Source organism: Peribacillus frigoritolerans, assembly GCF_030676415.1.
GTDB lineage: Bacteria > Bacillota > Bacilli > Bacillales > DSM-1321 > Peribacillus > Peribacillus frigoritolerans_A.
In genome coordinates this window covers 1-57,671 of sequence record NZ_JAUUTW010000010.1, presented here as the reverse complement: position 1 = coordinate 57,671, position 57,671 = coordinate 1, and the positions used below count along the sequence as shown (strand labels likewise).

The following is a 57,671-nucleotide window of genomic DNA, read 5'->3' as shown; positions in this document are numbered from 1 at the left end:
ACATCCTGTAACTAAAACGTTTCGATCCTTCCAAAATGGATTCATACTATTCATTCACATTCTTTGCCTTCCATCTTAATTCGTTACTTCGCCCAAAAATTCATACCTTGCTTCCACATTTCATTTAGTTCTAACACGTTTTTATAGGTATCCGCTCCCATCCAGAATCCTTCATGAAGATACACTGCCAATTGACGATCTAGTGTCAGATTTTTCAAAGGTTCTTCTTCAAAAATGCAATTGGGATGATCGGTTAAGTATTCGAATACTTTAGGTTCTAATACAAAAAAACCTCCGTTAATAATCCCTTCGCTCCGTGATTTCTCAGCAAATGATTCTGCTATTCCTTTATTAACAGTTAAAATACCATATTGACTAATTTTATTTACTCCTGTTACGGTCGCAATTGCCCCATTGCCTTTATGGAATTTCAATAATTCCAATAAATTTATATTGGCCAATCCATCAGCATAGGTAAGCATAAAGGTATCGTTTCCTATATATTCTTCTGCTCTTTTTATTCTGCCTCCCGTCATGGTCTCTAAGCCGGTATCAAGAAAGGTGATTTTCCATTTTTCTGGATGTTGTAGCAATTGAATGTTTCCGGTAGACGTATCTAATGTAAAATTATGATTTTTCCAATCATAATTCATAAAGTACTCCTTTATCTGATCTCCTTTATATCCAAGCAATAAAATAAAATCATCAAAACCATAATGTTTATATAGTTTCATGATATGCCACAGCAAAGGCTTGCCTCCTACTTGGGCTAATGGTTTGGGTACATCATTTGTCAACTCACTCATCCTTGTACCCTTTCCTCCACATAGGATTACTACTTTCATGTATTTCCCCCCCGTTGTCATTACATTTTCCTTCATCTTATTCGGTCATGTAATCCTTGTTAACGGCTTATCCCTATTTATAGCAATAATATATTAATTTGGGTCGGTAGACGCAAACTATTACTGACACAGACTTGAAAGGCCCGTTCGAAGAATTATACGATGCTTTTGCGATTAGTCCTGGCGGTATTACGGAAACGATTCTGTTTGCTTTAAATCAAACTGAAGATGTTACCGTTAATGAGTTTATTGTAAGACCATCTCGACAACAGCCGTAATCTGTAAGAGTTACTAGAGGTAGAAAAGCATTTCTGAAAATCCATGTCTTAGAAGGAATGACACTTCCAAGCCCTCCCTATTAAAATAAGCCCTATTTATGGCAGCAACTTTATTTCCAAAGTTGTTGCTGTTTTTTTAGGGGTCTCAAGAGAGGTTAATTCAATGCTTGCTAAAAGAGATACATTACGATTCCATTGCCGTTTTTGCCCATGTCGAGAGCAAGCTTTTTATGTATTTGGAAAAGGGAAAAAGAACGGTTGCTACTCTATTTCCATTTCCCCTCTCCTCTCTTTATATGATCAACAAGTGATTCGTTATATCCGTTTATTGTTGAACAGTCTAAATAACGACTTTTGAATAGCTAAATGTATCGTTATACTCGTAAAATACAAAAAAAGCAATTCACATGTAGTGTAATTGCTTTTTTAAAATTAAGCATTTCATTAATGCTCGAGCTTTATCCACTTACCGTTAGATTAATAGTTTTATCGCCTGGTATTAAATAACTTCATCAGAGATTCCATTATTTTGCCCGGTTTTCAACTTTGATAGTACTTGTTTTTTACGATCGATAAAATCGTAATGGTGCTTATAATGCAAAGTGTACCGAGCCACTCGGCAAAACCAAAGGTTACATTCAGCCAGAAAACGGATATTAAGGTTGCGGATAACGGCTCAACCGAAGCAAATAAACTTACCTCTGAAGCAGAGATGAATTTTGTACTTTCCAAATAAAAATAAAAAGCCATGATCGTACCGAAAATGATGATGAATAAAACCGCTGAAAATGAAGGTAACGTCCAATTGCCTTCAAATGCCCATGGAGGATGGATCATGCTAAAGCATATGCCTCCAATCAACATGCCCCATCCCACAACAATCATCGCTCCCCATCTTGAAAGGAGTTTGTAAGGCTGCAATGTATAGAAAGCCAATGCAAAGGCTGATGTTACACCCCAAAATACTGCCCACCCTGAAATGGAAAGTGTACGTATGCTTCCTCCCGTCACGAGCAAAAAAGTGCCTAAAATCGCTATGATCACAGCTACACTCACAGTAATGCTTGGAAAACGTTTGGAACGAATGGCTAAATAACAAGTGATCAGGGCAGGTGCCAAGTATTGAAGGACAGTGGCAGTGGCTGCGTTGCCATGTTCAATTGCTGCAAAATAGGTGTATTGAACCGCGAGCATTCCCAGAATTGCAAAAAGGATAATTTGAAGCGCATCATTTTTAGTTTTCCAAATCTCAAAAACTTTCAGTCCTTCATTCTTATAAGCGACCCCCAATAAGATGATTCCAGAAAGCAACAAGCGTACAACAGTGAGCCACTCAGGACTGAAACCTTGCTGCTGAAATAGATATTGAGCTGCCGTTCCTGATACTCCCCATAACGCAGCGCCAGTCAGTACTAGTGCAATCCCTTTATTTCTTGAAGGTGATATAGCAACTAAAGTATCATTACTCATTTTTTTCTTCCCCACTTTTTACACGTTCCGTATGGGCTTGAATTCTAAAGTAACTTTCTTTCCAATTCTTTTCTATCACCTTAAGCACCATAGTGAGATTTCCATTCCTTAATGCCTGTATGATCTGATCATGCTCATCAACGGAAAGATGAACATCTCTTACCTGATTGAAATAAAACAGTTCTATTCGTATAAGTTTTTGTTTGAGTCCCGATAGAATCCGCTTCAATTCATCATTTGTAGAAAGGTTGATGTAAATGGAATGAAAATCATTATCTTTCTGGACGGCCATTATTTGATTTCCCTCGTCGATTGCTTTTTTCACTTTATGATTAATGGCTTGCATCTCAATTAAGTGTTTTTCTTCAATGAAATCAAAAGCCTGTTCCATAGCCAACTTTTCCAGTGTCCAAACAATGGAATATATGTTTAAAAGCCCTTCGAATCGAATAGGGGAAACAATAGTTGAACGGCTCGGCCTGGTCTCTACAAATCCCTCATCCTCAAGCCTTAAAAGCGCTTCTCTAATGGGGGTTCTGCTTACTCCCAATTGTTCGGCTAATTCTTTGTCGCGTAATTGTTGGCCTGGCGTTAGTATTCCCTGTACAATCCAATCCCGCAAAATCATGTATGCTTCTTCACGTACAGAAGTACGTTTAATTTTTTGTGATGAATTTGAATGCACCAACGGCTATACCTCCTTAAAACACCAATATATAATATGCAATATATCACATATTGCATGCCGTTGAAAGAGAGATTAGAAAATTTCACAGCTGTATATTTTCAAATGATTTCATAATTGCTCCACCACATTAAGACTTAGTCTAGAGGGTCTCGTCAACGGGGAAAGTAAAAGCCAAGAATAATGGAATTCAAACTTTTATATAGAAACAATGATTTCTAACGAAAGAAGATAATTTCTAATCAAACCAAAAAGACACACTCCCAACCAGAGTGCTGTCAATTTATTTGGATTATCCCATCATTAATAAGTAATTGGCGGTCATGATATATTCTTTTGCCCTTGGAAAGCGGAAAACAACTTCAAATCTTTAGTTATTTTCTAAAGGTTGATTAACTACTGTGTGGGTGGAATTATGTAGTCTTAGTTATATGTTGACTATCGATTTTATGGAGAAACAAGGCGAATGTCGGTGAAGGGGTTTTTAAAACGTAGATCATTTAAAACCACGTTACAAATTCAATAGACCTGTTCAGGAAAACCATATTGGCTGTTGCTAGGTATTTCATGATGGCGGCAAACGGGAATGACCCTATTGCCCTAGATGGAGGTCCACTTGTTTTGGCAGGTGTCTTAACTATTCAGTTGGATTTTCGTTCCGCTCTAAGTAAGGGAAAAGCAAAAAAATATCGAAGAATTCGAGGGGATTATTGGGTAGGTCAAGTCCAAATACCAAAGAAGACTACTTTAGTTCTTCTGATTGCAATTCCATACAAACTGGTTTGAATATTCTCTAAAAAAATGTCTTGAAAATGTCTTGGTGCTGACCGCACTCATTACAGGAATATTCTATTTCCAATGCATCTTCAGTTACTGTATGAACTGTCTCTTTTTTACAAGTTTCACAAAATCTCTTTTCTGATATTTCTTTCATTTATCATTCACACTCCGTTTTCCATCATTGTTTTGTAGCCTTGTTAATATTATTTTGCGAATAACCAACAGAAAAAATACCTTTTTCCTGAAGAACCTCAAAAAGAAGCTAAAGAATTCAGAGAAAAAGGTACTGAAATAGTTAATATCACCTTGGATTCCAATACATCAAAGCTGCATGAAACGGATATTCGTATTCGAAAACTCCTTCTTTTTCCACCACATATTTATTAAGGATCGTTTTTACTTCATCATAGGAAAAATGTTCATCGAGAATTTTTGTTGTATTATCTCGGATCATTTCTTCATAGGTGGAATAAATTTTTGTACTTTTCAATTTAACGATCTTACAGTCCGCCAGTATTCCAAGTTGATACAAAACATTCAAGATATGCATGTAATCCCGCTTTCTTAAATTAATTGTATATCCTCGTTGCTTCAATTCCATATAATGAGGTTTTTCTGGTCCGGTTGTCATACCTACAATCACTAAACGGGCTGCAGACTCATTCATTTTTAATAAGGTTTGACCGATTTCTGTCATACGGTAATAACAATTAAAACCAAATACTACATCATATTTGTCTCTTTTGCTCTCACTTTCCCACTTATCATGAATCAACTCCATGTTTTCGAAACCTTTTTCGTTCGCCTGGGATTCCAAAAAACTGATAATGCTTTTGGAGCTATCTATACAAGTTAACTTCCTGACTTCTTTTGCCATAGCAAATGTATAATTGCCCCATCCAGGGCCGATTTCCAATACATGATCATCGTGTTTTAATAATGCCAGTAACTCTTGCTGCACAAGTTTTGCATATGGGTCCGCTTTATGTTGTTGTTTCCCTGCAACCTTGGAAGACCAAAATGCTTCTTCTGCTGCATCATCTTTTAGCCTGTTTGGTATCTCCCCTGTATGATCTGCCATTGCCTGTTTCCAAAGTTCAATATAATCAGTCATCTTTTCTCCCCTGAAATTCGTATGTATTTATCGGTTTTCACCGTGGTTTGGAGTTGCGCATTATCGTTTGATTCAAATTGAAGCAAACAGCCAAAAACTTCCTCTTTTAAACATTTTAGCATACCACGCTAAAACTTTTGTTTTACACAAAAGAAAAAGGAGCAAAAACTTTGCTCCTTTTTCTTTTTAATGGATGACCTTTTATCTTTTCGATAAAGTTGACCACGTATTTTCAAGCCATTTATCAAAGTCTGCTCCTTTTTCACCCTCATAGGTATCATATATATCCATTCTCATCTTCTGGAGTTTCTCTTTAAATTCAGTATATGTGTGATTTTCTGGTAAACTCTTCTTGATCCTGAGTAAGATTTTGGTCAATCCTTTAACCGACTCGCCCTTTTTCCTTGCTGGCAATTGAACATCTTCGCCTAAACTTTTCAATTGACGGTAGGCGGCCTCTTGAACTTTATATACAGAATCATTATTCAGGATATGTGTGAGAATGTCGATTACTTGTTTATTTTTTGACTGACCTAATTCTTCGATCGCATCTAAACGGTCTCTCCAACTAGATTTACGATTGGCAGATTTTTTTAATTCCTCATAGTTGGCAGGTAACTCGATACCTATTGTTTCTTTGTTATTCAAATGAATCATTTCTCCTTCTGTCTTAGTAATCCGGATATCAAAATGTTAATCCGATATTACAATAATCCCATTACCAAGAATGGCTTATTCCATTCTTTATTATACCCTTTTCCATATTTTAATATAGTAAAATTTCTTAATCATCTGCTGTATCTTCTATCAGTCGGGTGCGGGGTGCCCGATGCTTTGGTTCTACAAACTTACCTGCACCTATAGCTCAATAAGTAACTTTAACATTAAAAGGCATAAAACCTGCGTGGATTCATGCCCCTTTAGTTGACTATAAAGTATGCTTTTCTTATTATGTTGTAAAAAACAGACAATAATAGCACAAATCTAGTCCAAGTAATGTTTTTTATAATCTGGATGGATAGAGAATTTTTTACGTAAATTGGCGAGGTTTACACCAAAACTTTCTTCTAAAAGTTCTCTATGTTTATCCATGATTTCCATGAGATACAAATCATGAATCATGACTTCTGTAATGGGCATAACTAAACCTACATGCATGGTCCATGCTGCACGGCTATCTTTACCAAGCGAGACAATACCTGCTACTACTTCTGAATCATCTCCACTAATGACAAGCCAACGTCCACCATACTCTTCTGTAATTTCATGACCCATATAATGAAGGTAAACATTAGCAAAATCACAGACGATTTCCCCATAGGCAATAATTGTTACATTGACCCCTCTATATGCTGCCTGTCTAAGTTCAGACTCTAATTCTTCGAATTCGTCTTCCCAAATCTCTAAGAGTATTCTTTTTTTAGCAGATAATATACAAGCTTTTACCTTATCGAGTATTTCATTGCGTCCCATGATATTCCAGATATTTTCACGATCATTTGCAGAACGTTCAAACTCCGCTAATGATTTTTCTGCCAGTTCAAAATTCTCTTCTGCTTTCATCCGACGGTTTTTTATTAGCTCCCCTGCAGGAACAGGAGTATACTGTGGTGTGTTTCCAGGACTAACCAGAATATCTCCTCTCATTGCGAGACTGTCCAGAATTTCATATATTCTTGAACGTGGTACACCGGAGTTTTTTGCTACTGCATAGCCTGTTAATGGCGATTCTTCCAATAAGGCAAGATATGCTTTCGCTTCATATTCGGTAAAATTTAGATTTTTTAATGTTTCTAAAATGTTTTCTTTCATAAACCCTCCAACACAACCGTAGTTGCTACCTTTGTAACTAATATTTTAACAAAATCTGTTGACGTTTTCCATTTTCATCTAATATACTTACATAAGTAGTTACTTAAGTAGCCACTATACATGTGGAAGGGGGAAATAGTATGGATAGCTTACTTACATACATATCAATCGTTGCAATGATGGTTATTATACCAGGAGCAGATACTATGCTCTTAGTGAAAAACACGCTTAGCTATGGTCCGAAAGCGGGACGTTATACCGTTCTCGGAATGGCAACGGGACTTTCTTTTTGGACGCTTATTGCTATTCTTGGACTATCTGTTGTCATTGCAAAGTCTGTGATTCTTTTCAGTACAATCAAATATTTGGGAGCCGCCTACTTAATTTATTTAGGGATAAAAAGTTTTTTTGCTAAAAGCGTTTTTTCCTTAAAAGAAATTCAAGCACAAGCAAATACACCTACGAAGTATACAAACCGGCATAATAAAGATTCCTTTATGCAAGCATTACTTAATAACATTCTTAATCCAAAGACCGTTTTAGTTTATATAACAATCATGCCGCAATTTATCAATTTGAACGAAAATGTAAACCAGCAATTGATTATATTAGCCTTCATCTTAACCTTACTCGCTGTTTTGTGGTTTCTATTTCTTGTTTATCTAATTGATTACGCAAAAAAATGGATGAACAACTCCAAATTCCAGAAAGCATTCCAAAAATCAACTGGCTTAATATTAATAGGTTTTGGCATAAAAACAGGAATTTAAGTTCATTTACTAACACATCTAATTTGATTCTACCCGTTCAGAAAATTGAACGGTTTTTTTCATATATATCTAACGTGCAACTAACATCTGTTTACTAACCTGCACTGATTGTTGCATAAAGAAAAAGCTGCCTTAATCATTTTAGTCAATAATGTTAATCAATCTTTCATCCATACATATGGCACTGCATTATTGATCTATAAAGACTTTTTCCACCTACATTATTAATGAATGGTGTAGTTCCCTTACATGGTCATTAATTAAATGAAAAATAAAAACGTCAGCATTTTCCCATAAGAGCAGAAAATACTGACGAGTAATGTTTATGAAGTTTGGAGTATCCTTATTTGTCAATCCAGGCCGCAAGCCTTGGCAAGTATTTCAACAAGGTGCATACTTTTCATTTGGTTTGCCACTCCCTCCCTTTGGATACCAATGCTCATTTGCATTTGGCAGCCAGGGTTAACCGTAACTATGGTTGTTGCTTTCGTTTCTTTTAGATTCTTCATTTTCTCATCAAGAATTTTCATGGATTCATCAAAGTGGAGAAGATTGTAAATGCCTCCAGATGCACAGCAACGGTCAAACCCTTCCATTTCCACATAGGAAACTCCTGGTATGGATTGCAATAATAAACGAGGTTCCTTTTGGACCTTTTGAACATTGCGTAAATGACATGAATCTTGATAAGAAACGATGCCTTGCCATTCTTCAGTAAAGGGAAGCGGTCCCAATTGATGAAGAATTTGACTGATATCTTTTGATTTTTCCGAGAAATCTCTGGCCGCCCCAGCCCATTCGTGATCATCTGCCAATAGATGTCCATATTCAATAAGGGAAGCGCCACAGCCTCCTGCGTTATTTACAATTACATCAGCATCCGCTTGCATGAAGGCTTGGATATTCCTCTTTGCCAGTGCTTTCGCTTGCTTTGTTTCGCCTTGATGGGAATGCAGTGCACCGCAGCAATTCTGATTTTCAGGGAGAATGACCTCACATCCCGCTATGGTGAGCAGCTCAATGGAAAGACGGTTTATTCGTGACATCATGGAATCCATGATACACCCAGTAAAAAATGCCACTTTTAATTTCGTTTCCCCTTTTGACGGCATTAGCGTACCTGTCCGGATTCGTTTGGAGGACGACTCGATGGCTGGAAGTGCTTGTTCTAAATGTGCAAGGGCGGGGGAAACCTTTTGCAGTACATTCGATGTCCGGATAAGCTTGGATAATCCTGTTTTTTGATAGAGATGTACGGCATTTCCAATCCTGTTCATTCGTTTTGGATATGGAAACAGATGAACCAATGCCAGTTTTTTGATCTTGGTTATTTTTTTATTTTTTGAGTATGCTGACGGGGAGTTTTCAACGGCTTCCTTTGCCGCTTCCAGTATATGTCCGTATGGCACACCAACAGGACATGCGGTTTCACAAGCACGGCAGCCTAAGCATAGGTCGATCGGTTCAGCTAAATCTTTTTGGAAATCTATTTTCCCTTCGGCTGCCATTTTCACTAGATTGATGCGACCGCGTGGTGAGGCGGATTCTACACCCATTGATTCATATGTAGGACATGCTGGTAAACAGTAACCGCATTTTACGCATTGGTTTGTCCAATCATAGGCATCTGAATATAAATTTTGAACCGCTGAATTTGTCTCGTTAAGTTTGACGGGTAGATTCATGTAACCAACACAACCCTTGTCTGCCCCTTATCAGGAAAAATCTTTCCTGGATTCAGGATATTATTGGGATCCCATGCTTCTTTAATTTTTTTCATCATATTCACCCCGGTTATTCCTAATTCCATTTCCATATATGGTGACTTTAAAGTACCGATTCCATGTTCACCGGAAAGTGTTCCGCCGAGTTCGATTGCGGCTTCAAAAATTTCACTGACTGCAAGCTCGACTTTTTTCATTTCTGTAATATTTCGTTTATCGGTAATGATGTTCGGGTGTAAATTCCCATCCCCGGCATGGCCGAATACAACCAAGTTCAACCCGTATTTCTCCCGGATTTTGTTTAATCTCTCCATCATCGCCGGTATTTGACTGCGTGGAACGGTCGCGTCTTCAGAAATTTTTGTAGGACCCATTTGTGTAATGGCCGGGGAAACCAATTTACGCGCACTCCAAATAGTTTGGCGTTCTTCCTCTGTCTCCGCTATCTTGACGTAGGAAGCACCCTCCGCCCTGCATATATCAGCGCATTTATTGATTTCTTCCTCAATCGCCAATGGGTGACCATCTATTTCTATGATCAGAATGGCTTCTGCCTGAAGAGGCAACCCTGAAGGCCGATAACTTTCAACAGCACGGATGCACGCATTATCCATCAATTCCAGGGCAGATGGTAAAATTCCTGATGATAAAATGCTGGTAATGGCATGGCCAGAGTCTATCAAATGATTGAAGTGGGCAACAAATGTTTGTTTAGATAGAGGTTTTGGTATCAAGCGGATGATTGCTTCTGTAACGATGCCCAAGGTACCTTCCGATCCTACGATCAATCGGGTCAAATCATACCCTGTTACATTTTTTACGGTCTTTCCGCCAGTACGAATGATTTCTCCCGTCGGGGTGACCACCTCCAGGCCTATCACATATTCTTTTGTCGTTCCGTATTTCAATCCCTTTGGCCCGCTGGAGTTTTCTAATAGATTCCCGCCTATAGTGGCAACATTGGAACTGCTTGGATCCGGCGGATAGAACAAGCCGGCTTCTTCAGCCCTTTTATGAATATTAGCCGTAATCACACCTGGAGAGACAATGGCAAGCATATTTTCCCGATCAATGATCAATTTATCCCGTAAAAGGGTCATATCAAGAACCATCCCCCCTTGAACAGGTAAAGGGCCGCCACTTAGCGAAGTTCCAGATCCTCTGGGGTAAACAGGTATTTTGTGAGTATTAGCCAATTTAACCACTTCACTGATTTCCTCCGCGTTTTTTGGCTGTATAACGATTTCAGGTAAATATTCCCCAAAAGAAGCGTCATAGCTATAACAATATCTTTCTGCCAAATCAAGGAATATTCTGTCACTTGGAATTACCTGACTAAGAGCGTCCAGGGGTTCTTTCTCCATGCTTGTCACTTCCTTTCTAAATAGTGAATTGGAAAATGAATATCTTCATGTATAATAATGGTATTTTATGATTCTGCTAGATATAATGATGAAAGAAAAAGGAGGTTTTTACTTGAAAATCGCACTGGTTCACGCAACCACAACTGCACTAAAACCAATTGAAATGGCCTTTCAGACTGTTGCTCCGAACATTGAACTCCTTCATTTCATGGACACGGGTCTTCTCGCCTTGATGGAAAAGAGCGGCAAGTTAACTCCGGAAATCATCCGCCGCTTTTCTGCATTAGTGAATATAGCCTATGATTCTGACGTTTCATGCATCCAACTTACTTGCTCTGCTTTTAATGACATCATTTCAATTTTACAACCACTATACCCTGTAAAGTTATTTCGTTCAGATGAGGCCATGCTTGATGAAGCACTTCGCTATACTAGCATCGGCCTGGTTTCAACCGTAAAAGAAACGCCGATCGCCCTTCAAAATTACTTATTGAATAAGAATCCGGACTGTATGATCGAGTCATTGGTGGATCCCGGGATCATCCATTTATTATCACAGGGAAAAAGAACGGAACATGACGATCGGGTTAAAAAGATGGTGGAACAATTGGATGGAAAGACAGAAGTGATTTTGCTTTCACAATATAGTATGGAACATATCGCAAAGCAGGTTAATCCTTCTGTCCCTGTTCTAACGGCACCACTATTGGCTGCTAAAAGGTGTTTGGATCATTTGAATGGAACGTTTATATGAGTTTTATTCGTAAAAAAATCTGAACTTCGCAGCATGATCGTTTGTCACATCATTTATATCGTTTTTAACCGTTTGTATGATGGGAACCACCAAAAACTTTCCCGACACCTTGAATCTTTTCAAGTATGACGATTAGAAGGACTGATATGAAAATAACCACGCTTGACACGGATGCAACGATTGGATTGTAGGCATCCTGCATTTGCGAGAAAATCTCGATCGGCAGCGTTCTCATTTCAGGCGATACCATAAAGAGAGATACCGTTACATTATCAAATGATGTCAAAAATGCGAATAATCCCCCCGAGATGGCCGCGGATCCAATTAGCGGCAGTGTCACTTTCATGAATACTGTTAGTGGATTCGCTCCAAGTATGGCCGCGGCCCGTTCGAGATTATAATCAAATCCACTTAAACCGGTTAATACGAGCCGCATAACATATGGTATGCAAATCACGATATGGGCAATTAAAAATCCTGTAGACGTACCGGCAAGCATCATTGGAGTAAAGTACATCAAAAGTGCAATTCCTAAGACTAATTGCGGCACACTTAATGGAGAAGTTAAAAGGGCTGTAATATACGATTTTCCCGGAATATCATACTTTGCGATGCCAAGGGCACCCAAAGTTCCGAAAATGACGGAGAAAAGGGCAGCTAATGCTGCGAACTTCGCACTGTTCAAAAATGCCTCCAAAAATTCAGGACGCTCCAAGATCTTGGCATACCATTGCAGTGAGAAACCTTCAGCCGGAAAACTTGGATAATTGGCACTTGTAAAAGATGCGGGAATAACGACAATGAGCGGTATCAAGATATAGATAATGGCCAACACGGCAACGGCAATCCGAAGGCCGCCAAACGTTTTCATCATCGGAATACCTCCTTGAATTTCCCTTTTTCAAACACTCTGGTAAAGACGGCTACTGATAGGACAGTGGTTGCTAATAGAATATAAGAAAGAGCAGATCCAAAAGTCCAGTGCAGCAGGTTATTTATTTGATCATAGATGACAACAGGCATCACGGGCACATTGGCTCCCCCCATTAGTGCAGGCGTAACATAAGCACTCATTGACAAACTGAATACGAGAATGCAACCAGATACGATACCAGGGATACTTAGCGGCAAGGTAATGGAAAAGAACCTTCTGAATGGGCTTGCCCCAAGTATCGCTCCTGCCTTATCCAGAGAGGGATCAATATTATAAAGACTGGCAACGATGGATAAGATCATGAAAGGAAGATATGCATTGGATAGCCCAATCACAACTCCGATTTCCGAAAACAATAGTTTCAATGGTGCATCTATTATGCCAAGGGCCATCAAGGTTTGATTAATTGTTCCGTTTGGCAATAGCAAGAGGTACCAGCCAAAATTACGGACAACTATACTAACCAAGAGCGGTGACACGATCAAAAGAGTGATATACCCTCTGATCCGCGCTGAACTTTTGGCCATCGTCAAAGCTACCGGGTATCCAAGAAATAAAGCAACCAAGACCGAATATAAACTGATTTTCACTGTCAGCCATAAAGAAGATAAGTAATAGCTATCGGAAAATAATTGTGTATAGTTTTTTAGGCTATAAACTGCATCGGCTCCTCCAAGATTATCTGTTGATATGAAGCTTAAATATAAAATGTATAACATCGGTATGACAAAGAAACCAAATATGAAAAGTAAAATCGGCGTTAAAAGGAGTAATCCCGGCACCCAGACTTTCCTTTTCTTGATTTTAGGTTCCTTTTGCGGCTCTATAGGATTCGTTTCCTGTTCTATTTCTTGACTAGCATAACTTCTGATTGGCTCCATCCAATTAACACCTCACTTCCATTTTGCCATGATGAATCGAAAGCGGATGTCAATACTTGAATACTTTTCCCCTGTAATAGAACATTGATTTCCCATGCGGTACCAAGATAATTAATTTGGCTAATCTTAGCACGATGGAAATCCAATGGAGATGAAGATTTTTCATCAGCAGAGACAATTTGCAGTTTTTCTGGTCTAATATAAAGCTTCACCTCATCACCGATTTTCAAATCACTATCATTTCCCATGATGTTGTTTGCATCGACATGAGTAATATCCGGCCCAATCTTGACTGAAACTTTCCGCTTATCCGCAGCAAACACATTCCCTTCAAAACAATTCGATTTCCCGATGAATTGAAAGACGAATTCAGTCTTGGGATGATTGTAAATCTCAGTCGGTGTACTTATTTGTTCAATTTTCCCTGCATTCATGACAACGACTCGATCAGACATGGAAAGAGCTTCTTCTTGATCATGGGTCACAAAAATGGTCGTTACGCCAATTTCCTTTTGTAAACGCTTTATCTCGGCCCTGAGTTCATGGCGCAACTTTGCATCAAGGTTTGAAAGCGGTTCATCAAGCAAAAGGAGCTCCGGTTCAACTACAAGTGCCCTGGAAATCGCAACACGCTGACGCTGACCTCCTGATAATTCCCTTGGATAACGATTCTCCAATCCTGACATTTTCACTAATTCAAGCGCTTTACTTATCTTCTTTTTTTGCTCAGCTTTATCAACCTTGCGCAGTTTCAGGCCAAAACTGAGATTTTCATAGACTGTCATATGAGGAAAAAGCGAATAAGTTTGAAAAACCATTCCTAAATCTCGCTTATAAGGCGGAACCTTCGTAACATTATTACCTTTAATATGGACCTCGCCCCGATCTGCATCGAGGAACCCTGCAATTAGGTTCAAGGTTGTGGACTTTCCGCACCCGGAAGGCCCAAGAAGAGTGAGTAACTCTCCTTGTTTCACCTCCAGATCAATGCCATTCAGGACAACATTCGCTCCAAATTGTTTAAACGCGCCTTTTATCTCTACATCATTTTTATTTGACCCAACCCCCTGAACTGCCTCCAGGTGTTGCCTATTAATTTCCACATCTTTTTTTAATACTTCCATGTGATCGACACGCCCCTTTTTATTTGAGTTTTTTCCCTAATTCAGGAGTAACCTCTTTCGCCCATCTGTCTGAGACCTCGGCACGGATTTCAGCAAACTTGGCGAAATCAGGTTTGAATGTTTTATCACTTGCTTTAAGTCCGATTGACTCTTCATATTTCTCTGGGATTTTCATGCCTTCTACTGTCGGATAAAATCCTTTTTCGGAAATTAATGCTTGCGCTTCTTCACTGACTACATAGTTGATGAATTCAAGGGCTTCTTTGCTATTAGGCGTATTTTTTACTAGACCAGCGCTGAAAGCTTGAAGAGGCACGCCTTCTTTAGGTACAGACATCTTAATGGGAATACCTGAAACGGCTAGTTCACCTATGGAATAACTTCCCATGACCGTTACATCAGCAGCTCCTTGTTGGATCGCTGGCATCATTTGCGTTGAGTTTTTATAAAATGTATTGGAATACGCTGCAAGATCTTTTGCCTTTTCAAGACCTGCTTCCATGTCTTCCGTACTGCCGCCGTTTGAAATCGCCAGACCATTAAGGGTATTGAAACCCCAGTCATTCGTAATATCTGAAAATGCCGTTTTACCCTCGTAATCAGGTGAGACAAGATCATTCCATGATTCAATTGATTTTAACCCTTTCTTTTTAAAGGTTTCCGTATTATACGCTGGTGCAATGACTAAACCGAATGCTGGCGCGGCAGCATTTTCTACCGGAATGAAACGTGGATCCACCGATTTCATATTGGGAACATTGGACTCATCAATTGGTACGATCAGTTCCTTCTCCTTAGCGCGAATTACATCAACCGGTACAAAAAGGGCAACATCTATTTGCGGAGCGTTCTTCTGTAATTCCACTTTGGATAGGATTTCACCTGATAAACCGGAAATATAATTAACGGTGATTCCCGTTTCTTCTTTGAACTTTGGTGCGATCACATCTCGGATGGCACTTTCAATGACACCGCCATTACCGGCTATCGTTATTTTTTTCTCTCCTTTTTCACCTGTACTCGTTTGTACGGATTCCCCCGGTTTTTGCGGAGTAGGATTACCACATCCCGTAAGAGCGATCAATACTATTATTGATAAAAGACTCATCAGTTTTTTCATAGTCATTTCCTCCCGTTTTTCATTGATTTCCAATAATTCCTTGTTCGGTAAAATAATTCATGGCCCCTGGATGAAAATCAAGTGGAACTTGTTTAGTTCCTTCATTTATTGAAATTTCAGATGCAGCTGGATGTGTATGCTGCAGTTCAGGCAGATGTTCATATAATGTTTTCACAAGATTGTAAGCATGAGGGTCAGACATTTCCTTGTAGGTTACCAGGACATTTTTAATTGAAATCGTTTGGACATTTTTTTTCATTCCCCTGTATGTACCTTTGGGAATTTCATTATGAGTATAAACTCCATATTGTTTTTGAAGGCGCTCAATGATGTCCCCCGGTATTGGAATGAAAGTCAGTTCCGTCTGCTTGGATATGAAAGCGATTTCATTATTCGGAATTCCCGAAGAAAAGAAAGCTGCATCAATGGTGCCACTTCGTAATGCTTCTGCAGATTGAGAAAAAGAAAGATAGGATAAATTCAATTGATCAGTCGGTAAATCAGATTCTAACAGTATCCGCTCTGCAATAAGCCTTGTACCGCTTCCTGCCGTTCCCACACTAATTCGTTTACCAACTAAATCTTCTAAGGAATCAATATCATTTTGTTTAGAAGTAACAATTTGAACATAATTGGAATATAGGGCCGTTAAAGCTCTTAATTTGGATTTATCCGTTTCAGGCAAATCAAGTACATCCACTGTGGTAAAACCAATTTCTGCCCGATGACGGCTAACCAATTCAGTATTTTCGATTGAAGCATGGGTTACCTGGGTTCCTGACACAGCTCCGTTATATTTTTCATACATGTTTGATAATCTTTGTCCTAATGAAAAATAAACACCTGTCATATCTCCGGTTCCAATGATTAGCATCCTATTATTTAAATCCTGCCCTTCAGAAGTTAGTTGCCTCTGAATCAGGGTAGTAGCAGGTTTAGATATTTCCTGCTGCTCATTCATAAAAGAACATCCTGTCATAATACAAAATAACAAAGCGACTTTTATAAAGAGTGCTCCATTCTTCATCGTGGCCCTCCTTTCTTAATGAATTTAAATGCAAATACCATGCCAAGTCGATTTTATGCTTTAAAACGCAAATCCTGCCGATTTCTTGGATGTTTTACAAGTATAAACCGGCAGTTTTTTCCGGTTATCCAGAAAAAATTGCCGATTAATACGATGAGCCTGTTATTCCCCTTTTGAAATAAGCTTGATTTTATCACGAAGGCTTCTTTCAGAAATTTTTAGAATTTGAGCTGTTTTTTGCCGATGGTTTTTACAGTATTGAAGAGTGGCCGTTATGACTTTTTCTTCTATCTCTTTCATGGATATGCCAATAGGAATCCTGAAACTGTTATAATCGTCGACATTGCCATCGGGCTGGAGAATGAACTTTTGTTCTTGAACATATTGCGGCAAGTCGGTATCCTCCATTTTTTTCGAGTTTGATAGGGCAACAGCATATTCTATAATGTTACCAAGCTCACGGACATTCCCAGGGTAATGATAATCCAGTAAAATCCGGCGTGCGGCTGCCGAGAACGTCTTATCTTCACGATTCATATCCTTAACGTGCTTTTTTATAAAATAATCCATAAGGATCGGTAAATCTTCTTTTCTATCTCTTAAAGGCGGCATCGAGATGGGAATGACATTTAGCCTAAAATACAAATCCTCCCTGAATTTCCCTTCCATCACCATTTGTTCCAGGTTTTTATTGGCTGCACTTATAATACGGACATCCAGTGAGATTTTTGTATTGGATCCCAGAGGCGTCACTTCCCGTTCCTGCAATACCCGTAATAATTTGGCTTGAAGAGGTAGGGGCATTTCACTAATCTCATCCAGAAAAAGGATGCCTCCATTAGCAGCAACGAATTTCCCATCCTTTCTCTGTGTTGCACCGGAAAATGCTCCCTTCTCAAAACCGAATAATTCAGATTCCAGGAGCATCTCAGGAATTGCTGCACAATTGACAATCTGCATTGGATTGTTTTTCCTTCTTCCTAGCGTATGGATGTTTCGGGCTACAAGCTCCTTTCCAGTACCACTTTCACCCGTGATAAGAACACTGGAATCAATATCTTTCACTCTTTCAATCATTGAGAAAATACGCTGCATCACCTTGCTGTTACCAAGGAAGTTACCAAATCCCTTTTGAATCTCCAATTCTTCATGTAATGTCTCCAATTGATTGGACATCTGTTTGAATTCGGCTGCCCTCATCAAGAGCAAGGAAAGTTCTTCTATATTAATTGGCTTTTCAATATAGTAGTAGGCTCCTTTTTTTATGGCCTCGATGGAAGTTTCAATGGATGAATAGGCAGTCATCATGATGACTGTTACGTTAGGTGCTATTTGTTTGATTTTCTGTAGGACATCTAGTCCACTTTTATTTCCTATTCTCAAATCAAGTAACACAATATCAAAAGGCTGATTGTCGATTTTCCGAAGACCCTCATCCGGGTCAGTAGTTGTCACGACTTGATAAGAATCTTCCAATGCAAAGCTAAGAGCGGTGCAAATAGCAGGTTCATCATCAATCACCAATACATGCATTTTCATAGTACTCCTCCTCTTTCCAGGCATCTATTCGATAAATAAAGGTAGTAAAATGGTGAATTTCGTTCCTGAATTAGGATAACTTTTCACAAGGATATCTCCGTTATTTTCTTTAATTAGCCTATACGATAACGTAAGTCCCAAACCGACGCCCTTTTCTTTATTTGTGAAAAAAGGCTCGAAAATATGGTTCAGTTCCTCCTGTTTCATCCCTTTTCCCGTATCGGATATGGTAATCCGCCCTGTCTTTTCGTTCTCTTTATCAATGGTGATTTTAATGGTCTTTTCCTTTTTTTCTTCAACGGCATGAATCGAATTCAACACCAAGTTAAGAAGTACTTGTTGAATTTGTTGTAAATCTATATAAAAAATAAGGTCCTCCTCAATCGTCTGCTCGAAATTTATTTGTTTTTTTTCCATTGTCACCTTATGAAATGCAAGTAATGATATAAGTTCATGAGCGTGGCAATTTGTAATATTTGGCGGACGCGGACGTGCATATTCAATTAAATCGGTAACAATCGCATTCAAACGGTTAACTTCAGTAGGCAAGTGTTCCATTAGAACTTGTCGGAATTGAGGATTATCATATTTACTGGGAAGTAAATCAATGAATGTTTTAATCGATGTTAAAGGATTCCTTATTTCATGTGCGACACCTGCAACTAGTTGACCAAGAGCGTGCAGCTTTTCTTGTGTGACCAATTTTTTCTCCAATGTTTTCTTTTCCGTCTCATCATTCATGGAAAGTAAGTATCCGGTTTGTATATCTTCAGAATTGAACATCTTATGCATCGAATATGAAATCACCTTCTGTTCATTTTCCTCATTAAATACCAAGATCCGAAAAGAACCCGTACGATTATTCTCATTTTGTTCTTGATGTAAAACATCGAAATTCTTCATTAATTGCGAATGATTCATAAGATTCAGAATCATTTCCTTGGAAATGTTGAGAATGTCCGATGCCTTTGCATTGCAGCTGGTAATCATGAAATCGAGATCGAAAGTTATGATGCCATTATTGATATTGTTTAAGATTTGATCTTTGAACGCTTCAGCATTAGCGATGTTTTGCCGTTGTTTCTCTAAATCCTTATTTAATAAATGTAACTTCAACGTCTGGTTATGAACGGATTTTTTTAGCTTTTGATTCCATATGTAAATGATTAGAAGGATAAGGGCCACGGCAGTTAAGATTATGATCAACCAGAATATGAATTGCTCCAGCCTGGCAATTTTTTGATTGGATTGTGGCATGACCCATTTATCGATTATCCCATTGATATTTCGGTTTGCTTTAAGTTGTGTGAGTGTATTGTCCATCATGAAAAGAAGTGATTGATTCCCTTTCTTCACTGCAATCGTATAATCCGCGGGTTCAATGACTTCATCGAGAATGATGTAATTCTTTTCCTGGCGGAACTTTTTTAAATAGAAATCTGCCGTCCATTTGTTTCCGATGAATACATCTGCACGGTTGTTCAATAATGTTAAAATACCCGAGTATTGATTCGAAACGGTTGTTAAATTTGTATTCCTCATATTGAGAAATGTACTGATTACTGGAGTGTTATGGTCAAGGACAACATGTGAATCACGCAGATCCGTTAACGTATGAATATCCTGTTTCCTTTTACTAGGAATGATTATTGATTGGGACATTGTAAAATAGGATTGAGTGAAATCAAGTTGGTTATCTTTTTCGGTATTATAGGTACTTCCAACAATTGCATCAATTGTTCCATTACTTAAGGCTTTTTCGGCTTCTTCCATCCTCATCGGAATATATTTGAAATCTACGCCATTATATTTTGCAATTTCCTCCATTAAATCAATATTGATGCCTTTCAGTTCACCAGCTTCATTTTCAAATGAAAATGGAGGAAGATCACTTTCTCCAGCAATTATAAATGTTTTTTGTTCAGCAAAAACAGCTGGAGACCAAAACGTTTGAACAAAGATTATAAAACAAAATATACATAGCTTAAACAGTTGCTTTTTAATTAAGAGCCCTCCTTCTACGCCAAAATCCTTGCAGTCAGTATTCCTCGGCTAAAAACATCATGATAATATACTTCTCCAATTAGGACTTGAACCCTTTAAAATGTAAAGGATTCTTAGTATTATCTGACACAATATAACAATAACCTACAAAAAGGTGTGTGTTTCTGAATGCATAACCTGTTCTAACCTAGCTAAGGTGTTGGATTAAAATTAAAATTAAAATAGAGATTTTACTTGTTACTTTTACAAGCTTCAAAACGATCCATTAGCTCTTTAACGAAATAAATATAAACCCAGCAACCTTTGCGGGGTTTTAGGTTAGGAATAGACTTCTTAATAAATGTCAGTTTGCCTAAAAAAAGAGCCAGTTGATTGGAACGGAAGGTACGAGACTCCTACGGGAAAAGCGAGTGCCCTACGTTCCAGTCAGTTTACAAAGACTCAATTTGTTGAATTATTTTTCAATTTGCCGTCCATTTTCCCAAATCGAAATTTCAGAATGAAAAGCCCCATTTCTCAGTATTAAAATTGAAAAATGGGGCTTTTGTTATTCCATAAAAGCGCCCTATAATGGAATAACACACTTTCCACGGTAGTTTGCTTAAGTTATTTGATTAAGTGGTAACCTGGGGGATCCAAAAAGGAGATCGAATGAACGCAAATAGAGGTAATATCTTAACGCTTGATTCATTTACTTTCTCACCGAATATATTAATCCTTTAATCCCTTTCCATTGAGGATATTCTGCATACATTTTTCAACTCTTGACTCTCGAGTTTTGGATTGTTTGGGTTGAGAAAAGTAAAGAATGTATGCTCTTTGCCGTCCCGGGGTCAATGCTTCAAAAGCCGTTTTCAAGGCAGGGATTTCATTAAATTTATTTTGAAGTTCTTCAGGAATTACGAATTCTGTATTTTTTTTAAAATTCACTTCCAAACCGGCTTTCTCGACTGCAATGGCTTCATGAATATAGGCTTTCAGAATGGTTTCCGTTGCAACTATTTCTTGAACATTGGTGAACCGAATCTGGCGAGCCCCCTGTACATTCTCCGTTTGTTGGATTAGAATCCCATGGGTATCCTTTAACAAGGCACCTTTGTGAAACAGAAGCGCACAATATTCTTTAAATCCATGTATTAAAACGATGTTTTTTTTCTCGAACGTATAACAAGGATGCATCCACTTAAATTCTTCGGTCAGCTCACAGTCAAGAACGATATTTCTTAACGTCTCATATTCTTCTTTCCACTTTTTAGACTTACTTAAAAATTCATCAACCTTAGGATTCATTCTACTATTTGTCATCACGGAACACTCCTCTTTCCTAGCGTTTGCTTTTCATATACGCCCAGCTAAATACTAAAAAACAGGTTCAGAGGTTTGGTCTTACATTTCCACTAACACTTTTTTAAGTTCTTCGCCCATTTTCGCCCAACCATATTTTGCACCATTGAACGCTTGATCTTCTTTTTCGAATCCTGATTGGTCAAGATGTAAATAGGTTGTTCCATCCTCGTGCCTTAATGTCCATGTGACTGTAGTGTTTATCCCTCCACCTACCCAAGTGTAAGCTAACTTATAAGGCTCCTCCACTTCAAGAACTTCGGAATCGATAATTAAATTCCACTGTTCATTCCGAAACTGAAATTTATGTCCGACTACAGGTTTAATATCATTAGCCATTACCCACTTCGCAAGAGTATTTGCATCCGTTAAGGCGAGCCACACCTTCTCGATTGGGCTCTTAAAATTAAAATCTTGTGATACTGTTAAATTCATCTTTTGTTCCTCCTGTAATATTCGGTTTAAAAGTAATATTCTTTCACTCCAAAATTTCCTGTAAAACGATACCCAATCCTCAATTTCTTTCAGCGGGGCAGCATTCAGCCGATACCGCGTTTCCCTGCCGATCTTTCTGCTAATTACTAGACGGGCCTCTTTAAGGATTGCCAAATGCTTTGAAACCGCAGTACGACCCATTTCAAAATGAACGGTCAACTCATTGAGTGGCAATTCTTCCACGTCCGCCAACAAATGTAGCAATTTACGTCTTGTTGGGTCAGCAATGGCTACATAAATATCACGCTCTTGATTTTGATTTTGCTCGTTCAAAATCCCCCCCCTTTATTGGACACCAATTGGTGTCTTTTACTATATGACACTAATTGGTGTCCTGTCAATTTTATTATTGACATCACGGTAGTTGTTTTATTCTCCTATCATCAAGTATTAAGGTCCCTTCTTCATTATTTGTTCAATAGATTAATCTTCAAACTTATTAAATCCGGTTACAGCTAAACTTCCCCGTTAATTAAAGTACATTTCTTCACAAACTATGATTTTTACTTGAATAACCAATATTGTTAGTTGCTAATATTGATAATTGGCTATGCTCACGTTTCAGCAAAAGATCAAAATTCAGAACGGAAGCTTAAAAAATTTCGTGATCTTGGAATTGAAGAACGATATATCTTCATTGATAAGCACAGTGGAAAAGATTTTAACCGGCCTCAATATCAAGGGATGCTCTTAATCATTTTCACCTTGATTCACTAGATAGATTGGGTAGAGATTATGATGGTATCATTCGAGAATGAAAGTCTATTACTCGAGATCTGTACGCAGATATTGTGGTACTAGAAAATGAGACACTTTTATGATAGTAGGAATTCCTGAGGCGTGGGTGAGACTGGTAAATTAATGGAGGATCAATTTTTATATCTGCTTTCATATATGGCTGAGTAGGAATGTAAGAAAATAAGCAACGACAGGCTGAAGGAATTGGAGTGGCCAAGAATAATGGCGTGAGATTAGGACGGCTTAAGTATGAAATTAATAATGACTTCATTCAAATATATATGATGGAAATCAATTGATCAGATTTTACGAACCCTCAAATAAAAAGATCCCGTTGCTTTCAGAAATTCGCTCCCTTTACGCCGACTGGCTGCCAAGTCACATCAAAGAAAGCCTCTGCGGGGTCTCGGCAAGCCAGTTATTCGGCAGGAGTGTCGTAAATTTCTTCAATCCGGAGAGGGTTTCTTAAAACAGGAAAAAACTATAAAGGGTAAACTAGTCCTAAACAAGGTTCGAAATGAGACCAGCCTATAGTTTTTTTAAAAAAATTCCAGTTCATTGGAACGGAAGGTACGAGATTCCTGCGGGAAAAGCGTGTCCAAGGGAGACCCTAAGGCGCAAAGCCCTGGGAAAGCGAGTGCCCTATGTTCCAAGCATTTTACAAACCCTCAATATCTTAAATTATTTTTCTATTTCAAGGCTTTTTATCATTTGCCGTAACGCTCCAAGATGATAAGCCGAGTGGGCAATGGTCGCATTTACATTTGTCAGCCATTTTCCTAAATCGATTGTATCGATTTCTGCGAAAAGAGTTACATATTCTTTATGTAACCCATCCCTGATTTCCGCCCATTTCACCTCATCAACAGTAGCGATGGTCCAGCTTGCGTCCCAATCTTTTTCAAAGTCTGTGCCATTGATCATTGATCGGATCACCCATAAATAATACCTTATGTGGTCTGAGTGAGCAGCAATTGTTGATCCACTTATGGAACGTGAAGCATCTTCTGCGGTTAAACCATCAAGAGTCCCAAAAACCCCTGTATTCGGTCTTGAATCAGTATAATAGCTCCCTTCATTTCCAGGTCCCTCGAATGTTTCTTTCAAAAGCGTTTTTAATGAACTTGCCAACGTCTCGCTCATCTCAATTCCCCCCAATTGTTTTAATCGACTTCATTACTTTATAATACACGAAGACAAACCATTAATCGTTGATATTTTGTTAAATTAATCCAAAATATCGCAAATTTATAGAATTACTCGATCAACTGGCAAAGTCGCGGGATTTCCTATTACTATCGAGTGCAGTTCAGAACCTTAAAAAGGCCATTCCTTAAATAAGGAACGGCCTCAATTATTTATCTGTCTGGTAAGTATACAATGCTAAGTCTTATGTTTTAGTAGCTTTTCAAACGGTCCTCCAGGGACACAATTCTAAACTTTAACTCTTGATTAGAGTCTAAGCCTCCTATTACAATTTGATTATCTTCCGTAATGGTGACATATCTGAAGGTTTCATCTCCGTGGATCTTTATTTTTGTCTCCAATGTCGTTTCCATTTTTGCAAAGACTTCATCTGTGTATTTAAGCGGAAGAAGTTCATCTAATCCTTCTTCGGGGCTGCCGAGCCACTTAAACATAAAATCTTTCAATGAATATTGTTCAATCATCGATAAATGATCTTTAAATATTAATTTATCAATTGTTATCTCTTTCAACTTAACCACTCCTCAATAGTATCTAAAGTTTATATGGATAAACTCCTAACATCAAGGGCATTCCAATGACAAACGTTACATTTTGATTACTTGCTGACTAAATAAACCCTTTCACCCCACAAAATGGAATGCTGAATCCGGAAAATAAATTAGAGATTGGTTTTTTCTTGAAAATATGCACAGGATTAACATGCAGAGGGATTATTTTCTGTGGTTCGCAACGTTTTGGCATAGATGATTATCCATGAAACAAGGATGTTCATTTCAGCCGAAAACAGCCTCCATTTTACTTATGAAAATGAAGGCTGTTTTTCTTATATGGATGTAAAGCAACTTTCTGTTAAATGATAGTACCTTAAATAAAACATTATAAGTCTTGTTTTCCTTTCAAACCATTTATCGAATAGCTGATTTTAATGTTGGCATTTAATGAGTGATATACTGAACAGTAAGTATTTTTGGATAATTGAATCGCACGGACCACTTTATCTTCAGGCAGATCACCCTCCAATAAATAGTGGATATGAAAATCGGTAAACCGTTTAGGGTGATTTTCTGATCGTGACCCTTCTATTTCTATTTGAAAACCCTTTGTTTCCAATCGCATTTTTTTTAAAATCATTACAATATCAATACCTGTGCACCCGGCAAGAGAATGCAAAAGTAACTCAGTGGGTCTTGCTCCGCTATTTTTACCTCCTACTTCTTCGGCAGCATCCAAATTTATTTCATGTCCCGACGGAGTTGTGCCGGAGAAGGCCATTTCCCCTGTCCATGTAATCATTGTCTTCATTTGAATCAATTCCTCCCTTTCTTGTTGTTTTGTCCTAAAAATAGTCCACATGTCTATTTAATGTCAGTACAGATCAATTAAGTCTTAAAATAATATTTACCCAATATTGAAGTACGTGTATTAAGAGTACTTGGATGATGAACTTTCAATACCTTATATTATTTCCAAAAAACCAACTTAGTTAGTCATACTGATTTTATCTCATGGCCCTATATATCCATCTACCATGAAGTTTTATAGTTTCCTTCTCCATTCAAAGGAGTTTTATAACTATTATTTTCCCCATCTTGCCAAGTGATTTTGCCATTTTCATCTTTCATGACGAACTTGAATTCATAGAATCGATCTGCGGCTAAACGGAATGTTCCACTCCAGCTGCCTTCTGTGCTTTGAGTGAGTTTATATTCGTAATCTTCAGGATTCCATCTGCCGATTTCTCCTCTATCCCCAATTAAGTAAACTCCCTGTGTGGCAGGTACATTTTCAACTGTGAATGTAACTGGAATCGTCTTGCCTTCCAATTTATCAGCCATCATCCTGAACTCATTTGTTGGATTACCTTCATCGTCGAATAAATAGGACATCCTTAGCAAGGTAAATCCTTCAAAACCATGGTTAAAAACCATTTCTGCTATATTGTCAAAGCCCCATTCATTATTGATCAGCGGGAGTGCGTTTTCCCCGTTTAAAGAAATTCCTTTTTCATTAGCTAAAGAGGCAATATGGGTCACCAACGTTTTAGGAGCGCTATAGGATGGTGCAGTATGTGCTTCTTGATCTCCCATTTCCAAACAGGTGAAAGTGAGGGCCATATTCGATTTCTTAAATTGATTCAATAATTGGGAGTAGTTATAGTAGCCGGCACTATACTCTGCTGAATGCGGCAGTACTGGATCATTCATTTTCCAATGGACTCCTGAGATTTTAGCTCCAAGCGGCACTCCAAAGACTTCATCAAAATGTTTATGGGCAAATTTAGAGATTTTTGCAAGATGCTTTTCGAGTGCTCCTTGATACCACTGCATAAAGTCGTATCCAAATTGTGTATCGATTGCTCCGCCCCTGGTGAAAAATTCATCCCCGTTTCCTGGCGGCTGAATCTCATTCCAGTTTTTATACGTTTTGCCCCAAGCAGCATTTAATTTTTTTATCGTTGAATATTTTTCTCTCATGGTAAGCCTGAAATCCCGTTTTGCTCCTTCCGTATAAACTTGAAGCTGACCCCTTTCAGGATAATCCCAGCCATCAGCATTCTGGTAGGAGGGATATCTTAGTTCCCCGGCTGGTCCTGCACTTAGATATATTTTAGCTATTAGGTCCTTCTTATCAGCAAAATTCTTTGCAAAGGATTTATACAATTCGTTGTATTGATCGGCTGTACCTTCCCACCAAGGAGCTAGTACTTCCTTATTCCAGAAACCACTTTCACTCTTGAATGCCATATTTTCGTCAGTGTCTTTATTCCAGAGCCAACTCGGGATGGGATAGTTACAATCATCCCCCACATTACCGCCGCATTGATGTGTAGACAAAATGGGCACCCATTTTAAACCGGAGGCTTTCACTGTTTCCGCATATTTTTTATAATAGGACCAATCAAACTGATTATCTTTTTTACTCTCGACTAATCCCCACCAGATATCTGTCGTTATTGCATATACTCCATTTTCCTTCAACTGGGTCAGCTGTGCTTCAAATGCCTCCCAATCTATTATTTCACCCAATGGGGCCATCACATAAAGCTTGTAATCTGGTTTTACTTCTGCTATTCCAGGTGAAGTACTTGATAAAGGAACAAAATACAGCATAAAGGTAAAAACGCCAACCGATAATTTGTTCATAAAAACGCCAACCTTTCCCCTATAACTTTATTCATTTGTTAAATTTCGGGATATCTTCGAAATCGTTTACATTCTTTTCGTTTTATAAAACATTCCTTTACTAGAAATTATATTTGTTTTGGAAATATTTATCAATTTTTTTCGTCGGTGGAATGTAGTTCATAACTCCGCAAAGAAAAATGGATAGTCCGATAAGGGACTATCCAGCAGTTTTTAGACAAAAGGGTCCTATCTAAATTTCAAAACAAAGTTGATTGGAGCGGATGTGCGAGACTCCTGCGGGAAAAGCGTGTCCAAGGGAGACCCCACAGGAGCAAAGGCGCCGAGGCGGACCGACCGTGGAAAGCGAGTGCCTGGAGGCAACGTTCAAATCGTACAAACCCTTAAAAAACTGTAGACAAACTCGACTTTCTTCGAGTTTGTCTACAGTCTGATGGATAGTCCTATAAAGACACTATCCAGAGCAGCGGGGTATCTGCATTTTTATAAAACAATATAAACATTACCATCTTCTATTTCAACATTGAATGTCTTTACGCAACCATTATCAGGTTTTTGGACTTCTCCATCCTTGACACTGATTTTCCAGTCATGCATCGGGCAAAAGACGTGATCACCACTCACAATGCCTTCCACCAGAACTCCACCTTTATGTGGGCAACGATTTTCAATAGCCCGGAATTCACCATTTGCTAAATGGAAAAGAGCAATTTCATGAGAGCCTATGGTTACTGTTTTCCCCAGGTTTTTTGGTATCTCATTTACTGTTGAAACCTTTATCTTTTGAAGAGTTTTCCCCATTTAGGCTTCCCCCATATTCATTTATTTGTTATAGCTGGAATTTTCACTTTTTGAAATAAACCGGTTTGGATCGCATTGCTCTCAATGATTTCTTTCCACGGTTCTTGCAATACCGATAAGGCCTCATCTAAACGTTGATTAAGCTCAATCCTTTTATGCTTATCACCAATAATCGCCTTAATCGTATCGAACCCTACACGCTCAACCCAGACAGACGTTCTCTCTAAATAATTGGCAGTCTCTCGATAATGTTGGATGTATGCACCCGTAATTTCAATTACCTCATCACTTGTTTTCACTTTGCATAATAATTCAGCAGCTCTTAAATGGGTACCGCCATTGCCGCCAATATAAATTTCCCATGCGCCGTCAACACCGACAACACCAAGATCTTTGATACCGGATTCAGCACAATTACGAGGGCATGCCGACACGGCCATCTTAACCTTATGCGGTGTTCCTACACGTTCAAATTTCTTCTCCAGGGCAATGCCCAGCCCAATTGAATCTTGAGTGCCAAAGCGGCAAAAGTTTTCACCGACGCATGTTTTCACAGTTCGAAGGGTTTTTCCATAAGCATATCCAGAAGGCATATCCAGGTCAGCCCATACTTTTGGAAGATCTTCTTTTTCAACGCCGAACAAATCTATTCTTTGCCCGCCTGTAACCTTAAGTAACTTAACATTATACTTATCGGCAACATTTGCTATTTTCCGCAATTGCTCGGGATTAGTGACGCCGCCATACATTCTTGGCACAACGGAAAATGTACCATCCTTTTGAATATTTGCATGTAGCCTTTCATTGACATAGCGGGATTCTTTTTCATCTTCATATTCAACAGGATGGATCATGCCTAAGTAATAGTTCAGTGCCGGTTTACACTTCGAGCAACCATCACTTGTATTCCAGCCGAGAACATTCATGACTTCCCGAGTATGGGTCAGATTTTTTTCGCGTATTTCAGCAACAACCTCATCTCTGGATAATGTGGTGCATGTGCATATGGATTCCTTCTGGTTTGACTTACTGAATTCAGCGCCTAATGTCAGCTCGAGAATATCACCGACTAATGGCTTACACCCTCCGCATGATCTCGAAGCACTTGTGCAGCCTTTTACTTCCTCAATACTTGTTAACCCATTAGATTCGATAGCCGTCACAATATCGCCCTTGGTTACTCCATTACAACCACAGATGATTTCCTCATTTGACATCGCAGTGACAAGACTAACACTAGGTTCACTTGTTCCAACATTTAAATATTCGGAAACCTCGGCATTTTTATTGATCATGCTCAATAGGTTATTGCTTTCCTTTGTATCCCCGAATAATACCGCACCAGAAATTTTCCCATTTCGAATCATTACTTTTTTGTAAGTGCCATTCCATTCATTAAATTCCTTGATTGATTTGGCTTGTTCATCCTCGAAAATTTCTCCAGCCGAAAATACATCAACACCAGATATTTTTAACTTAGTAGACAGCACTGAACCCTCGTAAGCTTTGCCTTCCAGGCCGCAAATCCTTTTGGCTAATACTTTGCCCTGTTCATATAGGGGAGCGACCAAGCCATACACCATTTCACGATGTTCGGCACATTCACCAACTGCAAAAATATTCGGGATCCTTGTCTCCATATAATCATCCACGATAATTCCACGATTGACAGGGATGCCGCAATTTTGAGCCATAGCAACATTTGGCTTAATCCCAACTGCCATGACCACTAAATCGGCGCTGATTTCCTCGCCATCACTAAAGCGCAATCCTTTGACATCAATTTCACCTAAAACCTCCTGAGTCTGTTTCCCAAGATGAAAATTCATTCCCTGGCTTTCAAGTTCCCTTTGCAGCATTTTTCCTGCTGTTGGATCTAACTGTCTATCCATCAAATATTCCGAAAGGTGAATAACATCTACCTGCATACCTAGATTTAAAAGACCCCTGGCTGCTTCAAGACCCAGTAATCCTCCACCAATGACAGCAGCCTTTTTATTATTTATTGAATATTCAATCATTTTTTCGCAATCTTCAATATTTCGAAAGGCTGTCACTCCTTTTTTATCCGCCCCCTTTATCGGTAGTATGAAAGGGATTGATCCGGTAGCTAAAATTAATCGATCATATGCGACTTCACGATTTGCATCTGAATATATGATTTGCTTTGTGGTGTCGATGTTCGTGACCGTTTCACCTGAAAAAAGTGTAATCTTGTTCTCTTTGTACCAGTTCCAATCATTTATTGTAATATCATCTATCGTCGTAGCCCCTTGCAATACATTCGATAGTTGGATTCGATCATAATTCGGATGCGGCTCACTTCCGAAGACAGTCACCTCAAACCTTTCCGGTTGAATTTTCAAAATTTCTTCTATACATCTTACTCCAGCCATACCATTCCCAATGAGTGCCAATTTCTGCTTAGCCATGTTTTGTCCTCCAATAAGATTTTTTTGAAAGGATGATATGATTGATTATAGGTGACGTCACTTTTTATCGCTACAAGTGTGTTATAAAATCTTACATAGTTTTTAAAAATTAATAATTAATGTTAGTTTTTATTACAAATATTCAGAAAATTAGGATATAATATCCTTATTGATCTAGCATAAATCCAAAATGAGGTGATTTTCATCGTCCAGCAAAAAGAATCTTATTTAGACAGAAAAGTGATTTCCATAGGGGTGGTCAGAGAATTAACCGGATTATCCGATAGACAAATCCGTTACTATGAAGAAAGAAAACTCGTTTTCCCTGAAAGGTCTAAGGGTGGTAACCGTAAATACTCATTTTCCGATGTCAAGGCATTAGTTGAAATCGCCGATAAAATAGAGGATGGGGTGCAAACCAATGAAATTAGACAGGAAAAATTAAAAGAGAACAGAAAAATTGAACAGGAAAAAATGCGAAAAAAAATGCTGCAAGGCCAATTAAATGCACATTTTGGCTTACGTAATTGATTTTCGCTAAGCAACCGGAATTATTAACCGATTCAATAAGTACGATGACTCTCCTTATTTCAGACTTCGATTGACCAGGTCAAAATTTCACCTTGCATTATTAAAATAGCTGTTAACATTGTTACACTGGACATGATGACTTTCATGTCCAGTTTTCCATTTTCATTAAAGTAAAAGTTTTCTGACTAATCATTCCTCTTCTAAGCGAACTCCTTATCTTTTGTCTTCTCTGAAAACCATGATAATTTCTCGGATAAATTCACCACTTCTCCTATTACAATCATGGCGGGATTGGCAACCTGCTCTCTTGTAACGATCGCCACTATCGAATCGATTGTTCCTGTAAAAGTTCGTTGAAAACCTGTCGTTCCTTGTTCGATGACAGCAATAGCAGTTTCAGGCTTCTTTCCGCAGGAGCGTAATTGTTTACAGATATAAGGAAGGTTTTTAATACCCATATAAATAGCAATGGTGTCAACACCATGTGCCAAATGACGCCAGTTGATGTTATCAGGTTTGCCGGTCACGCTGTGTCCTGTGACAATTGCGAAGGAACTCCCCCGTTCCCTGTGAGTCACGGGAATTCCAGCATAAGCTGGCGCAGCGATTCCAGACGTGATTCCAGGAACTATTTCAAATTGAATTCCTTGCTTTACTAGCACTTCTGCTTCCTCACCGCCTCGACCAAAAATGAAAGGATCTCCCCCTTTTAGACGAACAATCGTTTTTCCTTCCATTGATTTACTAATTAACAAGTGGTGAATGTCCTCTTGAGGGACACAATGTTTACCAGGCGCTTTACCGCAATAAATGTATTCAGCTTCAGGTTTACCGTATAAAAGCAATTCACGATTTACCAATCGATCATACAAGATGACATCCGCTTCCGCGATGCATTTGGTTGCCTTGACAGTAATTAAGTCCGGAGCACCAGGTCCGGCACCAACAATATAGACCTTACCTTTTTCCATCCTTTTTCCCCTTTTGTTGTTAAGTCATGAAAGCTCTGTGTAATTAGGCTCTGCTGTTCAATTATGATTGAACCTAAAAAAGTTATGATGAACGGGAAGAAAACCTCCCTTTAATTAGACGTTAACTCTACTATAGGATGCACTTTTACAGCACTGACTTTAAAGCCAGGCATTTTGCATGTCGGGTCTAAATCCTGTGAAACGAGGCGATTGACATTTTGTGAGTCTGCCCAATGAAAAGGAACGAATATAGTATCATGGCGAATGGTTGCTGACCATTTGCTTCTTACAACAATACTTCCCCGCCTTGATTCGATTTTCACCAATGTATTGTCTGGAATATGATATTTCTTTGCTGTTTCCGGATGGATTTCCATATATGATTCAAAATTTCTTGCGGCTAATGATGAGCTTTTTCTCGTTTGTACCCCTGTTAAATAATGTGACATGATTCTTCCTGTTGTTAAATAAAGTGGAAAATCCGTACATGGCTGTTCTTTTGGAACAAGAGGCACATTATTAACCACAACCATGGCCGCCTTTCCATCCGGGTGGGCAAAAGACGTTTCGAATAACCTTTTTGTCCCTTTATGGTCAATGGTTGGGCATGGCCACAATATGCCTCCTTCCTTTCTTAATCGATCATACGTTATACCAAAATAATCAGCGGTCCCCCCGCGGCTTGCCACTCTCAATTCTTCGAAAATCTCTTTCGCAGATTGAAAGGGGAAATGCTCCCCTTTTCCAAGAGCTTTAGCTATATCACAAATGATTTGCCAATCATGCTTCACTTCCCCAGGAGATGAAAAACTGGCTTCCCGAAGCGTTACCCTTCCTTCTAAATTTGTCATCGTTCCTTCATCCTCTAAATAAGACGAAGTAGGTAAAATTAAATCAGCCAATCTAGCAGTTTCAGAAACGAACATGTCTACTGCGACAAGAAACTTTAATTTTTTCAAAGCCTTTTTGACAAAGTTAGCATTGGGATTTGAAACAATTGGATTGGAACACATTAAAAACATGCCGGTAATTTCACCTTCATTTATCTTCTCTATCATTTCGTATGCTGAGACACCTTTACGCGGCAAATCAGCCTCATCAATTCCCCATATTCTTGCAATATGTAATCTATGTTCCTCATTTTCAATCATACGATACCCCGGAAGCTGGTCTGCCTTTTGGCCATGTTCTCTTGCTCCCTGCCCATTCCCCTGTCCAGTAATAGCTCCATAGCCTGAATTCACTTTTCCGATTTTTCCTGTAGCAATAAGAATATTAAGAAAATTACGAACGGCAGCTGAACCATCTGTATGCTGCTCAACACCCCTTGCTGTAAAAATCATTCCTGATTCTTCTTTCCCGAACATTGCAGCTGCTTTTTGAATTTGGTCGCTAGGCACCCCTGTCATTTCTGCAATTTCCTCCAACTTTAAAGATGTAACATACTCTTTAACTTCGTTGTAGCCATTTGCACGGTCCTGGATAAATGCTTCATCAGTAAAATCCTCTTCAATGATCACTTTCAATAACCCGTTTGCCAAGGCGGCATCCATCCCTGGTTTTACCTTTAGATGTAAGTCGGCCATTTTCGTTGTTGCTGTTTCTCGTGGATCTACAGCAATGATATATGCCCCATTTTGTTTCGCTTTCTCAAAGTACGGGATGATGGTCGGCTGGCATTCCGCAATATTCGTGCCCGCCAAGATCATGCATTTTGTGAACGGAACCTCTGATAAGCTGTTGGTTAGGCCCCTGTCCATACCAAACGTTTGGCTTGCTGCGGAAGCAGCTGCAGACATGCACAAACGGCCATTATAATCTATATACTTTGTTTTTAAAGCCACTCTTGCAAATTTCCCAAGCAAATAGGCTTCTTCATTTGAAATGGATGCACTCCCATAAACAGATAATGCATTTACACCATCTTCTGCTTGAATCTTAGTGAAATTCTCCTTAATGTGGTTTAATGCTTCCTCCCATGATATTCGAACAAATTCCCCATTTTTTTTAAATAATGGGTATTTAATTCGATCTTTATGCAAAGCATGTTGGTGTGCATTCATTCCTTTAATGCATAAGCGCCCCTCTGAGGTTGGATTATCTTTTCCAATCGTCATATACTTTTTTCTTGTCACTATTGTTTGTTCCAACAGCTGCATCTTACACTGCATGCTGCAAAATGGACATTGTGTATCATATCGTTTTTCTGATTGGACCTCTTGTTGCTTCGTGCGGAAATACTTTAATAATAATTCGGTCAAGGCTCCTCACCCTTTACTCATGGATTTCTTTGAATTTTTTCATGGTACAGACATTTATCCGTTTATCTCAGTCGTGAATCAAAAGGTATTTCCCGCTTATTTCATTCTCTGACCTATGCCATTTCCAATCGTTGGGATAGTTGCAGACTAAGTTCATTATCAAACAATACTTCTCTAACATGAATTAAACCCACTCGTTCAATCCATTGCCAAGTCCGCTCTAAGTAATTGGCTGTTTCCCGATAATATTGAATAAAGCCAATGATGATTTCAATTGCTTCTTCATTTGTCCCGGCTACACATAACAGTTCACCGGTACGTACATTACGCCCGCTACTTCCGCCCACATATATTTCCCAGCCCCTGTCAATGCCCATAACACCTATATCTTTCGTTGTTGATCCTGCACCGTTATGCATACAAGCTGATATGCCCATCTTTATACGGTAAGGTGTTGATACATGCTCCAATCTTTTTTCCAAATCTACAGCAAGTAAAAGAGATTGCTGTTTATCACATGAGCAAACATGTTCACCGATACATGTTTTGACGTTTTGAACGGTGTTACCATATTTCGAACTTAACGGCATGTCTAAATCAGCCCACACACCTGGGAGATCTTCTTTTTTCACACCCATTAAATGAATCCTTTGTTCACTTGTTACCGCTACCTGAGAAATATCATATTTATCTGCAACATTTGCAATTTTTCGCAAGTCTTTCGCATTCGTCATCCCGCCGTACATTTGCGGGATAACAGAGTAGCGGTTATCACTTTGAACTGTCGCATTCTTTTTTTCGTTTATGAAAAGTGTTTGCTGTCTATTCTCGTACTCTGGATGAATCATCCCTAAATAATAGCTAAGGGCCGGCCTACATGTTGAACAACCTCCGCTATTTCCCCATTCAAGAACATCCATCGCTTCTTGGACAGACGTTAAGTCTTGGAGCTGCATTTTATACACGACTTCATCTTCCGTTAATGTCGTACATGAACATAATGCAGTTTGTTCATTTGCCTGATCAGAAAGATTACCTTGAATATATGCCAAAAGCTCGGTCACAGCTGGCTTGCATCCACCGCAAGAACCTGAAGCCTTTGTGCATTGTTTAACTTGTTCCACTGTTGTTAATCCCTTATTTTGAACCGCTCCAATGATTGCCCCCTTTGAAACAGCATTACAATGGCAAATGATTTCATGATTTGCCATAGAAGCGATTAATCCCTCAGCGGTACTTGGTGATTGGAACAGTGCACGCTTTTCCTCCGACGATACTTCTTGACGCTTTAAAATCATATCGAGTAATCGTGAACTGACCTTTGTATCTCCATACAGAACAGCACCTATGATTTTTCTTCCTCGAAAGACCACCTTTTTATAAACACCATCTACTTCATCAAAAGTTGTGATTGATTTCGTTGTTTCATCACCAAGGAAATCTCCAACAGAGAATAACTCAACTCCTGATATTTTCAACTGGGTCGAAAGGACCGAACCGTGATATCCGCTGCATTTCATTTCACAAATATGCTTTGCCAGAACTTCACCTTGTTCATATAGGGGTTTCACCAGTCCATAAACAATACCTTGATGTTCAGCACATTCACCAACCGCATGAATATTTGGGATGCTGGTTTCTAAATAGTCGTTTACAATAATGGCCCGATTTGTATCAATTCCGCTTTCTTTGGCCAACTGAATATTCGGTCTGACTCCCGCAGCCATAACGACTAAATCAGCTTCCAGCTCCATTCCATCTTTAAAACGGACGCGCTCTACACGCTCATTACCGATTATCTCCTGTGTTTCCTTTTTTAAAAGAAAGTTCATTCCCTGGTTTTCCAACTCTTTTTGCAGCAAAAGTGATGCCGTTGTATCAAGCTGCCTTTCCATTAAATGGTCAGCAATATGAACGACATTCACTTCCATACCAAGGTTTAACAGCCCTCTCGCTGCTTCTAAACCTAATAAACCGCCTCCGATGACGACTGCTTTTTTATGCTTGCGTGAAGTTTCAATCATCTTTTGGCAATCTTCAATCGTCCGAAATGCAATAACTCCTTCTTTATCAACACCGGTAACAGGAAGAATAAATGGGATAGAACCTGTGGCAATTATCAGCTTATCGTAGTAAACTTCCCGTTCTTTGTCTGTTTTTATCTTCTTGGTCTCTTTATCGATTTTTACAACCGTTTCCCCTGTAAACAATTGAATATTATTCTCCGTATACCAGTTCCTGTCATTTATCGCAATATCTTCAAACGAGGTGTTGCCTTGAAGCACAGTCGACAATAAGATTCGGTTATAGTTAACGTGTGGTTCACTTCCGAAAATAGTAATCTCAAATGCAGTCGGATCCTTACTTATAATTGACTCAACGCAGCGTAATCCCGCCATTCCGTTCCCTACTAAGACCAGTTTTTGCTTATACATTTTATCCCCCCAAACAAGTACTGTAACAAGCCAATATAACTAGTAAACAAAGTTCTAGATCTTAACTGAATTCTTTCCGAGTACCCACGTTTTTCTCCATGAAAGCTGAGCTAGGCCCAGGATAAGCAACGCCACGATTCCAACTGCGGAAAATACTAAAAATCCTGTAGCATATGTGCCAGTAATCTGTTTCAACGTACCTAGTATGTTTGGAACCAAGAATCCGCCAACACCTCCGGCAGCTCCTACAATCCCTGTGATAAAACCTATTTCTTTAGAAAATCGCTGTGGAACTAACTGAAAGACAGCACCGTTGCCCATACCGAGAAATAGCATTCCGATGAACAGCAGGATCGTAACGGCAGTAAGAGAATAAAGAAAACTGATCCCAAACATACATAATGTGAGACCAATGAATAAAAACATAAGCAGTTTAACTCCACCTATTTTATCGGCAATGAATCCTCCGACGGGACGAAAGAAACTTCCAGCGATGACACATAATGTAACAAATTCCCCTGCCCTTATTCGTGTTAACCCATACTCATCAACAAAAAAGATGCTTAAAAAGCTAGTAAACCCGACAAAGCCCCCAAAAGTCACACTGTAAAGAATACAGAAATACCAAGTGTCCGTTATTTTAAATACGTTGAAATATTCCTTGAGTGGTTTTGCAGGCGGTTGAGATGGTGCGTCTTTTGCGATTAAAATATAAATGATAAACACGATGGTTAAAGGAATCAAAGCTAATCCCATAACATTATGCCAGCCAAGGGACTCTGCAATACGCGGTCCAAACAATGTCGCAAAAAGGGTTCCGCTGTTACCTGCTCCCGCAATCCCCATCGCAAGACCCTGCAAATGCGGGGGATACCAGCGACTAGCCATAGGAAGTGCTGCAGCAAAACTTGCACCTGCCACTCCTAGCAAAATCCCAATTAAATAAAGCTCGGCTAAACTTTCTCCGAATAACCATCCCCAAAAAAGCGGAATCATCGTAACAAGCATCCCGCCGATCGCTGTTTTCCTCGGGCCGATGCGATCAGTCAAAAAACCAAGGACGATTCGAAAAAACGAGCCTCCCAAAATCGGAATAGCTACAATCAAGCCTTTTTCAGCTGGGGAAAGTCCGAAATCCTTTGTAATATAGACACCGAGTGCACCTAATAATACCCAAATCATAAAACTGATATCAAAATAAAGGAATGAAGCTAATAATGACGGAGCATGACCGCTTTTTTTCAATTCAGATATTTTCATTTTTCATCTCTCCAATACTTTATTAATTGAATATTCGTTTATTTTACTCTTATAGAAGCGAGATTTCTTTGTTTATGTAAGAAAACATTACACACTTTTTTTGTAAGTCTTAAAATGTGAATCCTTTGAAGTAGTCATTGGTCAAAATTTAATAATTTCATTTCCTTTTTCTTATATAAATTGAATGATATTGTGGTTTACTTAGGTGATGTAAAGTCACAAGCTTGTTTAACTTTTCAGTTATGGCAGGGGATATGCCAAAAGATAACTCCAATAAGCTTTTTCGTAATAATCTCTATACAAAAAAAGAAGCCTAAGGCATAGGCTTCTCTCAGACTGTAGATAAACCCGACTATAATTGAGTTTGTTTACAGTTTTAATATTTGTCTGTTAATATCCACTTCAGGCGCTCGCTTTCCGCGGGCGGTCCGGGAGCCTCCTCGGCGCCATTGCGCCTGCGGGGTCTTCCTTGGACGCGCTTTTCCCGCTGGAGTCTCGCACCTTCCGTTCCAATCAACTGTTTTAACATTCTGATATAACTCCTTTTGCCTACAGTCTTTTTTGTTTACATAGAAGAATGAAAACTTGAGGTGATATCTATTCAGCGGGTTCAACTTTAAATGATGTCTGCATCTTCATTAGAGGGCTGGTTCTTCCCAGGGCACAAAACAAGGACTTCCTTCATATGATGTGTTATGAGCGGCATGAGATATTTAATAATCTGATTATATTCGGGGAAAGGTTGGGTGCAATAATATGAGGCAATATCCATTTCATAACATTCCATTTCAAAACCTTCAGAAAAAAGACATGTCATTTGAAGAGGTATTCGTACATATTGTTGAGTTCATGAAATTAAATCCTTCCGGTAACTATCGATTAATGGTCGGTACAGATTCGCAAGTACATAAAAAACATACGGTTTTCATTACAGGCATCGTGATACGGCAGGTCGGAAATGGTGTATGGGGTTGTATAAGAAAAGTGATGATTCCTAGAAGGATGCTGCATTTACATGAACGAATTTCCCAAGAATTGTCGTTAACAGAGGAGATTGTATCCATGTTTACGGAAGAAAGAAAAAATCAGTTAATCGATATTGTCCTGCCTGCTGTATATCAAGGGGCAACGTTCACAATGGAAGGGCACATTGATATCGGGATTGGAAAGCGGAACAAAACCAGTGAGTTTGTAAAAGAAATGGTGGCCAGGATGGAATCCATGGGCGTGGAACCGAAAATTAAACCTAATGCTTTCGTAGCTTCAAGTTATGCCAACCGGTATACAAAGCAAGAGTAAATGCCTCTAAAACAAATAATACGCCAGAGCTATCAACACTGGATTTTTTTAGTCTGATAAAAATAAATATTTCAGAAAAATATGGATATGAAACCAAGGTTGCAAAGCGGTGCATACAATTCATATAGTACGGTATTCGAAAAACAGCAAAAAACCAGCCTCATACCGAGACCGGCTTTAACATTTAAAGATATAAGCCGCCATTGCCGTATTCATTAAGAAAGTTTTAAACCACCACTCCTCAAAGTGGGTGTTTGCAGAAAAAATCCTGTTGTCCAAGTCAGTGACGAGGCATAACATTCCTGTTTCAATATAAAACTCCCTATTACAGCTTAAAGGTTAAAACTTTATTATCATTACGAACAGTGCAGCTTGTATTGTTATAATACCTGAATTCCTCATAAGTTACAATGTTAATAATCACCAAATAAATCGCCTATGGCTGCAGAAGGTAATGGACGCCGTATTAGCCCTTTATAAAAGCATTCTTTAGACTCAAACTATTGATCAAAATAACCGATAAAATCCCCTTGGTCTTTATTTTGCAGATATAGTACTGTTTCTTTGTCAGAAATAGTAGGCAGTCCGAAATTTTGTTCATACCTCTCAATTCCTTTTCCTGTAATGATAATCCAATCCCCTTCCTTTCCTGCTTGTAATGCCTCCTGTATAGCAAGTGTCCGATCTGGAATAACCTTCCCATTTCCAGCAGAGTAATCGCTTTGCAGTTTATTTAGTGACGATTCCATCACCTCTATTCCCTCCGAATTCAGATCATCCATCGTCAAAATAGAAACATCACTATGTTCCGATGATACTTTAACCATTTCAGCCCTTTTGGTTGTATCTCGTCCACCTCGGAAACCAAAGATATGATAAATCTTTTTGGCCCCGCATTCTTTGGCAGTTTGAAGCATGTGATGAATGGCATCTGCAGTATGTGCATAATCGATGACTATTGTCGGTCCAAATTCTTTCTTATACATTTCAAACCTTCCTGGCACACCGGGAAATCGTTTCAGTGAAGTGAGAATTTCCTCTTTTGAAATTGGAAACATCTTCGCTACGGAATACGCAGCTGTTGCGTTATATAAATTATGAAGTCCAGGTAAAGGTAACTCGATTTTCACAAAGTCATGATTCTCATTCAATAAAATAAAGGGGTTTGTTGCAGTATCATAATTGGTGATGGTTAAATCACAGCGATTGGATTTTCCAAATACAAAGGCACTGACATTCTTCTCCCGTAAGTATTCTTGTAGTTTCCCCCCCCAGAAATCATCTCCATTAATAATCGCAAGACCATTAAGTTTCAATTTTTCAAAAAGCAGTAATTTTGCCAGGAAATAATTCTCCATCGTACCGTGGAAGTCGAGATGGTCATGATACAAATTCGTGAAGACACAGAAATCAAATTCAATTCCCTCCAAACGGTATTGAGCTAATCCATGTGAAGACACTTCCATTATGACAACCATGTCCTTACTGGCTGCCAATAAGGAATTCAGTTCCATGGTACCTGGAGTCGTATTATGGGAATCGACTTTGTTTCCATTGATAATATGCTGTATCGTACCAATGACGGAACAGGTTACCCCATTCTCTTCTAATATTTGCTGAAGCATATAGCTTGTTGTGGTCTTACCATTTGTACCCGTAATTCCTATCATTATTTTTTGATTACTTGGATCTCCATAAAACCTTTTGGCGATTAGCCCTAATGCTTTACGGCTGTTTTCCACTCGTATATAAGGAACTTCCAATCCCTTAATATCGCGATCGCCAATCACAGCCGCTGCCCCTAAACGAATTGCATCTTTAATGTAATTATGGCCATCGGACTTATATCCGGTTACGGCAACAAAAAGGTATCCCTTTTTTATTTCTTTAGAGTTATCGGTTACACCTGTGATGTCTATATGTTCAGCTTCCATCGGTAAATCCCAGTGTATTGCTTCTTTCAATATGTCATTAAGGATCATTAACTTTTCTCCTTTTTCATTTAAGCTATTCACCAACAAGCCATTTTTAGTATTTACAAGTACTCTAAAAATAATTGTTGATCCAGAATTTGTTAGTTGCAATAACAGGCAAGGGAAGAAAAAAAAGAAAAGCAGCCTGAAGTGACTGCTTTTCTTAAGGTCCTATGGCTCTAGCTATATAGAGGTGTTGACACACCGCAGATACTTACGATTGAATTTCCAAGGGTTTTGCTTCTGCCTTTTGATTGTACAATGGCAAAATGAAAAACATCCCTAGAATAAAAAAGAAAGCGGCGGTTTCAAATATGGTGACGAGTGAAAATTGCTCTTTAAGCACGCCTGCCGCACTCATCGTCAACACCATCGATCCAGTGAATAATGGGCTTAAGATTCCATTGACCCTTCCGATGAACTCGCCTTCGGTCCTCTGCAATATCAATGTATTGATCCCAATTTGAATACAAGGCAGCATTAGCCCATTAAAGAACTCGGCAGTAAGTGTAATCCAAAGATTTGTTGAAAGCCCCATTACCGCTAATCCTATGGCATTCACAAGCATTCCGAAAGCTAATAATCTCTGAGGTGCCACCTTTTTGGCAAAAATCATCACCCCAGCTCCACCTAAAATCATACCAAACCCATTCACCATAAATAACCATTGCAAATTTTCCTTAGGGAGTTCCAGTTGTTCTGTAACAAGGAATATAGAGAGCGGTTGAATAAAGCCCAGTCCGAGCCCGGCAGCCAGAAAACATAAACCAAGCAAACTTAGTTCTTTTTTTCGCAATACATAGCTAACTCCGCTTTTCATTTCCTGCCATAACGTTGTTTTTGCGGTCTCTTCATTCAGTTTTCGATCTTTTGGAAGAAAGGCGAGTGCTCCAGCTGAAAGTAAAAACGCCAGGCCAGTAATCGCAATAGAGATGTTTATCCCAAATGATTGGAAGGCAAATGTACCGAGAATCGGACCTAAAACCATAAATACTGCGAAGACGGTCTGATAAACAGACATTCCTGTTTGAATTTGACTTTCAGGCAAATGCATCTTAAATAGCTTCATGCCTGATGGCTGAGAAAATTGAGAAAGTATCGCCGAAATCAAAGTTGCGAAGAATACCATTTTCCAACTGCCAAAGATAAGCGAGATAAGCACAGCAAATACGGATATTGCACTTAATATATCACACCAAACCATCGTTTTTTTCGGACTCCAGCGGTCAGCAAACGTCCCTCCAATAAATGAAAAAATAAAAATGGGTGCGAACTCCGCTACTGATATCATGGAAATGGCAAAGGCATCCCCGTTTGTCTTTTCCATGACGAATAACAAAACTGCAAAATTCCGTACCCATATCCCAATTTGTAAAAACAAGCCAGAAAAGATAATGGCCCGGAATACACGATTTTTAAAAATGTTAGGTTCCTTATTACTAAATGCTACGGTTGTGTTTTTCCCCATATAAAAACCTCCTGTGAGATATCTGGACAGGAGGCAGTACAATACAAATTTAACAGAGCAAAGTATCCCTAATGGATGGAACACAATGATCTTTGTTTGTATTTTAAGTACAGACTAATCCTATCCAGAAAAAAAGTTCGTATTTAGCACGCATTTTTTTCTTGAAGAATAGGATTAAATGATCATTGTTTAAAGGTCACCCTTCCATTTTATGTTAATTTTATAATAATCTATTTAATCTGATAAATCAAGGTAAAATTCATAAAATTAAACCAGATCTTGTATAAAAAAAGGGACTTCCTAAAATAGAAAGCCCTTTACTATCCTTAAGTTTCCAACGACTGTCGCCAGGAATGCTTCTGCCCTTTGTTACCTTCATTTTTTCATGACCTTTTCTCGGATTATCTCAAGCATGTTTCTTCTTTTCAGTTCTCCAGTAAACGTTCATGATTAGGATTGCCCTGTACAAGCAAATGGGAAGATGGCATTAGAATTTGATGCTCATGTAAAGCAGTCATCATTTCAAACCTCACGCTTCTCGATGTTTCAAAGTAATCATCAGGTTTCACAAGTCCCACTATGCATAGTTCATATCCAACATATTTAAGATTCGGATTTAAATCCGTAATGCCAATGTATCTAAAGTCCTCTTCAGGTGTACCATCCTCTAGCCTTAAAAGGCTTTCACCATACTTCTCATTACAGATAATACATATATCCTCCAACAGCCGTTTTACCTTTTCAGGATTTTCTTGGTAACTTACTGTAATGCGCTCAATGATTCGCATTCTCCCTTTATTGAAATTTTGAATCGTCCTGATTTCACTGTGTGGAATGGTCAGTAATTTCCCTGACCATTCCCTGATCTGCATGAACCGGATACCGATTTCCTCAATCGTTCCAGAACTTGTCCCATTGAATGTCACGAAATTCCCCACTCGGAATTCATTATCTGAAAGCCTTACAAATCCCAATAAGATATCTTTAAGCATTTGCTGAGCGGCAAATCCGATAACGACCCCTAAAATACCAGCTCCAGCTAAAATTCCTTTTAGGTCTATAAACTGTCCAATCAGATAAATGAGGAAAAGTCCTGCAATGCCGTATCTAAGAGAAGAACGAGTAACCCCCTGTATCGTTTTTTCGACTTCTTCCTCAAAAAAATTAGATCTCTTAAAGAACCATTCGACCATTTTATTCAAAATAAAATAAACGGCCAATAACAGTAAAGCTAATATAAAAAGCCTCAATAATAAAAATTCTTCCAAATAATCCATAGCAAGCTCAGTAAATTTCAAGATATTCATGTTCCCACCTCCATTTCCACTTTATTCAGAATCGATTAAAATCCAGTCATCATCCTTGCCTATTATCCCTTGATCAAGTATAAGTCTCGTTTTAAGGCGATAGGAAACCCCTCGCTTATAAGGCTCCTTCAATGTAGGCAGACAAAAGTTAAAAGGAATTTCATTGCTTTCCCCTGAATTTATCTCTCTTGAAGACAAAATGGTACTCGTTTTAAGGATCTCTTCCATTCCCGTAGAATGAGTATCCATAATTAAATCACATTCAATCCTCCTTATTCTTTGCGCCAAGGTACCACCTTTAATCAAGAAATACCCATTTATGCATTCACCAGATTTATACGTATTTTTCGGAAGGATTAAATCTATTTGTGCAGAACCTATCCCTAAAAGTAATAAAGATTTTCTAAGTATCAAAGAATACACTCCATTTATATTTATTTGTTTTTCTATTAAACCCACATGTTTATACATTTCCTTAAGGGCTGCATCATCCGGACTACAAAAAAACCTTTACCATTTTGGTAAAGGTTTACTAAAAGAAAATAGACCTTTACCAATAGGTAAGGTCTGGCTAACAACAATATGCTGCCAACAACACCGAGAGCAAAGAACTCCGTAATGACGACATTGTTGTAAAAGCTACTCCCCTTTGGAGAATGTATTCAAGTATGTAATATATAATACGGTAGAATTGGAAAGTTTGTCAAACCTTTATTTTTATTATTTTCCGGCTTACCCGGGACATTCGAGTTTTTTGTACATATCTTGATATTAATGAAAATATAATGAATTAACTTGTCCAGTTATTGCAAAAGAATTAACTGCTGGGTTTTAAATAGGCCAGTTGGTGGAATATGAAGTATGTAACAGACAATGTCCTTCTATTTACAACTCGGTGAACGTTTCTTTCAATAAGAATAAAGTGAACAAACTATGTATATTTAATGGAAAACATAAAAATATATTTTAAAATTAACAATATTTCTCTTTTAATTACGTAAGCCTTGTTGTAATATAAATGTAACAATTGTAATATTAATTAAACTTTCGTTACATAAGTATCCTATTAGGGATTGGGGAGAAAAATTATGAAAAAATTTTTAGGCATGCTATTATCCATTATGATTTTATTTTTCACATTAAGTGGTCAGGTTACCGCAAAAACGACATCACAGAATTTGTCTGACGCAAATGCATTAAAGATAGCCGATAATGCGAGCAAACATTTTTGGAATGCATTACACGGGTACAATACCCGTTCATGTTCACAAAAAACGTTCAATTATAAAGGGACAGTGTATTCATACCTTTGCCAAGAGTTTAATACAAAAGATAAATTGACTAACTACTTAGCAGAGACATTTACTAATAATGCAGTTGAAAAAGGGCTGACCAAATATAGGTACATTACCCATAAAGGGAAATTAGCCCGTCCAATCGGAGACGGCTACAGCATGTTGGAGTGGAGAAAAGCAAAAATTAAATTGGTCTATCAAAAACTGAACGTTAGATCCTACAATTTAACTGTACCTACAGTCGACGGTGACTCAGTAAAAAGAACGGTTACCTTTTATAAGTCCGGATCCACTTGGAAAGTCAATCAGTTCGATGCAGTTCAATAAAAAACGGCTTAAATGTAACGCCTCATATGATGTATAGTTAGTTAAAAACTATACATCATATGAGGTTTTTTCTGTAGTCCCTTGGATTTTGAGAAATAATCTTACTGACATGTATCAACTCACTTTTCACTTAACGGATTTTCAAACAAAAAAACACAGCTAGGATGCTGTGCCTTAACGGACTTTTGCCTTTCGGAAGCCTTGATAGGAATCGTAGGCGGCAAAAGAGATGGTGATTAATATGAGACCCCAGTAAATCGAGGTTTTCCATTCATCGATTGTAAACAGTGTATTTTGGTATGCAATGAATTCCGGGTTCAATAAATTAGGATTACTGATGATGATTATGAAAGTCAGTGTGGACAATAGCTGGTATATGGCATGGAATATAGCTAGTTTCAGGGTCCATTGTCTTAAAAATAATTTGTAAATCGCCAAGAGAACACCAATGATAACTACGCAAGATACCAGCAGCCAATAGGAATTCAATACCTCTTGATTGAAAGAAGGGGTCACGAAAATGAGACTGTCATTTCTTTTTTCATAGACGCCTAAGAGGTTTCCTGCATTGAAATAAAGGGCCGTGAATACAGAAAGACCTAACAAACTTGCAAAAATCTCGACCCAAGAAATCGCTTTTTCCTTTGAAATGTTCGGAATATCTTTTAGGTTTTCCGGTGTCCATGGTTTCAAGTCTTTTGTTAAAGGCGACTGGTCTTTTGAAGTATCCACGCGTTCTACAATGGCAAATGAGAGCGTTAACCAAAAAAACACTTGGATACCTGTACTGATGATACCTGCTATCCCTTTCCCGATTGTGTTGAGAACCGAATCAATAACCGTATTATCCCCCATATCCCGAAACGGATTATCCCCTACTAATGCGATCAGTGATATGACTGCTGCGATTGGTAAAATCATTTTCACCAGACATATATATAGATCATAATAACGCGGTCCAATCAGATGCATCGGCCGATCGCGATAACCGCTTGCCAGTGTAACCGGATCTCCTAATTTCAAAAGAACGTCTTTCACATCTTGCTCCGTATGAACCTCCGGTAGCATATCTTCGATTGTAGATTGAAGCTCAAGCGCAATATCCTCCCGGTTTTTTTCTGGCAGCCTCCGGGTCACTTCCTGAATATAAAGTTCAATCAGCTCCATCTTCTCCCTCTCCTTTTAATAAAATATAAAGCTCTTGAGAAGTTTTTTCCCATTCTTCCTTTAACTGAGTGAAGATTTCTCCCCCATAATCACTTAAAGAATAGTACTTGCGCGGTCTACTTTCAGAAGTATCCCAGCTGCTGGTCACCAATTCTTGTTTTTCCAGGCGGCGAAGCAAAGGATATAAAGTACTTTGATCAATGGTAATTCCCGACTTCTCTAAACGCTGGACAAGCGAGTACCCATATTGAGGGGTTTTGAGCTGACTTAGAACAGCTAACGTCAGAGTGCCTCTGCGCAGCTCAGTGGTTAATGAATTCAGTAATGTGCTCATCCAATCACCTCTTCTCTATACTATGTGACGTACACCATACCTTATACTATGCATCATACACTATTTTAGTTCGTACACCAACATAAAAAGTAAAATATATTCAATTTAAAGCATAAAAAAGAGAAGCGTTTCACGCCTCTCCGTTTTTCCATTATTAATATCACACAAGAATGACCCATAATATCATCGTCGTGATTATCGTGACTACTCCTTGTATTAAGGTTGCCATCGTTTGAGCTTTATAGGCATCCGTCACTTTCATCCCGCTAAATTGGGTGACCACCCAGAAGAAGCTATCATTTACATGGCTTACAGTCATCGCACCTGCACCAACAGCCATGACTACCAATGCAAGTGGAACAGCTCCTTCAATACCCAACGTTGGAAGCATGGGGGCAATCAAAGATGAAGTGATGACCAGGGATGCTGTGGAAGAACCCTGCGCTGTTTTTAACCCAGCAGCAATTAGGAACGGGACCAGCAGGAACAAGGAACCGCTAAAGATGCTGCCTATATCCCAACTTTGGATGATATCTGCAATCCCCGTATTCTTAATGACTGTACCAAATGCTCCGCCCGCCCCGGTGATCAATAAAATTGGCGCAGCATCCAATAAGGCAGCTCCTATCCAGTTTGTCAATGTTTCTTCATCGTACTTAGGCAGCAATGTCAGAGCTGAAATTACTCCGACGAGCAATGCGATGACCGGCTGGCCCAAGAATATGAAAAATGCGGCGATTCCTCCCTCTGCACCAAAGAGCGTTAATACAGAACTGGCTCCAATCAGGACAATCGGTAAAACGATCGGTAAAAATGATTGAAAGGCAGAAGGCATCTTGCCGAATGAACGGACAATTTCATCATAATCGTAATCCAGGTCACTTCTGTCATCTTCAACCTCTATCTTGGTCGCTACTTTCATTGACCATATATAACCAGCAAGTGCAGCTGGAATCGCCGTAATAAGACCAATCAAAATGACCGTCCCCAAGTATCCATCCGCTCCGATATTCCCGGCTGCCGCTATTGGCCCTGGAGTTGGTGGCACTAGTGTATGTGTCGCATATAAACCAGTGGCAAGCGCAACTGACATGGAAGCAACCGCTACTTTTGCGCGTCTAGCCAATGCTTTTCTTAAGCTCGATAAAATAACGAAACCTGAATCGCAAAAAACGGGTATGGATACGATAAAGCCAATCATGCTCATGGCAAGCTGCGGTCTTTTAGGACCGACAATCCGCAATACGACTTCGGCCATTCGTAATGCGGCGCCGGCCTTTTCCAAAATGGTTCCGATTATTGTACCGAAAACGATTACAAGTCCAATGCTCGTCATCAGTCCGCCAAAACCGCCGTTAATATTCTCAACGATTTGATCCAGAGGCATCCCAGAAGCAAAACCCACAAATAAAGTGCCTAATAGAAGCGATAAGAACGGATGCAGCTTGAATTTAGTTGTCGCAAAAACAATTAAGAACACACCAATGGCCAAAACAATAAATAACATTTGATTACCCCCTATTTTTAATCGTTGCCAAAAAAGTCCGCATTACTTGTTCTGCTGAAACTTCCAACAATTCAGCTCCTCTTTCCATAGCTTCCTTTAAAGGCATGGGAGCGTTCACCAAACTATGAACACTAGTTATTCCATGGTCATATAAAACTTCAATACCCATTCCGATCGATCCCGCCAAAACAAATACGGGAATACCATGCTCTTTGGCTTCTTGTGCAACTCCCAATGGTGTTTTGCCTGAAGCAGTCTGGTAATCGATTTGGCCCTCACCGGTAAAGACACAATCGGCATCAGACAATTTTTCACCCAGTTTCGTATACTCCATAACAATATCGATGCCCCTTTTTGTTTCTGCTCGGAAAAAGGCTTGAAATGCACCTCCAATTCCACCAGCAGCACCAGCGCCTGCTTTATCATGCAAGTGTATGCCTGTTTTGATTTCCACCAAATCAGCCCATGATGTTAATGCTTTATCAAGCATTTCAACCATGGCTGGAGTCGCCCCTTTTTGAGGTCCGAATACACTTGATGCCCCATCGGGACCGATTAACGGATTTTGGACATCCGAGGCAATCAAAAACTCGGAATCTGCTATTCTGGGATCAAAATCCTCCGTATTGATTTCTGATATCCGCGATAATGCGGCACCTCCGAATCCTACCGGTTTACCCTCTTCATCAAACACCTTCATTCCCAAAGCCTGGAGCATTCCAACACCGCCATCATTGGTAGCGCTTCCACCAATCGCTAAAATGAACTTTCTACAGCCATCATTCAATGCTTTTTGAATAAGCTCCCCTGTCCCGTATGTAGTAGTGATCAATGGGTTCAACTCATCTGGATCGACTAGGCATAGACCGGATGCACTGGCCATTTCAATCACACATGTTTCCTGATCTCCCAAGATTGCATATGCTGCCTGAACGTCTTGAAGTAAAGGCCCGTTAACAGTCACTTCAACTTTTCGCCCATTTGTAGCTGTAACAAGGCTATCCATTGTACCTTCCCCGCCATCCGCTACAGGAACCAATACTGTCTTCGCATCCGGCAGTGCCTTCCTGACTCCTCGCTCGATTGCTTTGGAAGCTTCTGATGCTGACAAACTTCCTTTATAGGAATCTGGTGCAATTACGATTTTCATGCTCAGATCCCCTTTGAATATATTTTTATATTAATTTAATTATAATCTTCGGAAATATTTTAATCATCGTTCATTCTATACGAAAATTAGTATGACATATTTGAATTTTTTGACTATACTATATAAAAAAAATGATCTTATAGAAAATTTTCTGTTATTTTCCCAATTTCCTAAAGTATAAGATAGCTATGGTTTAAACTATCGACCTTTCACTTTTTCATGATAAATCATAGCTTGTTTGCATGACATGTGATTACCCCATTCTGTTATCGCAAACTGGATAATCAAATAAAAAAACTCTAGAAGGATGACTTGTATGCTAACCCAAGAAATTGCAATGGAAATAGTCAAACAAACCACCAATAGACTTAACAGAAATATTAATATTATGGATGAAAAAGGAACCATCATCGCCTCCGGAAATCGTGAACGCATCGACCAATTGCATTTTGGGGCAATGGAAGTACTGAAAACGGGAAAGCCTTTAATCATTCACGAAAAGGATCGTCATCAATGGGCGGGGGTCCTTCCAGGAATTAATTTACCTATTAATTTTCAAAATGTCATTATTGGCGTTATCGGGATCACCGGTGATCCGACAGAACTCTTGGAATTCGGGGAATTGGTGAAAATGATTACGGAAATGATGCTTCATCAAGCTTTTATGGTTGAACAACTCGAATGGAAACAACACTTGAAAGAATTGGTATTTGAAGACTTACTAAAAGAAGAGATCAATCAGCATTCGATTGATCAGAGACTTGAACTGATTGGAATGAAATTAGAACCTCCCTATCAGGTGGGGGTGATGGAAATGAAATTAAATCCGTTAAATAAGAGTGAGCTGATTCAAATGACGGAAACTGTTTTTGGCACACAACACGCCCTTGTTGGGTTCCTGAATGTGAATCGAGTTTTCATTCTCACTACGGCGCTTACTGAAAATAACATCGGCCAAAGATTGGATACAGTCATCAAACAATTAAAGGCAAAAGGCTTTGTTATACGAATTGGTTTGGGCTCTCTTGTCGAAAAGGAATCATACATATGCCACTCCTTCCGGGAAGCTGAATCAGCACTTTCACTAGGTGAAGCCAATCAAGCTTTAACGATATATACTGATGTGGAAACAAAGGCACTGTTGGAAAGGATAGATGAGCGGACGAAACAGCAATTTCAAGAAAGAATACTAGGCAGCTTATCTGAAAAGTTGATCGAGACACTGCAACAATTTTTCCTTAGTAACTTAAATATCGGGGAATGTGCAAAAAGAATGTATATCCATCGTAACTCCCTTATATACCGATTAAAAAAAATCAAGGAAATTACCGGATACAATCCACAGGTGCTGCATGATGCCATAACTTTGCAGTTAGCCATTTGGGTAAGCCAATCGAAAAAGAGAAGTTGAAGGTTATTGTAAGAACAAAACTGCCTAATTAAATTATTTCGTTCTATCCCTATTAAATCCTTGCATTGGAATTCTGTATAATTGATCGAATTACCGAGTAGATTAACAATACATACATGATTTTTTTGCATACCAGGAGGGATTGAATGAGCGGCATCGCAAACCTTTTAATTATCATTGGATTTACCGTTATCTTCATCATCATCATTGCCTTGTTTTTTCTAGTACTTTATATGATTTTCTTTGACCGCATGCAGAAGCGTCATGCAATTTTAAGGAATTACCCCGTGCTTGGAAGAATACGATACTTTCTGGAAAAAATCGGGCCTGAAATGCGACAATATTGGTTTAATAGTGATAACGAAGGAAAACCCTTTTCCAGGGATGACTATGAACATATGGTGAAAAGTTCAAAATATTTACGGGATGTCATAGGTTTTGGCTCAAAACGGGATTTTGATGAAGAAGGCTTCTTTGTTAAAAATAGCATGTTTCCAAAATTGGCCGAAGAAGAAAAATATGATCGTGAAACAAAAGTGACGACGAAAAGATACATTCTTTTGAAAGACCCGCTTTTCTCACAGCGAGAAGAAAAATGGGGAGATGAAGTATCCTCTGCATTTTTATTGGATGATGAAGATGCCGTGATCATTGGCCCAAACACCAAAAACCCCTTTCGTTTAAAAGGTCTTATCGGCATGTCCGCCATGAGTTATGGTTCTTTGGGGAAGAACGCAATCACTGCCCTTTCTGAGGGATTGGCTGCAGCAAAAGGAACGTGGATGAATACAGGGGAAGGCGGACTTTCTCCTTATCATTTAATCGGCGGTGTCGATATAATCATGCAAATCGGTCCAGCCATGTTTGGGGTTCGTAATAATATCGGCGAAATGGACTGGGATGAGTTAAAAAGAAAAAGTGAAATACCCGAAATCAAAGCATTTGAAATCAAATTGGCTCAAGGTGCCAAAACTCGCGGAGGGCATATCGATGCTGAAAAAGTGAATCCGGAAATCGCTGAAATCCGTAAGGTCGTTCCGTTTAAAGCGATTGATAGTCCGAATCGGTTTCATCAATTCAATGACGTAAAATCCATGTGCGATTTTATCGAAAAAATCAGGGAACATACTGGCATCCCGGTCGGCATCAAAATGGTCATTGGCGGCAATGACAGTGTTGAAGAGCTTGCTAGCTACATGAAAGAAACCGGGAAAGGTCCGGATTTCATTTCATTGGATGGCGGTGAAGGCGGCACGGGTGCATCTTATCAGGAATTGATCGATAGCGTGGGATTACCGCTAAAATCCGCTTTGCCGATTTTAGTATCGACACTGGAAAAATACGGTGTCCGCGATCGGGTTAAAATCATCGCCTCCGGTAAATTGTTCACGCCAGATAGAATAGCGATAGCTCTAGCCATGGGAGCCGACCTTGTTAACATAGCTCGAGGTTTCATGATTGCGATAGGATGTATACAGACGATGAAGTGTCAATCAAATGCTTGTCCTGTCGGGGTAGCAACCACTGATCCAGAATTGCAAAAGGCACTTGTCATTGATGAAAAGAAATACCGTGTGGTCAACTTTCTTGTTACCCTTAGAAAAGGATTATATAGAATCTCAGCCGCTGCTGGTTTGGATTCGCCGATCCATTTTCAACCTAAGCACATTAGCTATAAGGACGATAAAGGAATTGTCACATCCCTTGAAGATATTATGAACGAAGTTAAGGGGCAATTAGGAGCCAGGCAATGAAAAAACCACCGTCCAAGTTTGATTGGCGGTGGTTTTTTCTTTAATCAATAAAAGCCATTATAGCCTGCTGTAAAAGTTCCGAAATGTATCAGGCATGTAAACGAATATCCCCTGTCTCCACTTTTCCCTTACCCATCAGCTTTCCATAGCGATAATAAACATAAACTGCAGCTATAAAACCAGTTACAGACAGGAATGCATCAAATATGAAGATGATGGATATATTCCCGCTTTTCGACATCCAACCCGTTACAAGCGGCATCACTATAGAAGCCAATCCAGCAGCTGTTGCCACGATACCCGTCACTGTTCCTTTTTTCCTCCAGAAAAATTCCGTCATTATCGTAATGGCTAATTGAAAGATCCCCGCAGTGGAAAGTCCGATGAAAAATGCTGTGATGGAAACGATGATCGGTACCTTTACCAAAAGGATCGTAAGGATTGAAATAAAAGTTATGATCGGATAAATCATGATAACCGTTATTGGCCGGACGATCTTTTTTAATAAAACGGATAAAACCAATACGGAAATAAGTGCCCCTAAACTATAATAACTTAGCAATTTGATGGAACTGGCCATCGGCATGCCCACAACCTGCTGACCATAACTCGGAAGCCAAATCTGTGAAACGGTGAATAATCCTGTTGATGTGAAACCGATTATCACGAGAGCAAGTCCCTCTTTACGTAATACCGGTTCTGAAATGAATTTCTTGCTCTGGATACGATCATCTACTTGTTTTTCCTTGTTCATATTCAAACTTGGAAATGAAACGGTAAATAAAAACATCAAGTTCAATAGATAAATAGCAGCAGGAATAAAAAAGGCATATCCATAAAACATCTCATGATTCGAGAAAAATAAAATCATGAACGGGAGAATAAATGCACCAGCAGACATGAAAGCTTTCACCAGTACACTGGCAGAACCAGCGGCTCTTGGGAAAAGCTCTGTTAAACCAGGATATGAACCGGCATCCATTGACGAATTAGCGACACCTGCAAGGATGGCAAAAACAAAAGCCAAATGATAATTTGGTGATAATGGAATACCGATCAAGAAGATTCCCATTCCCAATGAAGAAGCAATAATTAGTGGTTTTCGCCCGATTTTATCTGATAAATATCCCGTAAAGGCATATGTAAGTAATTTCCCTCCCCCTATAGCTGCGATGATATAACTTACTCCGGCATTATCCGTATCCCATTGCTCCGTTAAATAGGACATATTCGATGCGAGCATGATATTGACCATACCTAACAGGAAATAATTAATATACACTCCTGAGGCAGTTTTCATATATGTGTTCTTCATCTCAAAACTCCCAACCTGTTTTTCAGTAAACGTCCTCCATCGATTCAATATTCATAAGAATCTAAAAATAATCATAACATTTTTTCTATTTAAGTAAACAAAACCACTTAAACTTATTCATTAACTGGCATATAGAAGACAGTGTGACTTGCGTTTTTAATGCAAAAAAAGCTCATTTGACATGAGCTAGAATCAATGTTCAATATATCAAATGGATTGATAAAACCATTTGCCATCACGTTTAAACTTTCTGCATTGGTCATTCAAAAAAAGGTATTCAAGGTGTGCCAATGTTTCACCAACAGCAAATCTGGTTTCGTGAATGGGCAGATTTCCAAATAAGATATGGCAAGCACTTTTTACAGAAATCGGCTCTTTCATGTTTTCATGAATTACATGCAACCGGTCCTGATGGTGATCCAACAATTCAACAATTCTTTTATTGGCATTTTGAAACGGTTTCCCATGTGAAGGGATGACATATTCAACGTCCAGCTTTTGTATTTTTTTCAAAGAAGTAAAAAACTCTTCCAATGGGTTGCTGAAACCTTTAAACCAATAAGAAATATTTGGAGATACCCTGGGCAATATATGATCTGTCGAGAAAAGGACATTTTTTTCTTTATTGTATAAGGAAATCAGGCCATCAGAATGTCCCGGTGTGAAAATTACCTCATACTCATAATTGCCAAAATGCAGCTTCATTCCTTCTTCAAGATGATGATTTACATTAGGATAGGGTTTTACTTGTGGCATGAATCCGCTTTCGTCACTGGATAAGGCCACTGCTACATCGTCTTCCATACCACATGCAATATAATTTTCTTTAAGCAGATTGAGCGAATCCGCTTCCCAATATGTAGTTCCCGCATGTTCATCCACTTGTGTCATCCAAACATCCGCACCGGTCAGTTGTTGTAATGCCCCTGCATACCCGAAATGATCTGGGTGATAATGGGTGATGATAATATCGGTAATATCGTGTTTTTCGATGATTGGCTTCCATAAATCCCTTGTCGTTTTGTTGTTTAATCCCGCATCAATGATTGTCCACCCTCTTTCGCCTTCTGCTAGGAAACAATGGACATGGTCCAACCTAAAAGGCATTGGAATGGTAAATTGAGTAACTTTCAATTCATTCAGCAAGTAGAACTTCCCCTTCCGATGTACCATCATTTACATGAACAAAAAATCATAATTGTTAATAACAAAACATTTAAGTTTATTAAATAAAGCTTATCATAATCATTCGACGGACTCCTTCAATTTCCTTTAATCAATATCAAGAGCAAATCGATTAAAATCCAGAAGCAATAGACTGGGGACTGGGCTTTGGTTCATTCAAGAAATTAAAAAACCGCCATTAAAATTAATGACGGCATCTCGTTTTACATATCTTCCTCGATTGTTTGAACAAGGATAAAAAGAAAATGATAGATTAAATTAAAAGCTTCATCTAATGACATGTTTTCTCGAAACCCTTCTACGTTATCCAAGGCTAAATTCACATCCCATAGCCCGTCGCCCTGGTTAAACATTAAACTGAATGATCCAATTCCTTCTTGAAGTTCCTTAGTTAAATACGTTTTTAAAACTTCTCCCATTTTTTTCTGGAATTTCAATCCGAACATCGCGTTATACGTACCGAAAACATCATCGACTTCTAAGGAAAGTGCCTCAACACCGATTAATTCGAACCATTGTGATTCAAAGTAAAGGAACTCATCTTTGTTATTTTTCAAATACTCGATCGGTTGTGATAAAAAAGCAGAGTTCTCTTCAGAGATTAATTCTTCGCTCTCTTTATTACTGCGTTCCATATAAGCATCTGTAAAACGGGATGCATTTTCTTTTTCCACTATAATGATATCATCAGCGATTAATTTATGTTTTTCTAGATAATCCTTTTCTTCTTTATACAACTCAACCTTATTTTCGAATACGGTTTTTGATATGTATGCTTCCATTTGTTTTTTTAACATGTTATGGCCTCCTATTATCTTTTCAAGCTCTCGCAGTTTCAATCATAGCATATTCACTATGGATAAATTAACTTTGTGAAAGAAATTACAAGATCGATTGTAGCAATCATTTCATGTCTTCGATATAGTAGTGGTAAGCGTTTATACATATGAGAGAAATGAGATGTTGAATATGCAAAAAATCATTGTAGTTGGTGCAGGAATTTTGGGAGCTTCCACTGCCTATCAGTTGTCTAAAAATGGGGTTGAAGTGATCATTATTGACCGCCAAGATGTCGGTCAGGCAACATCTGCAGCTGCAGGAATCGTTTGCCCATGGATATCGCAAAGACGCAACCAAGCTTGGTATCTCCTTGCCAAAAATGGTGCGGCTTTTTATCCGGGCTTTATTGAAGAACTTGAACGGGACGGGGAAACCGAGACTGGTTATGCCCAGGTCGGGGCCATAAGTTTACATACAGATGAAGATAAACTGAATGCGATGAAGAACCGGGCTACAAAACGGAAAGACGATGCACCGGAGATGGGGACGATCACAATACTTTCGGCAGAGGAAACACGTGCCTTATTCCCTCCCCTTTCCAGTGAATATACAGCCGTTCACGTGAGTGGTGCCGCGCGGGTCGATGGACGCGCACTTCGTGATTCCTTATTGCGGGCATCACAAAAAAACGGTGCAAAACTTATGTATGGTGAGGCTATACTTACATATAACGGTGCACAAGTGACAGGTGTAACACTTGGAGATGAATTCATATCTGCCGATAAAGTGATTGTTTGTGCTGGCGCTTGGGCACCGCAATTATTGAAGCCACTGGGCGTGAATTTTCAAGTCACCTTCCAAAAGGCTCAAATCATACATCTGGAAACGCCAAATGACAATACGAATAACTGGCCTGTAGTCATGCCGCCGAGTGATCAATATCTTTTGGCTTTCGATAATAATAAAATCGTTGCTGGGGCAACTCATGAAAATACGGAAGTTTTCGATAATCGAATGACCGCAGGAGGACTCCAGGAGGTTTTCAATAAAGCCTTGCAAACCGCTCCCGGTTTGGAAGATAGTACGTTTGTTGAAGCAAGGGTCGGATTTCGTCCCTTCACGCCAGGATTCCTTCCGGTCATGGGTCCTTTACCTGACTGGGAAGGCATAATCGTAGCCAATGGTCTTGGAGCTTCAGGTTTAACAATGGGCCCATATATAGGCTCACTATTGGCAAACCTCGCACTTGATAGGAAAATCGAAATCGATATAGAAAATTATGATGTTAGTGGTGCACTTTCCACATAACTTCCAAATCATTACCTAATGGCTGAATGATGAATGTCGACTGATCTGAAAATTACCCAGACTAGTTTTTTCAATTGGTTCTTTTCATAAAAAATCAAGGACCTTTGATGGGTCCTTGATTCAGTTTGTAGACAAAAGGGGTTCGGAATTAAAAAATTCCGAACCCCTTTTGAAATTCCCTTTTAAATTTTGACCAAAGGTTAAGAGATTTGGGCTCTTCGAGCCACTATGTTAAGCCATTTTAGG

At 38.9% G+C, this 57,671-nt stretch carries 49 protein-coding genes, 1 other RNA gene and 1 pseudogene (1 of these 51 running past the window's edge); 10 read left to right on the top strand and 41 right to left on the bottom strand.

What is annotated here, in order from left to right:
• From Q8G36_RS11840 to Q8G36_RS11825, 4 genes are all read right to left on the bottom strand, one after another.
• A protein-coding gene (locus tag Q8G36_RS11840; protein ID WP_305160431.1) for a GDP-mannose 4,6-dehydratase crosses the window boundary here: on the bottom strand, nucleotides 1-45 show its start. It extends 930 nt beyond the left edge of the window; 45 of the gene's 975 nt are visible here — the first part of the coding sequence; its start codon is at nucleotides 43-45; the stop codon falls past the left edge of the window.
• Between the two features lie 38 nt (nucleotides 46-83).
• Nucleotides 84-845, bottom strand: a complete 762-nt coding sequence (locus Q8G36_RS11835; protein ID WP_305160356.1) for a glucose-1-phosphate cytidylyltransferase — start codon at nucleotides 843-845, stop codon at nucleotides 84-86.
• An 818-nt stretch (nucleotides 846-1,663) separates the two neighbouring features.
• Nucleotides 1,664-2,593, bottom strand: coding sequence for a DMT family transporter (locus tag Q8G36_RS11830; protein ID WP_305160355.1), 930 nt, complete (start codon nucleotides 2,591-2,593; stop codon nucleotides 1,664-1,666).
• The gene (locus Q8G36_RS11825; protein WP_305160430.1) at nucleotides 2,586-3,278 is read right to left on the bottom strand and encodes a GntR family transcriptional regulator; all 693 of its coding nucleotides are present in this window, start codon (nucleotides 3,276-3,278) and stop codon (nucleotides 2,586-2,588) included. The genes Q8G36_RS11830 and Q8G36_RS11825 overlap by 8 nt, the downstream gene beginning before the upstream one ends.
• Nucleotides 3,279-3,824: 546 nt before the next feature.
• Here Q8G36_RS11825 and Q8G36_RS11820 point away from each other — a divergent pair.
• Complete coding sequence (locus Q8G36_RS11820) at nucleotides 3,825-4,064, top strand: hypothetical protein (protein ID WP_305160354.1); 240 nt, start codon at nucleotides 3,825-3,827, stop codon at nucleotides 4,062-4,064.
• 295 nt (nucleotides 4,065-4,359) lie between these two features.
• Here Q8G36_RS11820 and Q8G36_RS11815 read toward each other — a convergent pair whose 3' ends face one another.
• From Q8G36_RS11815 to Q8G36_RS11805, 3 genes are all read right to left on the bottom strand, one after another.
• The gene (locus Q8G36_RS11815; protein ID WP_305160353.1) at nucleotides 4,360-5,172 is read right to left on the bottom strand and encodes a class I SAM-dependent methyltransferase; all 813 of its coding nucleotides are present in this window, start codon (nucleotides 5,170-5,172) and stop codon (nucleotides 4,360-4,362) included.
• Between the two features lie 201 nt (nucleotides 5,173-5,373).
• Nucleotides 5,374-5,829 carry a HEAT repeat domain-containing protein gene (locus tag Q8G36_RS11810; protein ID WP_370694051.1) on the bottom strand — a complete coding sequence of 152 codons (456 nt, stop codon included), beginning with the start codon at nucleotides 5,827-5,829 and terminating at the stop codon, nucleotides 5,374-5,376.
• Nucleotides 5,830-6,156: 327 nt separating this feature from the next.
• Entirely contained in the window at nucleotides 6,157-6,984 is an 828-nt protein-coding gene (locus Q8G36_RS11805; protein ID WP_305160351.1) for a TrmB family transcriptional regulator, read from the bottom strand.
• Between the two features lie 140 nt (nucleotides 6,985-7,124).
• Here Q8G36_RS11805 and Q8G36_RS11800 point away from each other — a divergent pair, with 140 nt between their 5' ends.
• Nucleotides 7,125-7,754, top strand: a complete 630-nt coding sequence (locus Q8G36_RS11800; protein WP_305160350.1) for a homoserine/threonine efflux transporter — start codon at nucleotides 7,125-7,127, stop codon at nucleotides 7,752-7,754.
• Nucleotides 7,755-8,104: 350 nt separating this feature from the next.
• Here Q8G36_RS11800 and Q8G36_RS11795 read toward each other — a convergent pair whose 3' ends face one another.
• Nucleotides 8,105-9,439 (bottom strand): (Fe-S)-binding protein, encoded by a 1,335-nt coding sequence (locus tag Q8G36_RS11795; protein ID WP_305160349.1) that lies wholly within the window; start codon nucleotides 9,437-9,439, stop codon nucleotides 8,105-8,107.
• Nucleotides 9,436-10,842, bottom strand: a complete 1,407-nt coding sequence (locus Q8G36_RS11790; RefSeq protein WP_305160348.1) for an FAD-binding oxidoreductase — start codon at nucleotides 10,840-10,842, stop codon at nucleotides 9,436-9,438. The genes Q8G36_RS11795 and Q8G36_RS11790 overlap by 4 nt, the downstream gene beginning before the upstream one ends.
• 112 nt (nucleotides 10,843-10,954) lie before the next feature.
• Between Q8G36_RS11790 and Q8G36_RS11785 the strand changes: the two genes are divergently transcribed.
• Nucleotides 10,955-11,596 carry a hypothetical protein gene (locus Q8G36_RS11785; protein ID WP_305160347.1) on the top strand — a complete coding sequence of 214 codons (642 nt, stop codon included), beginning with the start codon at nucleotides 10,955-10,957 and terminating at the stop codon, nucleotides 11,594-11,596.
• 64 nt (nucleotides 11,597-11,660) lie between these two features.
• Here Q8G36_RS11785 and Q8G36_RS11780 read toward each other — a convergent pair whose 3' ends face one another.
• The 10 genes and pseudogenes from Q8G36_RS11780 to Q8G36_RS11735 form a co-directional block, all read right to left on the bottom strand.
• A complete protein-coding gene (locus Q8G36_RS11780) occupies nucleotides 11,661-12,467 on the bottom strand; it encodes an ABC transporter permease (RefSeq protein WP_094246734.1) in 807 nt (268 codons plus the stop codon).
• On the bottom strand, nucleotides 12,467-13,411 hold the full coding sequence (locus tag Q8G36_RS11775) for an ABC transporter permease (protein WP_305160346.1): 945 nt from the start codon (nucleotides 13,409-13,411) through the stop codon (nucleotides 12,467-12,469). Before Q8G36_RS11775 ends, Q8G36_RS11780 begins: the two co-directional genes overlap by 1 nt.
• A complete protein-coding gene (locus tag Q8G36_RS11770) occupies nucleotides 13,375-14,535 on the bottom strand; it encodes an ABC transporter ATP-binding protein (protein WP_305160345.1) in 1,161 nt (386 codons plus the stop codon). The genes Q8G36_RS11775 and Q8G36_RS11770 overlap by 37 nt, the downstream gene beginning before the upstream one ends.
• A 19-nt stretch (nucleotides 14,536-14,554) precedes the next feature.
• Entirely contained in the window at nucleotides 14,555-15,655 is a 1,101-nt protein-coding gene (locus Q8G36_RS11765) for an ABC transporter substrate-binding protein (protein ID WP_305160344.1), read from the bottom strand.
• A 19-nt stretch (nucleotides 15,656-15,674) separates the two neighbouring features.
• The gene (locus Q8G36_RS11760) at nucleotides 15,675-16,682 is read right to left on the bottom strand and encodes a TAXI family TRAP transporter solute-binding subunit (protein ID WP_305160343.1); all 1,008 of its coding nucleotides are present in this window, start codon (nucleotides 16,680-16,682) and stop codon (nucleotides 15,675-15,677) included.
• A 162-nt stretch (nucleotides 16,683-16,844) separates the two neighbouring features.
• Nucleotides 16,845-18,221 carry a sigma-54-dependent transcriptional regulator gene (locus tag Q8G36_RS11755; RefSeq protein WP_305160342.1) on the bottom strand — a complete coding sequence of 459 codons (1,377 nt, stop codon included), beginning with the start codon at nucleotides 18,219-18,221 and terminating at the stop codon, nucleotides 16,845-16,847.
• A 24-nt stretch (nucleotides 18,222-18,245) separates the two neighbouring features.
• Nucleotides 18,246-20,126, bottom strand: a complete 1,881-nt coding sequence (locus Q8G36_RS11750; RefSeq protein WP_305160429.1) for a transporter substrate-binding domain-containing protein — start codon at nucleotides 20,124-20,126, stop codon at nucleotides 18,246-18,248.
• Between the two features lie 810 nt (nucleotides 20,127-20,936).
• On the bottom strand, nucleotides 20,937-21,530 hold the full coding sequence (locus Q8G36_RS11745; protein WP_305160341.1) for a YdeI/OmpD-associated family protein: 594 nt from the start codon (nucleotides 21,528-21,530) through the stop codon (nucleotides 20,937-20,939).
• An 81-nt stretch (nucleotides 21,531-21,611) separates the two neighbouring features.
• Nucleotides 21,612-22,004, bottom strand: coding sequence for an SRPBCC family protein (locus Q8G36_RS11740; RefSeq protein ID WP_305160428.1), 393 nt, complete (start codon nucleotides 22,002-22,004; stop codon nucleotides 21,612-21,614).
• A 93-nt stretch (nucleotides 22,005-22,097) separates the two neighbouring features.
• A pseudogene (locus Q8G36_RS11735) lies at nucleotides 22,098-22,337 on the bottom strand (ArsR/SmtB family transcription factor); the annotation flags it as partial.
• A 255-nt stretch (nucleotides 22,338-22,592) separates the two neighbouring features.
• On the opposite strand from Q8G36_RS11735, the gene Q8G36_RS11730 reads away from it, so the two are divergent.
• Entirely contained in the window at nucleotides 22,593-22,781 is a 189-nt protein-coding gene (locus Q8G36_RS11730; RefSeq protein ID WP_336622963.1) for a recombinase family protein, read from the top strand.
• Between the two features lie 702 nt (nucleotides 22,782-23,483).
• On the opposite strand, the gene Q8G36_RS11725 is transcribed toward Q8G36_RS11730, so the two are convergent.
• The 6 genes from Q8G36_RS11725 to nirB (Q8G36_RS11700) all read right to left on the bottom strand — a co-directional run bounded on the left by Q8G36_RS11725 (nucleotide 23,484) and on the right by nirB (Q8G36_RS11700) (nucleotide 30,387).
• Nucleotides 23,484-23,945 (bottom strand): hypothetical protein, encoded by a 462-nt coding sequence (locus Q8G36_RS11725; RefSeq protein WP_305160339.1) that lies wholly within the window; start codon nucleotides 23,943-23,945, stop codon nucleotides 23,484-23,486.
• Between the two features lie 254 nt (nucleotides 23,946-24,199).
• Entirely contained in the window at nucleotides 24,200-24,520 is a 321-nt protein-coding gene (locus Q8G36_RS11720; RefSeq protein WP_305160338.1) for a hypothetical protein, read from the bottom strand.
• A 367-nt stretch (nucleotides 24,521-24,887) separates the two neighbouring features.
• Complete coding sequence (locus tag Q8G36_RS11715) at nucleotides 24,888-25,313, bottom strand: OsmC family protein (protein WP_305160337.1); 426 nt, start codon at nucleotides 25,311-25,313, stop codon at nucleotides 24,888-24,890.
• A gap of 221 nt (nucleotides 25,314-25,534) precedes the next feature.
• On the bottom strand, nucleotides 25,535-27,154 hold the full coding sequence (locus Q8G36_RS11710; RefSeq protein ID WP_305160336.1) for a family 14 glycosylhydrolase: 1,620 nt from the start codon (nucleotides 27,152-27,154) through the stop codon (nucleotides 25,535-25,537).
• 483 nt (nucleotides 27,155-27,637) lie between these two features.
• The gene (gene nirD, locus Q8G36_RS11705; protein ID WP_305160335.1) at nucleotides 27,638-27,955 is read right to left on the bottom strand and encodes a nitrite reductase small subunit NirD; all 318 of its coding nucleotides are present in this window, start codon (nucleotides 27,953-27,955) and stop codon (nucleotides 27,638-27,640) included.
• Between the two features lie 17 nt (nucleotides 27,956-27,972).
• Entirely contained in the window at nucleotides 27,973-30,387 is a 2,415-nt protein-coding gene (gene nirB / locus Q8G36_RS11700; protein WP_305160334.1) for a nitrite reductase large subunit NirB, read from the bottom strand.
• 255 nt (nucleotides 30,388-30,642) lie between these two features.
• Between nirB (Q8G36_RS11700) and Q8G36_RS11695 the strand changes: the two genes are divergently transcribed.
• Nucleotides 30,643-30,918, top strand: coding sequence for a MerR family transcriptional regulator (locus Q8G36_RS11695; RefSeq protein ID WP_269467089.1), 276 nt, complete (start codon nucleotides 30,643-30,645; stop codon nucleotides 30,916-30,918).
• 200 nt (nucleotides 30,919-31,118) lie between these two features.
• On the opposite strand, the gene cobA is transcribed toward Q8G36_RS11695, so the two are convergent.
• The 4 genes from cobA to Q8G36_RS11675 all read right to left on the bottom strand — a co-directional run bounded on the left by cobA (nucleotide 31,119) and on the right by Q8G36_RS11675 (nucleotide 37,845).
• The gene (cobA, locus tag Q8G36_RS11690) at nucleotides 31,119-31,889 is read right to left on the bottom strand and encodes a uroporphyrinogen-III C-methyltransferase (RefSeq protein ID WP_305160333.1); all 771 of its coding nucleotides are present in this window, start codon (nucleotides 31,887-31,889) and stop codon (nucleotides 31,119-31,121) included.
• A gap of 110 nt (nucleotides 31,890-31,999) precedes the next feature.
• Nucleotides 32,000-34,150, bottom strand: a complete 2,151-nt coding sequence (gene nasC, locus Q8G36_RS11685; protein WP_305160332.1) for an assimilatory nitrate reductase catalytic subunit NasC — start codon at nucleotides 34,148-34,150, stop codon at nucleotides 32,000-32,002.
• Nucleotides 34,151-34,263: 113 nt separating this feature from the next.
• Nucleotides 34,264-36,585 carry a nitrite reductase large subunit NirB gene (nirB, locus tag Q8G36_RS11680; protein ID WP_305160331.1) on the bottom strand — a complete coding sequence of 774 codons (2,322 nt, stop codon included), beginning with the start codon at nucleotides 36,583-36,585 and terminating at the stop codon, nucleotides 34,264-34,266.
• 54 nt (nucleotides 36,586-36,639) lie between these two features.
• Complete coding sequence (locus tag Q8G36_RS11675; RefSeq protein ID WP_305160330.1) at nucleotides 36,640-37,845, bottom strand: nitrate/nitrite transporter; 1,206 nt, start codon at nucleotides 37,843-37,845, stop codon at nucleotides 36,640-36,642.
• Between the two features lie 756 nt (nucleotides 37,846-38,601).
• Between Q8G36_RS11675 and Q8G36_RS11670 the strand changes: the two genes are divergently transcribed.
• Nucleotides 38,602-39,144, top strand: a complete 543-nt coding sequence (locus Q8G36_RS11670; RefSeq protein WP_305160329.1) for a ribonuclease H-like YkuK family protein — start codon at nucleotides 38,602-38,604, stop codon at nucleotides 39,142-39,144.
• 190 nt (nucleotides 39,145-39,334) lie between these two features.
• On the opposite strand, the gene ssrS is transcribed toward Q8G36_RS11670, so the two are convergent.
• From ssrS to Q8G36_RS11645, 5 genes are all read right to left on the bottom strand, one after another.
• Nucleotides 39,335-39,521, bottom strand: a non-coding RNA gene (gene ssrS, locus Q8G36_RS11665) — 6S RNA.
• A gap of 123 nt (nucleotides 39,522-39,644) precedes the next feature.
• The gene (locus Q8G36_RS11660) at nucleotides 39,645-41,126 is read right to left on the bottom strand and encodes a UDP-N-acetylmuramoyl-L-alanyl-D-glutamate--2,6-diaminopimelate ligase (RefSeq protein ID WP_305160328.1); all 1,482 of its coding nucleotides are present in this window, start codon (nucleotides 41,124-41,126) and stop codon (nucleotides 39,645-39,647) included.
• Between the two features lie 205 nt (nucleotides 41,127-41,331).
• A complete protein-coding gene (locus Q8G36_RS11655; RefSeq protein WP_336622962.1) occupies nucleotides 41,332-42,585 on the bottom strand; it encodes an MFS transporter in 1,254 nt (417 codons plus the stop codon).
• A 425-nt stretch (nucleotides 42,586-43,010) separates the two neighbouring features.
• Nucleotides 43,011-43,892, bottom strand: coding sequence for a mechanosensitive ion channel family protein (locus Q8G36_RS11650; protein ID WP_305160326.1), 882 nt, complete (start codon nucleotides 43,890-43,892; stop codon nucleotides 43,011-43,013).
• A 21-nt stretch (nucleotides 43,893-43,913) separates the two neighbouring features.
• A complete protein-coding gene (locus Q8G36_RS11645) occupies nucleotides 43,914-44,351 on the bottom strand; it encodes a sporulation protein (protein WP_251434826.1) in 438 nt (145 codons plus the stop codon).
• Nucleotides 44,352-44,980: 629 nt separating this feature from the next.
• Here Q8G36_RS11645 and Q8G36_RS11640 point away from each other — a divergent pair.
• A complete protein-coding gene (locus tag Q8G36_RS11640) occupies nucleotides 44,981-45,514 on the top strand; it encodes an IseA DL-endopeptidase inhibitor family protein (protein ID WP_305160325.1) in 534 nt (177 codons plus the stop codon).
• Between the two features lie 174 nt (nucleotides 45,515-45,688).
• On the opposite strand, the gene Q8G36_RS11635 is transcribed toward Q8G36_RS11640, so the two are convergent.
• From Q8G36_RS11635 to Q8G36_RS11620, 4 genes are all read right to left on the bottom strand, one after another.
• A complete protein-coding gene (locus Q8G36_RS11635; protein WP_305160324.1) occupies nucleotides 45,689-46,681 on the bottom strand; it encodes an HAAS signaling domain-containing protein in 993 nt (330 codons plus the stop codon).
• Nucleotides 46,668-47,015 carry a PadR family transcriptional regulator gene (locus Q8G36_RS11630; protein ID WP_034306796.1) on the bottom strand — a complete coding sequence of 116 codons (348 nt, stop codon included), beginning with the start codon at nucleotides 47,013-47,015 and terminating at the stop codon, nucleotides 46,668-46,670. Before Q8G36_RS11630 ends, Q8G36_RS11635 begins: the two co-directional genes overlap by 14 nt.
• A gap of 160 nt (nucleotides 47,016-47,175) precedes the next feature.
• Nucleotides 47,176-48,522: a GntP family permease gene (locus Q8G36_RS11625; RefSeq protein WP_305160323.1), complete on the bottom strand. Its 1,347-nt coding sequence runs from the start codon at nucleotides 48,520-48,522 to the stop codon at nucleotides 47,176-47,178.
• 4 nt (nucleotides 48,523-48,526) lie between these two features.
• Nucleotides 48,527-49,672: a glycerate kinase gene (locus Q8G36_RS11620; protein WP_305160322.1), complete on the bottom strand. Its 1,146-nt coding sequence runs from the start codon at nucleotides 49,670-49,672 to the stop codon at nucleotides 48,527-48,529.
• 316 nt (nucleotides 49,673-49,988) lie between these two features.
• Here Q8G36_RS11620 and Q8G36_RS11615 point away from each other — a divergent pair, with 316 nt between their 5' ends.
• Together Q8G36_RS11615 and Q8G36_RS11610 are read left to right on the top strand one after the other, a co-directional pair.
• A complete protein-coding gene (locus tag Q8G36_RS11615; protein ID WP_305160321.1) occupies nucleotides 49,989-51,083 on the top strand; it encodes a CdaR family transcriptional regulator in 1,095 nt (364 codons plus the stop codon).
• Nucleotides 51,084-51,229: 146 nt separating this feature from the next.
• Nucleotides 51,230-52,837, top strand: a complete 1,608-nt coding sequence (locus Q8G36_RS11610) for an FMN-binding glutamate synthase family protein (protein WP_305160320.1) — start codon at nucleotides 51,230-51,232, stop codon at nucleotides 52,835-52,837.
• A gap of 88 nt (nucleotides 52,838-52,925) precedes the next feature.
• Here the strand turns inward: Q8G36_RS11610 and Q8G36_RS11605 are convergent, their stop codons facing one another.
• The 3 genes from Q8G36_RS11605 to Q8G36_RS11595 all read right to left on the bottom strand — a co-directional run bounded on the left by Q8G36_RS11605 (nucleotide 52,926) and on the right by Q8G36_RS11595 (nucleotide 56,134).
• Nucleotides 52,926-54,152: an MFS transporter gene (locus Q8G36_RS11605; protein WP_305160319.1), complete on the bottom strand. Its 1,227-nt coding sequence runs from the start codon at nucleotides 54,150-54,152 to the stop codon at nucleotides 52,926-52,928.
• A gap of 207 nt (nucleotides 54,153-54,359) precedes the next feature.
• Complete coding sequence (locus tag Q8G36_RS11600; RefSeq protein ID WP_305160318.1) at nucleotides 54,360-55,298, bottom strand: MBL fold metallo-hydrolase; 939 nt, start codon at nucleotides 55,296-55,298, stop codon at nucleotides 54,360-54,362.
• A 242-nt stretch (nucleotides 55,299-55,540) separates the two neighbouring features.
• On the bottom strand, nucleotides 55,541-56,134 hold the full coding sequence (locus Q8G36_RS11595) for a branched-chain amino acid aminotransferase (RefSeq protein ID WP_305160317.1): 594 nt from the start codon (nucleotides 56,132-56,134) through the stop codon (nucleotides 55,541-55,543).
• Nucleotides 56,135-56,306: 172 nt separating this feature from the next.
• Between Q8G36_RS11595 and Q8G36_RS11590 the strand changes: the two genes are divergently transcribed.
• Nucleotides 56,307-57,425 (top strand): NAD(P)/FAD-dependent oxidoreductase, encoded by a 1,119-nt coding sequence (locus Q8G36_RS11590; protein WP_305160316.1) that lies wholly within the window; start codon nucleotides 56,307-56,309, stop codon nucleotides 57,423-57,425.
• Nucleotides 57,426-57,671 lie beyond the last annotated feature (246 nt).

Coding starts and splice junctions, on each gene's coding strand:
- Q8G36_RS11760 (WP_305160343.1), bottom strand. CDS start 16,682: ATGAAGAATGGAGCACTCTTTATAAAAGTCGCTTTGTTATTTTGTATT.
- Q8G36_RS11745 (WP_305160341.1), bottom strand. CDS start 21,530: ATGACAAATAGTAGAATGAATCCTAAGGTTGATGAATTTTTAAGTAAG.
- Q8G36_RS11715 (WP_305160337.1), bottom strand. CDS start 25,313: ATGAAGACAATGATTACATGGACAGGGGAAATGGCCTTCTCCGGCACA.
- Q8G36_RS11800 (WP_305160350.1), top strand. CDS start 7,125: ATGGATAGCTTACTTACATACATATCAATCGTTGCAATGATGGTTATT.
- nirB (WP_305160331.1), bottom strand. CDS start 36,585: ATGTATAAGCAAAAACTGGTCTTAGTAGGGAACGGAATGGCGGGATTA.
- Q8G36_RS11770 (WP_305160345.1), bottom strand. CDS start 14,535: ATGGAAGTATTAAAAAAAGATGTGGAAATTAATAGGCAACACCTGGAG.
- Q8G36_RS11830 (WP_305160355.1), bottom strand. CDS start 2,593: ATGAGTAATGATACTTTAGTTGCTATATCACCTTCAAGAAATAAAGGG.
- Q8G36_RS11805 (WP_305160351.1), bottom strand. CDS start 6,984: ATGAAAGAAAACATTTTAGAAACATTAAAAAATCTAAATTTTACCGAA.
- nirB (WP_305160334.1), bottom strand. CDS start 30,387: ATGGCTAAGCAGAAATTGGCACTCATTGGGAATGGTATGGCTGGAGTA.
- cobA (WP_305160333.1), bottom strand. CDS start 31,889: ATGGAAAAAGGTAAGGTCTATATTGTTGGTGCCGGACCTGGTGCTCCG.
- Q8G36_RS11630 (WP_034306796.1), bottom strand. CDS start 47,015: ATGAGCACATTACTGAATTCATTAACCACTGAGCTGCGCAGAGGCACT.
- Q8G36_RS11605 (WP_305160319.1), bottom strand. CDS start 54,152: ATGAAGAACACATATATGAAAACTGCCTCAGGAGTGTATATTAATTAT.
- Q8G36_RS11590 (WP_305160316.1), top strand. CDS start 56,307: ATGCAAAAAATCATTGTAGTTGGTGCAGGAATTTTGGGAGCTTCCACT.
- Q8G36_RS11655 (WP_336622962.1), bottom strand. CDS start 42,585: ATGGGGAAAAACACAACCGTAGCATTTAGTAATAAGGAACCTAACATT.
- Q8G36_RS11625 (WP_305160323.1), bottom strand. CDS start 48,522: ATGTTATTTATTGTTTTGGCCATTGGTGTGTTCTTAATTGTTTTTGCG.
- Q8G36_RS11660 (WP_305160328.1), bottom strand. CDS start 41,126: ATGATCCTTAATGACATATTGAAAGAAGCAATACACTGGGATTTACCG.
- Q8G36_RS11670 (WP_305160329.1), top strand. CDS start 38,602: ATGAGGCAATATCCATTTCATAACATTCCATTTCAAAACCTTCAGAAA.
- Q8G36_RS11765 (WP_305160344.1), bottom strand. CDS start 15,655: ATGAAAAAACTGATGAGTCTTTTATCAATAATAGTATTGATCGCTCTT.
- Q8G36_RS11775 (WP_305160346.1), bottom strand. CDS start 13,411: ATGGAGCCAATCAGAAGTTATGCTAGTCAAGAAATAGAACAGGAAACG.
- Q8G36_RS11595 (WP_305160317.1), bottom strand. CDS start 56,134: ATGTTAAAAAAACAAATGGAAGCATACATATCAAAAACCGTATTCGAA.
- nirD (WP_305160335.1), bottom strand. CDS start 27,955: ATGGGGAAAACTCTTCAAAAGATAAAGGTTTCAACAGTAAATGAGATA.
- Q8G36_RS11635 (WP_305160324.1), bottom strand. CDS start 46,681: ATGGAGCTGATTGAACTTTATATTCAGGAAGTGACCCGGAGGCTGCCA.
- Q8G36_RS11755 (WP_305160342.1), bottom strand. CDS start 18,221: ATGAAAATGCATGTATTGGTGATTGATGATGAACCTGCTATTTGCACC.
- Q8G36_RS11790 (WP_305160348.1), bottom strand. CDS start 10,842: ATGGAGAAAGAACCCCTGGACGCTCTTAGTCAGGTAATTCCAAGTGAC.
- Q8G36_RS11780 (WP_094246734.1), bottom strand. CDS start 12,467: ATGAAAACGTTTGGCGGCCTTCGGATTGCCGTTGCCGTGTTGGCCATT.
- Q8G36_RS11725 (WP_305160339.1), bottom strand. CDS start 23,945: ATGAGCGAGACGTTGGCAAGTTCATTAAAAACGCTTTTGAAAGAAACA.
- Q8G36_RS11815 (WP_305160353.1), bottom strand. CDS start 5,172: ATGACTGATTATATTGAACTTTGGAAACAGGCAATGGCAGATCATACA.
- Q8G36_RS11620 (WP_305160322.1), bottom strand. CDS start 49,672: ATGAAAATCGTAATTGCACCAGATTCCTATAAAGGAAGTTTGTCAGCA.
- Q8G36_RS11795 (WP_305160349.1), bottom strand. CDS start 9,439: ATGAATCTACCCGTCAAACTTAACGAGACAAATTCAGCGGTTCAAAAT.
- Q8G36_RS11810 (WP_370694051.1), bottom strand. CDS start 5,829: ATGATTCATTTGAATAACAAAGAAACAATAGGTATCGAGTTACCTGCC.
- Q8G36_RS11740 (WP_305160428.1), bottom strand. CDS start 22,004: ATGAATTTAACAGTATCACAAGATTTTAATTTTAAGAGCCCAATCGAG.
- Q8G36_RS11835 (WP_305160356.1), bottom strand. CDS start 845: ATGAAAGTAGTAATCCTATGTGGAGGAAAGGGTACAAGGATGAGTGAG.
- Q8G36_RS11675 (WP_305160330.1), bottom strand. CDS start 37,845: ATGAAAATATCTGAATTGAAAAAAAGCGGTCATGCTCCGTCATTATTA.
- Q8G36_RS11610 (WP_305160320.1), top strand. CDS start 51,230: ATGAGCGGCATCGCAAACCTTTTAATTATCATTGGATTTACCGTTATC.
- Q8G36_RS11710 (WP_305160336.1), bottom strand. CDS start 27,154: ATGAACAAATTATCGGTTGGCGTTTTTACCTTTATGCTGTATTTTGTT.
- Q8G36_RS11650 (WP_305160326.1), bottom strand. CDS start 43,892: ATGAATATCTTGAAATTTACTGAGCTTGCTATGGATTATTTGGAAGAA.
- Q8G36_RS11615 (WP_305160321.1), top strand. CDS start 49,989: ATGCTAACCCAAGAAATTGCAATGGAAATAGTCAAACAAACCACCAAT.
- Q8G36_RS11640 (WP_305160325.1), top strand. CDS start 44,981: ATGAAAAAATTTTTAGGCATGCTATTATCCATTATGATTTTATTTTTC.